A 42,548-nucleotide genomic window follows, 5' to 3' on the forward strand; every position below is an offset into this window, starting at 1 on the left:
CTAAGAAAGGAAAAAGCCCCGCTTTTCAGCGAGGCCTTATGAATATTGGTGCCCGGACTCGGAATCGAACCAAGGACACGGGGATTTTCAATCCCCTGCTCTACCGACTGAGCTATCCGGGCAACGGGGCGCATTAAACCCGATCCGCCCTCCGACGTCAACGAAATTTGTTGTTTTCGTTGCAGACTGCACACTCTCTCACCATTTCGTCGCAAACTTAAGCGAAAAAGTGCGTCCAGAGCGCGGAAAGCGGCATCGCGAGCAGCAGGGCTGGGAGCATGTTCACCACTGCAAACATCTTGATGCCACAGATGCGCAGCCCTGTCGCCAGCAGCAGCAGGCCGCCGACGGCGGTAAAGTCCGCCATCATCGCAGGCGTCGTCAGCGGCAGGATCAGCGTGGCGCAGGTGGCCAGCGCCAGCTGAATAAGCAGCATCGGTACACAAATCGCCGCCACGGCGATGCCGAGGGTAGTGGCAAAGATGGTGGCAGTAAAGAAATCCAGAAACGCTTTCGCAATCAGTATGCTGGGATCGCCGGTCATCCCTTCCTGCATCGAACCGAATATCCCCGTGCCGCTGGCACAGAACAGAATAATGATCGCAACGTAGTTCTGAATAAACGACTCGTGCGTGCCGTGCTTTGCCTTGCCCGGTCGGGCAATCAGATTTTTGGCTTTGCCTACCGCGTGATTAATGCCTTTTTCCAGATAGCAAAACTCGCCGATCAGCGCGCCGAGCAGTGTCGCCAGTACCATCACCGGCAGGTTGGCGCATTTCACCACTAAAAGGATACCAATCCCTAACGACGCCAGGCCAAAAATGGAGGGCATGGAGACGCGAATACGCTCCGGCAACCGCTGGCTTAATACTGCCCCAAGTACACCGCCCAGCAATACGGCTCCCGCATTGATAAAGGGTCCAATCACCACGTTTAACTCCTGTTATTTAAGCACTGGCATTGCATGATTATGGCACGTCCGTCCCTGATTATGCTTAGCTTTGGGAGGCGTAACGCATACTGATTCCTTCTTGCACCTGAAAATAAAAGGTGACATGATTGCGCGAATTTTCTCCTTCCTGTCTCACCGTTCGGTGAGGGTATTTGCGCTTATGAAAACCATGAAAATTGCCGTCAGCCGTGAGCTGGTATCCAAAGTTTCTACGCATCGCGAAAAGGTTATGCTGGATAACACCGATTTCACCGATGTGGCGGCAGTCGTCATTACGGTTGTTGAAAGCTACAGCGGCATTCTTGCGTTGCTGAAGCGTACGGGCTTTCAGCTACCGGTATTTATGTTCTCAACAGAGCCAGGAGAGGTGCCAGAGGGTGTCACGGCGATCATCTCGGGTAAAGCACAGGAATTGCTGGAACTGGAATCTGCCGCCTGCCGGTATGAAGAGAACCTGCTGCCACCCTTTTTTGACACCCTGAGCCAGTATGTGGCGATGGGAAACAGCACCTTTGCCTGTCCGGGTCACCAGCACGGCGCCTTTTTCAAAAAACATCCCGCCGGGCGGCAGTTTTACGACTTCTTCGGTGAAAACGTGTTTCGTGCCGATATGTGCAATGCCGACGTGAAGCTCGGTGATTTGCTGATCCACGAAGGTTCTGCCAAGCACGCGCAAAAGTTCGCGGCGAAAGTGTTCAACGCGGATAAAACCTACTTCGTGCTGAACGGCACGTCGGCGGCCAATAAAGTGGTGACCAATGCGCTGCTGACCCGTGGCGATCTGGTGCTGTTCGATCGTAACAACCATAAGTCCAACCATCATGGGGCGCTGATCCAGGCCGGGGCAACGCCTGTCTATCTTGAGGCAGCCCGTAATCCGTTTGGTTTTATCGGCGGGATCGATGAACACTGCTTTGATGAGGCCTGGCTGCGGGAACTGATCCGTGACGTCGCGCCGCAGAAAGCCGCCGAGGCGCGCCCGTTCCGTCTGGCGATCATTCAGCTCGGCACCTACGACGGCACGATCTACAACGCCCGTCAGGTGATCGACAAGATCGGTCACCTTTGCGACTACATCCTCTTTGACTCCGCCTGGGTCGGCTACGAGCAATTTATCCCGATGATGGTGGAAACGTCTCCGCTTCTGCTGGAACTGAACGAGAACGATCCGGGAATTTTCGTGACCCAGTCGGTCCACAAACAGCAGGCCGGGTTCTCGCAAACCTCACAGATCCATAAAAAGGATAACCATATTCGCGGTCAATCGCGCTTCTGCCCGCACAAGCGGCTGAACAATGCGTTCATGCTGCATGCCTCCACCAGCCCGTTTTACCCGCTGTTTGCGGCGCTGGACGTGAACGCCAAGATCCACGAGGGTGAGAGCGGACGCAGGTTGTGGGCTGAGTGCGTCGAGCTGGGCATTGAAGCGCGCAAAGCCATTATCGCCAACTGCAATATGATCAAACCCTTTATCCCACCGGTGGTGGCGGGGCGGCCATGGCAGGATCACCCCACGCAGGCTATCGCCAGCGAGCGTCGCTTCTTTAGTTTTGAACCGGGTGCAAAATGGCACGGTTTTGAAGGCTATGCCCGCGAGCAGTATTTCGTCGATCCGTGCAAGCTGCTGCTGACCACGCCGGGCATTGATGCGGAAACAGGGCACTATACCGATTTCGGCATTCCGGCGACCATTCTCGCCCACTACCTCCGCGAAAACGGCATTGTGCCGGAGAAGTGCGATCTCAACTCCATCCTGTTCCTGCTGACGCCAGCCGAGAGCGCGGAGAAGCTAATGCAGCTGGTGGCGATGCTGGGGCAGTTTGAACAGCATATTGAAGACGATACGCCGCTCGTGGATGTGCTGCCGACCATCTATCAGAAATACCCGGTGCGTTACCGCGACTATACGATCCGTCAGCTGTGCCAGGAGATGCACGATCTCTACGTCAGCTTTAACGTGAAGGATTTACAGAAGGCGATGTTCCGCCAGGAGAGCCTGCCTGCCGTGGTGATGAACCCGCAGGATGCCAACCAGGAGTACATTCGCGGGAATGTCGAACTGGTGCGTATTCGTGACGCCGAAGGACGCATTGCCGCCGAAGGTGCGCTGCCATACCCGCCGGGCGTGCTGTGCGTGGTACCGGGGGAAGTCTGGGGTGGAGCAGTACAGCGCTACTTCCTGGCGCTGGAAGAGGGCATTAATATGCTGCCGGGTTTCTCGCCAGAGTTGCAGGGCGTTTACAGCGAGAAGGATGCCGACGGGATCAAGCGACTGTATGGGTACGTGTTAAAGTAGGGCCCCTCACCCTAACCCTCTCCCCAAAGGGGAGAGGGGATTGCACGGAGCCGTCTTTTCACCCTCGCCCCTTTGGGGAGAGGGCCGGGGTGAGGGGAGTTAAGTCGCACTACGCCGGTACATCCTTCTCGGATGCCCAATCTTCCCGTACAGCATCTCCACCGTCAGAAAACCCACCTCCACGCAGTGTTCCAGATAGCGCCGGGTGGTGGTTTTACTCAGGCCCGTCTCGCTCACCACCTCATCCACCGTAAAGCAGTGCGCCGCCTTGTTGTTAAACAACGTTTGCACCCGAGCCAGCGTGTTCTCCTCTATCCCTTTGCTGCCGTTGTCCAGTCGATAATTTTTCGCCTGTAGCTGATAGAGTGAATCCACGTTCTGCTGGTCGACAATCTTCCAGACGCGCTGCTGTTCGGCAAACTGCACAAAACGTTCCAGCGACTGGCTCAGGCGTTTCCAGGAAACCGGCTTGAGGATGTAGTCGAACGCGCCGTTACGAATGGCCTGGCTACAGGTGTCCATATCGCTGGCGGCGGTGATGAAAATCACCGAGCAGTTGGCGCGGGTGAGCATCGGGTTGCTGATAAGGGTGATGCCTTTGCCGTCCGGCAGATAGTTATCCAGCAGCATCAGCTTCGGCTGTTTGCTCTCCAGTTGTACCTGCGCGTCGGCCAGTGACGCGGCAATCCCCACCAGCCTCAGGCGCGGATGTTTACCGATAAGCTCCGCGTGCAGTTGCGCCAGTTCGTTCTCGTCTTCAACAATCAGTACGTCGATAAGTTCATGTTGCATAGTCGGTATCTTCCAGTTCCTGTACGGGGTGCCGGACCGTTCCCGTGGCGGGAATAAACAGTGAGAAAATGGCACCGCGTGGGGTGTTATCGGCAACTTCAATTGCACCGCCAGCCTGCGTGACGTAGCTTTCAATCAGATACAGGCCAATACCGTGATCGCCGCGCGTTTTGGTAGTGATGCCGCGCTCAAAGATCCGGTCGCGGATCTCCGGTGTGATGCCGACGCCCTGGTCGGCGACTTCAATAATCAGTTCCTGCTCGTTCAACTTTATTAGCACGTCTACCGGGGCATGCGGGAGCGGGGCGCGCTGGGTCGCTTCGATGGCGTTATCCAGCAAGTTCCCGATGATCGAGACTAGTTCCGATTCGAGCAGCGGCAGGAAGGGTTTGTCCACCCGGCAGGCCGGATCGAAGCTCAGCTCAACGCCTTTTTCACGCGCGCGGGCGGCCTTTCCAAGCAGCAAACCGCACAGCGTCGGGGAGCTAAAGCGGGACGAGATAAAGTCCAGCAGCTCCTGAGCGTGTTCCGACTGCGCCTGTATATAGCGAATTGCCTCGTCATAACGGCCCATATGCAGCAGGCCGGACAGCGTGGTCATGCGGTTCAGCTGTTCATGGCGCATAATGCGCAGGTTATCAACATAGCGCTTCACCTGGCTGAGTTGGGCGCTGAGCGAGTCGATCTCGTTGCGATCGCGAAAGGTGATCACCCATCCCTGCAACGCATCTTCCAGCATGATCCGCACCCGGCTGGCAATGACCGTGAGATCGTTAAAGCGACAGATCTCATCGTGGGTGTCTTTCGCAAGCATGGTTTGCGCGTTAAAGAACGGGACGGGCGCAATCACCTGGCTGATGAGTTGACCCCGCAGTTCGCGGGCGGGCTGGCGTAAGCCTAATAATTTACGCGCCGCCTGGTTAATCACCTCAATGCGGAGATCGTCGTCGATGGCAATCACCCCTTCATAAATGGATTCCATCATCGCCTTTTGCTGACGCACCAGCAGGCCGATTTCGCGCGGCTCCAGAGAGAATATCTGCTTCTTGATGCTGCGGGTGAAGAACCAGGAGAAAATAAACAGGGCGATAAGCAGCAGCACGGCGGCAATCAGGATATTAACCACCTTGCTGACGGTGATGGTGTCCAGATAGCTTGTGAGATAGCCTACCGAAACAATCCCCACCACCTGCCCGGCATCATTAAAAATGGGCGCTTTGCTGCGCAGCGAAATGCCTAACCCGCCCTTGCGGATGGTGATGGTGCTTTTGCCGTGTAATACCTCGTCGTTGTCTCCGCCAACCAGCGTTTTGCCTACCCGGTCGGCAAACACGGAATGGAAAAGATGCAGCCCTTTATTGTCACCAATCACAATAAAACTGGCGTCGCTGCGGGCGGCTATTTTCTGCATAAAGTCATGGATGCCCTGGATATCCTTTTGTTCGACTTCTTTTCGCAGAGAAGGAATAAGCGCAATTTCTTCGGCCTGTATTTTTGCGCGCGCGCTCATTTCCTGATAAAGCTGCCTGCCGACATCGACATAATAATATCCGCCCAGTAATGCGAACAGCACTGAGAAAAAGGCGACCAGCGAAATAAACAGCTTGATCTGAAACGATACTTTCATAACTATCACGCGAGATATCAACAGGTCGGCTGAATATATCATCTTTTAAGGCCAGGATGCCCGCTTTGCCGAAAACTTGTGATCCCTTGCACAGCGCAGCCTGTAAAAGATTTTTCCGAAAGTCTCATCCTCTTAAGGTTAAATGAATAAATGTTATTTCTTTGTTCAGTTAAGAAAAGAAACCATAAAAACCACGGCAATAAATAAGGCATAAATCACATTAAATAAAAGAAACCATTAAAACCATAGCGGCCATTAAAACTTCGCTTTTAATATGCCATCCCTCACATAAAGTAAGCCTTTGTGACTCTAAGCTGGACGCACAAAATAACTAAGGGGCTTATTATGAGCACAACTGACGATTCATTCTCTGTTACCCACGACCCGATTGATATTCAGCGGCCATCGCTCAAAGAGCGCTGGTGGCATATTATGGATACCTGGAAAATCGGCATTATTCCTCTGCCACTGTTCGTTCTGGCGGGCGCGCTGATTGCGATAGATTGCCTGGGCGGAAAACTGCCGAGCGACATCGTGGTCATGGTGGCCACGCTGGCCTTCTTCGGCTTTGCCTGCGGTGAGTTCGGCAAACGCCTGCCGATTGTCGGCAAGCTCGGCGCGGCGGCAATTTGCGCCACCTTTATCCCTTCCGCGTTGGTCTATTACGGCCTGCTGCCGGACGTGGTGGTCGAGTCCACGACCAAATTCTATAAATCCACCAATATTCTCTACCTCTATATCTGCTGCATTATTGTCGGCAGCATCATGAGCATGAACCGCACCGTGCTGATCCAGGGCTTCCTGCGCATCTTCTTCCCGATGCTGTGCGGTGAAATCGTCGGCATGATTGTCGGCATGGGCGTTGGGCTGGCGCTGGGCCTTGAGCCGTTCCAGATCTTCTTCTTTATCATTCTGCCGATCATGGCGGGCGGCGTCGGGGAAGGGGCGATCCCGCTCTCTATCGGCTATGCCACCCTGCTGCACATGGATCAGGGCGTGGCGCTCGGCCGCGTGCTGCCGATGGTAATGCTCGGCGGCCTGACGGCGATCATCATCTCCGGTTGCCTCAACCAGCTCGGGAAACGCTACCCGCACCTGACCGGTGAAGGCCAGCTGATGCCTAACCGCGCCAACGCCGATGCCACCGTCTCTCAACCCGCGTTCTCCGGCAAAGCGGATGTGACCACCATCGCCTCCGGCGCGCTGCTGGCGGTGCTGCTGTACATGCTGGGCATGCTCGGCCACAAGCTGATTGGTCTGCCAGCGCCGGTCGGTATGCTGTTTATGGCGGTGCTGGTGAAGCTCTGCAATGGCGCCTCTCCGCGTCTGCTGGAGGGTTCTCAGGTGGTGTACAAATTCTTCCAGACCTCCGTGACCTACCCGATTCTCTTCGCCGTTGGCGTGGCGATTACCCCATGGCATGAACTGGTGGCGGCGTTCACCGTCAGCAACCTGCTGGTGATTATCAGCACCGTTTCCGCGCTGGTGGCAACCGGATTCTTCGTTGGCAAAAAGATTGGTATGCACCCGATTGATGTCGCCATCGTCTCCTGCTGTCAGAGCGGGCAGGGCGGTACTGGTGACGTGGCGATCCTGACCGCAGGCAACCGCATGAGCCTGATGCCATTCGCCCAGATTGCTACCCGTATCGGCGGGGCGATTAACGTCTCTGTCTCACTGCTGATTCTGGGCAACTTCCTCGTTTAAGTTTTCAGGAAAGAACAATGAAACTCGCAAGCTTTTTATACCAGGGTAAACGCAGCTACGGCATCGTTCAGGCCGGGGGCGTGATTGATTTAGGCCGCCGCCTGGGCGACCGCTATGGCGACCTTAAAGCGCTGTTGCAGGGGAACGGGCTGGCGCAGGCCACCCGTTTTCTGAACGACGCGGTGGATGTACCGCTGAACGCCATCACCTTCTTACCGGTGATTGTCCAGCCGGAAAAAATTCTCTGCGTGGGCATGAACTATGCCGACAAGCGCAAGGAGTTTGATCAGCATAACCCGGCCCCGACCCTGTTTGTCCGCTTCCCGGATTCACAGACCGGCCACAACGAGCCGGTGCTGAAGCCGCGCCACTCCAGCGAGTTCGACTACGAAGGCGAGCTGGCGGTGATCATCGGCAAAGGCGGGGAGAACATCAGCCGCGACGACGCCCTGCGCCACGTGGCGGGCTACAGCTGCTACATGGACGGCTCCGCCCGCGACTGGCAGCACACCTGGTTCACCGCCGGGAAAAACTGGCGGCAGACCGGGGCGTTCGGCCCGTGGATGGCGACGGCGGATGAGATCCCGGACCCGCACAGCCTGGCGATCCGCACCTGGCTGAACGGCCGCATGGTGCAGGAGGACAACACCAGCAGCATGATCCACAAGGTGGCGGAGCTGATCGAGTACATCAGCACCTTCACCCGTCTCAGCCCGGGCGACGTGATCATCACCGGCTCGCCTGGCGGGGTGGGTAAAAAGCGCAACCCGCCACTGTTTATGAAGGAGGGGGATCGCATTGAGGTGGAGATCGAACATATCGGTCATCTGAGCAACGTGATCGTGGAAGCGCCAGCCGTCGGGCTCGCGGCAGCGCACTGAGTAAGGCGGCAGCATGCAATCGCAACCCATTGATTTTCGCCACACCGTTGTGGCGAAACACCCGGAACGCTTAAGCCAGATCCGCTACCTGCTGGCAGACAGCGGCCTTGGCCTGGACAACGACATCACGCTGTTTGTTGAAGCCTGGTCCGGCGCGCAGCTGGTGGGTTGCGCCGGGCTGGCTGCCAACGTCATCAAGTGCGTGGCGGTCAACGAGCAGCTTCGTGGGGAAAACCTCAGCGCGCGTCTGCTGGCAGAGGTGGAAAATGCGGCGCTGGAGCGCGGCCATTTTCACCTCTTCCTCTGCACCCGTCCGTGCAATAAGGAACGCTTTGGCCGCAGCGGTTTCTGGCCGGTTGCCCAGAGCGGGAACAGCGCGGTGCTAATGGAAAACACTCCGCAAGGGATCGTGCGCTACTGCCGATCCCTGCGCGCTAGCCGCAAGTGTGGGGAGAAGATTGGTGCCATCGTGATGAACGCCAACCCGTTCACCCTCGGTCACCGTCATCTGGTGGAGCAGGCGGCGGCGCAGTGCGATGCTCTACATCTGTTCGTGGTGCGTGAAGACGCCTCGTTCTTCCCGTTCAGCGCGCGCATTGAGATGGTGCGCGCGGGCGTGGCGCATCTGCCGAACGTGGTGGTGCATGAAGGCTCGCAGTACATCATCTCCCGCGCCACGTTTCCGGCCTACTTCCTGAAGGAGACCGGCAAAGTGCAGCAGGCGTGGAGCGAGATCGACGTGCTGATCTTCCGGGACTTTATCGCCCCGGCGCTGGGCATCACGCACCGTTTTATTGGTTCGGAACCGTTCTGCGATATCACCCGCCAGTACAACCAGACGCTGCACGATCTGCTGGCCTCGCACATCGACGTGGTGGAAATGCCGCGCATCAAAGCCACCGGCAACGCCATTTCGGCCTCGGAAGTGCGCCGTTTACTCAAGACACAGCAGTTTTCCCGGATCCGGGAGATTGTCCCGGACTCCACCTTCGCGCACCTCGAAGCACATTATCGTGCGAGTGCGGAAGTCGCATAACTATCAGGAATTTATCATGAATATTGTAAGGGAGGCGCTGGCCGGAACGCAGGAGTCCAGCGACCTGATGGTGAAAATCGCCCCCGCTCACGGTGAGCTGGAGATTGTCATCCACAGTGAAGTGATTAAGCAGTTTGGCGAGCAAATACGCCAGGTGGTCAACGACACATTGCGCGCCATGAACGTGCACCAGGGATTAATCATTATTGAAGACAAAGGGGCGCTGGACTGTGTGATCCGCGCCCGCCTGCAAAGCGCGCTTCTGCGTGCCGCCGATGAACAGGCCATCAACTGGGGGGCGCTGAAATGAGTAAACTCCGCCGCAGTATGCTGTTCCTGCCGGGCGCCAATGCCGCCATGCTCTCCACCGCCTTTATCTACCGCCCCGACTCCATCATGTTTGACCTTGAGGACGCCGTGGCCCTGCGCGAGAAAGACACCGCACGCATGCTGGTGTTCCACGCGTTGCAGCACCCGATGTATCAGGATATCGAAACCGTGGTGCGTATTAACCCGCTGAGCACGCCGTTTGGCCTGCTGGATCTGGAGGCCGCCGTACGCGCGGGCGTAGACGTGATTCGCCTGCCAAAAACCGACACCCCGGACGATATCTACGAGCTGGAGGGCCACCTCGAGCGCATTGAGCAGGAGTGCGGGCGTGAAGTAGGTTCCACCCGCGTGATGGCGGCGATTGAATCGGCCATTGGCGTCATCAACGCCGTGGCGATTGCCCGCAGCTCCCCGCGCCTGATCGGCATCGCGCTGGCCGCCTTTGACTACGTAATGGACATGCAGACCGAGCGCGGCGACGGCACCGAGCTGTTCTACGCCCGCTGCGCTGTGCTGCACGCCGCCCGCGCTGCGGGCATCGACGCTTTCGACGTGGTGTGGTCAGACGTTAATGACGAAGCCGGGTTCCTGCGCGAGGTCGACCTGATCCGCAAGATGGGCTTTAACGGCAAATCGCTGATTAACCCGCGCCAGATTGACCTGCTGCACAACGCCTACGCCCCGACTCAGGAAGAGGTGGAGCACGCCAAACGGGTGATTGAAGCGGCAGAAGAGGGCGAGCGTAACGGCCTGGGCGTGGTGTCGCTCAACGGCAAAATGGTGGATGCACCGATTATTAACCACGCGCAGGTGGTGCTTGAGCGCGCGGCGGCCTCCGGCGTGCGTCGGTAAGGATGACATAATGAATCAGACAGAACTTCTCCATGTGAATTTCCCCCATCTGCGGGATCTGAAGCCCTTTGATACCGCCCACAGCGCGACGCCGTGGCTGGCGGACAGCGAGGCGAAACACAACCGTAAGCTTTGCGCCTCCCTCGAAGAAGCCGTCATGCGCAGCGGCTTGCAGGACGGGATGACCATCTCTTTCCACCATGCCTTTCGCGAGGGCGACCGGGTGATCAACACCGTTGTGGCGCTGCTGGCGCGGATGGGTTTTAAAAATTTGACCCTGGCCTCCAGCTCGCTGATGACCTGCAACGACGCGCTGATCGAGCATATTCAAAGCGGCGTGATCGCCCGAATTTACACCTCCGGTATGCGCGGCAGGCTGGCGGAGGCCATCTCCCACGGGCTGATGGACGAGCCGGTACAAATTCACTCCCACGGCGGGCGCGTGAAGCTGCTCCAGGATGGCGAGCTGAATATCGACGTGGCATTTCTTGGCGTGCCGTGCAGCGATGAGTTTGGCAACGCCAACGGCACGCAGGGCAAATCGTGTTGCGGTTCGCTGGGCTACGCCATGGTGGACGCACACTTTGCCCGTAAGGTGGTGCTGCTGACCGAAGAACTGGTGCCGTTCCCGAATATGCCCGCCAGCCTGGTGCAGGATCAGGTGGACTACATCGTGCAGGTGGAGAGCGTGGGCGACCCGGCGAAAATCAGCGTCGGTGCGGCGCGCGTCACCAGCAACCCGCGCGAGCTGATGATTGCCCGCTATGCGGCGGACGTGATTGAACACTCTGGTTACTTTAAACCGGGCTTCTCGATGCAGACCGGCTCCGGCGCGGCGGCGACCGCCTGCACCCGCTTTATGGAAGAGAAGATGGAGCGCAGCGGCGTGAAGGCGCGCTTCGCCCTTGGCGGTATCACCGGCAGCCTGGTGGATTTGCACGAGAAGGGGCTCATCGAAAAGCTGCTCGACACCCAGTGCTTTGACGGCCAGGCAGCGGCCTCGCTGGCGCGCAACCCGAACCACGTGGAGATCTCCACCAACGTCTACGCCAACCCCGGCAGCAAGGCGGCAAGCTGCGACCAGCTCGACGTGGTGATCCTCAGCGCGCTGGAAATCGACGTCGATTTTAACGTCAACGTCATCACCGGATCCGACGGCGTGATGCGCGGCGCATCCGGCGGGCACTGCGACGTGGCGTCGGCAGCCAACCTGACCATTGTGGTCGCGCCGCTGCTGCGAAGCCGCATCCCGACCGTTGTGAAGCGCGTTACCACGCGCCTCACGCCGGGGGAGAGCATTGACGTGCTGGTCACCGACCACGGTATTGCGGTCAACCCGGCGCGCCCGGAGATCCGCGAACGACTCATGGAAGCAGGCCTGAAGGTTGTAGATATCAACGCGCTCTATGAGCGGGCGATTTCCCTGACCGGCGTACCGAAACCGATTGAGTTCACCGACAAAATTGTCGGGGTGATCCGCTACCGCGACGGCAGCGTGATCGACACCGTTCGACAGGTAAAGGAGTGAATATGACTATTGCGACACCCGTGCGGACGGGTGTCAGCCTGGACGCGCTGCTGGCGGCGAAAGAGCGCCGCGCAGCCCGTCAGGCTGACTGGCTTACGCACCATCAACAACCGGTGATCTCCCTAACGCTGGTCACGCCCGGGCAAATTAAAGACAGCCTGCGCTATCGCAACACCATGGGCGTGGCGTTACAGATGTGCGACCAGCTGCTGTGGGAAAACCGCTGGCAGGTGCTGGACCGCCAGGTGCTCTGGCTACCCACCGGACCTGAAGCGCTGTGGTGCGTCGCGCATCCGGCGGCGGAAATTAAAGCGCACTGTGCTGAACTGGAGCAGACGCACCCGCTCGGCAGACTGTGGGATCTGGATGTGATCTGCCCTGAAAACGGCCACGTTGGCCGTCAGTCGTTGGGTTCACACCTCAGGCGCTGTCTGATTTGCGACGAGCCTGCCCACGCTTGTTCCCGTTCTCGGCACCATCCCGTTGAGCAGGTGGTTTCCCGCGTGGAGAAAATGATAGATGACTGGTTTGCTCGCGACTAAACCGCGCCCGGTTGATGTTCCTGCGCTTGCCGCAGAGGCGCTGTGGCAGGAGCTGGAGCTGACGCCCAAACCGGGGCTGGTGGACAGGCTCAATAACGGCTCCCATCGCGATATGGACCATACCTTATTCCTCCGCAGCATTGCGGCGATTACGCCGTGGTTTGCCCGTTTTGCGGAACTGGGTGAAGCACATGCGGAAAAACCTGCTGGAGAGCAGCTACGGATTATCCGCCCGATGGGAATGGCCTGTGAGCAGGCGATGTACGCCGCCACGGGCGGGGTGAACACGCACAAGGGCGGGATTTTTGCCCTTGGTTTGCTCTGCTTCGCCGCCGGACGTGTGAAAAATATCTCTGCGGATAGCCTCTGTTGTGAGGTAAGTAACATCTGTCGTGGGCTCGTGGCGCGGGAACTGGGCGGGCGCTGCGGGCAGGCAACGGCGGGAGAGCGACAGTTTCAACAGTACGGTTTAACCGGCGCGCGCGGTGAGGCAGAAAGCGGCTTCAGCACGGTGCGTAAGGCGCTGGCGCAGTGGAAGGGAAACACCCTTCATGACCTGTTATTGCGCCTGATGGCCATCAACCAGGACAGTAATCTCGTTTCGCGCGGCGGCACTGAAGGGCTGCGCTACGTTCAGGGCTACGCGCGGGAATTACTGGCTAACGGCTGGGACTGCGAGGCGTTGCTGAAGATGGATAAGGCATTGATTGAACGCAATCTGAGCCCGGGCGGCAGCGCGGATTTGCTGTCGGTGGGGTGGGTGCTTTCTGGAATAAAATAGCCGGGTGGCGGCTACGCCTTACCCGGCCTACGGTCTGGTTTTGTAGGCCCGGTAAGCGCAGCGCCACCGGGCACAACAATCAATGCGCGATCGGCTGTGCACCGTGCGGCTCGCGCACGTGCTTGTACTTGAACAGCACGATGAACGCGAAGAAAAGCACCAGTGAGTACCCGGCGAAGATCAGCCACACTGGCTGCCAGTTGGTGATGCCGTTGGTGGTATACATCTCAACCACTTTACCGCTCACCACGCCGCCCAGAATACAGCCGAAGCCGTTGGTCATCATCAGGAACATGCCCTGCGCGCTGGCGCGAATTTCAGGTTTCACCTCTTTTTCTACAAACACCGAGCCGGAGATGTTGAAGAAGTCGAAGGCACAGCCGTAAACAATCATCGACAGAACCAGCAGCACGGTGCCGAACGCGCTTGGGTCGCCGTAGGCGAACAGACCGAAGCGCAACATCCAGGCAGCGATACTGATCAGCATGACGTTCTTGATGCCGTAGCGGCTCAGGAAGAACGGGATGGTCAGGATGAACAGCGTCTCAGAGATCTGCGAGATGGACATCATCACCGACGCGTGTTCAACGATAAAGCTCCCGGCAAACAGCGGATCGTTATCGAAGCTGTGCAGGAAGGTATTACCGAACATGTTGGTGATTTGCAGTTCCGCGCCCAGCAGCATGGAGAAAATAAAGAAGATCGCCATGCGCTTGTTTTTGAACAGGGCGAAGGCGTCCAGGCCAAGCATGGTGCTCCAGCTCTGGTTTTTCTGCTGGTTAGAAACCGGAATGGTGGGCAGCGTCAGGGTGAACAGCGCCAGCAGCACGGAGAGCGCGGCACCAATATACAGCTGCATGTGGCTCAGCTCGAAGCCCGCGAAGCTCACGCCCCACATTGCCATGATAAAGCCGATGGTGCCCCAGATACGGATTGGCGGGAAGTCGGTGACGATATCCAGACCGGCAGATTTCAGGCGGTAGTAGGAGATGGTGTTGATCAGGCCAAGCGTTGGCATATACGCCAGCGAGTTAAGCAGGATCACCATAAACATCGCCCCCGGCGTGGTCACTTCGGCCGCCATAAACAGCGTCCCCGCACCCACCAGATGGCAAAGCATATACAGCCATTTCGCACTTAACCATTTATCTGCCACGATACCGAGCAGCGTTGGCATGAAAACAGCCGCAATACCCAGCGAGCTGTAGACGGCACCGATTGACGCACCATCGAACTTGAGCGTCACAAACATATAGGAGCCGAGTGTAGTCAGCCAGCTACCCCACAGGCAGAACTGCAGAAACGACAAGATTTTAAGCTGCAGCTTAAGGTTCATGTTACTTTCCTCACAAGTGAGCGGGAGATATGTTGTTATAGGAACATTCAGGGTTGTTATTTGATGCAATTCTATCAGTTGGCAACGATATGTTTTGTTACCTCCCGCAAAAAAATGCAATCCACATTAATTTGCAGTTTGGATTGTGATGCAAATAGCATTTTTGTATGGGTGGGATGAGATGGGTGCGGTCTGATGCCCCCTCACCCCAAAGGGGAGAGGGAACTTGAACACCCTCTCCCCATTGGGGAGAGGGTAGGGTGAGGGGTGGTGTTGGTTTCTAGCGGCGACGGTAGTTCTTCTGCGCCGTATTCACCTTATACAGATAGCGGCGGGATTCCGCAGACGGGTGGCGAGTGGTCAGCGTGGAGTACACGTCCCCCGGCGCCATGCTGTTGATGATGTTCGCGGCCTGAACTTTATCGTTCGAGAAGACGCGCAGGACGCTGCCCGCACCGCCGTTGTAGGCGGTGATCACCGCATAGCGACGTGAAGTCGGGTTATCGATCCCGCCGAGATAGACATTGTTCAGCATCGCCAGATAGGCCGTGCCGGTATCAATGTTGCTTTGCGGATCGAACAGGTAGCTGCGGCTCGGCGTACCGGATTTCCCCTGCGCGCGGAACACGTCTTTACCGGCGCTGTGCTGCACAACCTGCATCAGCCCCAGCGCGTCGGAACGGCTCACCGCATACGGGTTGAACGAGGATTCGGTCTGCATAATCGCCAGGATCAGCGACTCATCCACGCCATACTTACGCGACGCCTGACGCACCATGCCCAGATACTTATGCGCACGCTTGTCGAGGTGGTTCGGCACCAGGTTGATCGTAACGCTATAGATCACCTTCAGGCCATTGGTGCGGCTTTTCAGGCGCGTTTGCAGCAAATAGTCTGCGAAGTTCGTCGCGCGACCTTCCCAGCGAATCGGCTGACCGGTCTGGTCAACGACCTGCCCATACAGGAACGGCTCTTTGGAGATAGTAATGTCATCGGCATCAGAGTAGAGATCGATAGATCCCGGATCGTCGCCCATCAGCAGGGTTTTGATGATGGCCTGACGTAAATGCGCCGCAGGTTCAGTCCCCGCGATGGTTTCAATCGTAATCGTACCGTCATCGAAGTTGATGTGGCTACGGGTCTGATAGGCGTCGGTATACTTAACGTAGTCCTTCGGTCCGGCAATAAGAACTTCGTTAAATCCCCATATGTTCTCGATGTTATGGGCAAACTGCCCCATCAAAATGTCAAAACCGTTGGTGTCCTTAACCCAGGCTTCGTTATAGCTATCGCCCTTTTTGGAAGAACAAGACACAAGCAACGGCGCAACAAGTGCTAGCGCTAATAGTTTTTTCATCATTCCGGGAGTGCGTGTTGTGTTTGCTTTGAGGTTGCTGTTGCCGGGTGGCGCTGCGCTTACCCGGCCTACATAACCGTAGGCCCGTGCAAGCGCAGCGCCGCCGGGCAGCAGCCGCAGAGTATTATTTTTCCGGTGGCGTATAGCCTTCGATGTGGACGTCTTTACCCTCGAACAGGAAGTTCACCATCTCCTGCTCCAGCAGCTTGCGGTGTTCCGGGTTCATCATGCTGAGCTTTTTCTCGTTGATCAGCATGGTCTGTTTTTTCTGCCACTGTCCCCAGGCTTCTTTGGAGATCTCGTTGTAAATGCGTTTACCCAGGTCGCCCGGGTAGAGCTGGAAATCCTGGCCTTCAGCGTCGCGCTGCAGGAAAGTACAAAAAATGGTTCTGGCCATACTCATTCCTCTTTGTCTTGCCGATGCTAAACCATTGCACCGACACGTAATTGCTGTAACAGGCGCTCCACGGGAGCCGCCAGCCCGACTGATGGCGGTTGCGCTAAGTTATACCAGAGAGCGGTGCCTTCATCCATGCAGGAGGTGAATGAGGACACGGGAAGCCACATAGGCACAATATCCAGATGGAAATGGCTGAAGGTATGACGGAACGCGTTGAGTTGCGTCAGGGTATCGGCCGCAATGCCGCGCTGTTCAAGCCATGCCCGAAGCGAAGCTTCATCCTCAAACTGTGGGAAGCAGTATAGACCACCCCACAGGCCACTCAGCGGGCGCTGGGCGAGAAACACCTCGTCGCCATGCTGCATCAGCAGCATGTACCCGGTGCGTTCAGGCAGCGTCTGCTTCGGTTTTTTCCCCGGATACTGCGCCCAGGAGTGGTTCGCATAGGCCACGCAGAGGTTATTTACCGGGCAGAGTTCGCACTTCGGTTTTGAACGGGTGCAGACCATCGCGCCCAGATCCATCATCGCCTGGTTAAAACGTTCCACCCCTTTCGCCGGAGTGACCGCTTCACTGATCTCCCACAGGCGCTTCTCAACCTCTTTCTTGCCCGGCCAGCCTTCTACGGCGTAGCAGCGTGTCAGCACGCGCTTGACGTTGCCGTCGAGAATAGGGAAATGCTTGCCTAAAGACAGGGAAAGGATTGCGCCTGCGGTTGAACGCCCGACGCCGGGCAAATCCGCAACCTCGTCAAAGGTCTCCGGGAATTTACCGTTGTGGCGGGTGGCGACCTGTTGTGCGGCTTTGTGCAGGTTGCGCGCGCGGGCGTAATAGCCGAGGCCTGTCCACAGGTGCAATACCTCGTCTAACGGCGCGTTGGCCAGATCGGTGATTGTCGGGAAGCGCGCCATAAAACGCTCGAAGTAAGGAATGACCGTCGCGACCTGCGTTTGTTGCAACATCACCTCGGAGAGCCATACTTTGTAAGGCGTTTTTTCAATTTGCCAGGGCAGGGTTTTACGCCCGTATTTGTCGTACCAGTCCAGCACCTGGGCTGAAAATTGAGAGGCTTGCATGGTCATCGATTCGCTTAATCAGGGAGGCAGATTGCAGCACAGCGTCAATCTGCTGTAAACCGGATCTTTCCCATGCTTGCATAGAAGCCTTAACTTTGGATAATGCCCGTTTCCCGTACACTCTCACAAGCAGACAACTCTTTTATGAAAAACGACGTCATTTCACCGGAATTTGATGAAAACGGTCGCCCGCTGCGCCGTATTCGCAGCTTTGTCCGCCGTCAGGGCCGCCTGACAAAAGGGCAGCAACACGCGCTGGACAACTACTGGCCGGTGATGGGCGTTGAGTTCAGCGAGCAGCCGCTCGACTTTACCGAGCTGTTTGGTCGCGATGCGCCAGTGACGCTGGAGATCGGTTTTGGCATGGGCACCTCGCTGGTCACTATGGCGAAAGCGCGACCGGAGCAGAACTTCCTCGGTATTGAAGTGCACTCGCCAGGCGTCGGTGCGTGTCTGGCAACGGCCCATGAAGAGGGCGTTGAGAACCTGCGCGTTATGTGTCACGACGCGGTGGAAGTGCTGCACAAAATGATTCCTGACAATTCTTTGAACATGGTTCAGCTCTTTTTCCCTGACCCGTGGCACAAAGCGCGTCATAATAAACGCCGTATCGTTCAGGCGCCGTTTGCCGAGCTGGTGAAAAGTAAGCTTAAGCTGGGCGGCGTCTTCCACATGGCGACCGACTGGGAACCTTATGCGGAACACATGCTGGAAGTGATGTCGTCGCTGGACGGGTATAAAAACCAGTCTGAAAGCAACGACTACGTACCGCGTCCGGATTCACGTCCGGTGACAAAATTTGAACAGCGTGGCCATCGTCTTGGTCACGGCGTATGGGACTTAATGTTCGAGAGGGTGAAATAATGGCAAAGAATCGTAGCCGTCGTCTGCGTAAAAAGATGCACATCGAAGAATTCCAGGAAGTGGGTTTCTCCGTTGCCTGGCGTTTCCCGGAAGGCACCAGCGTTGAGCAGATCGATCAGGACGTTGATGCGTTCATCAACGAGGTGATCGAACCCAACAAGCTGGCCTTCGACGGTAGCGGCTATCTGGCGTGGGAAGGTCTGATTTGCACCCAGGAAGTGGGGAAATGCACCGAAGAACATCAGGCGCTGGTACGCAAATGGCTTGAAGACCACAAACTGGAAGATGTCCGCGTCAGCGAACTTTTCGACGTTTGGTGGGACTAATAAAGCAAGAACGGGGCCAGCATTAGCTGGCCCATTTTGTCTGAGGGAGTGTTGAAGATGCGTAAAACGTTGCTGGCGGTTGCTTTACTGGCAATCGGAACCACCGCCCATGCGGAGTATAAATGTAGCGTCACCCCGCGTGACGACGTGGTATTAAGCCCGCAAACCGTGCAGGTTAAAGGCGAGAATGGCAATCTGGTGATCACGCCGGATGGCAACGTGACGTTTAACGGCAAACAGCAAAACCTGACGGCCGCCCAGCGCGAGCAGGCGATGGACTACCAGGCCGAGTTGCGTACCGCGCTGCCATGGATAAACGATGGCGCGCTGACCCGCGTTGAGAAGGGCCGCGTGGCGCTGGATAAAATCATCACCAAAGAGGTGGGGGAGAGCAGCAATATGCGCACCCGCCTGACGAAGCTGGATAAACAGCTGAAAGAACAGATGAACCGCATTATTGAGACGCGCTCTGATGGCCTGACGTTCCACTATAAGGCGATCGATCAGGTGCGAGCCGACGGTCAGCAGCTGGTGAACCAGGCGATGGGCGGCATTCTCCAGGACAGCATCAACGAGATGGGCGCCAAAGCGGTGCTGAAAGGCGGCGGTAATCCGTTGCAGGGTGTACTGGGTAGCCTGGGCGGACTGCAAACCTCGATTCAGAACGAGTGGAAGAATCAGGAAGCCGATTTCCAGCAGTTCGGCAAAGATGTGTGTAAACGCGTGGTGTCCCTGGAAGACAGCCGGAAGGCGCTGGTGGGGACGCTGAAGTAACGCCTCTGCGCGTAGGGCCCCTCACCCCGGCCCTCTCCCCAGGGGAGAGGGAGTAACCAGTTCCCTCTCCCTGTGGGAGAGGGAGTAACCAGTTCCCTCTCCCTGTGGGAGAGGGTTAGGGTGAGGGCATCAGGCATTGCAATCGTTGCAGAATAGCCATCAGCATCTCCTCCTCATTAGCCCTGAATTCATGATTCCAGAACCGTACGACTTCCCAGCCGTTCGCATTCAAAAACTCGGTGCGACGAGAGTCATAGGCCTCTTTATCCTGATGTTGCCCCCCGTCCAGCTCAACAATCAGTTTCGCCTTAAAGCAGGCAAAATCCACGATGTACGGCCCAACCGGCATCTGTCGGCGAAACTTATACCCAAAGAAGCGGCGACCTCTGAGCAGATACCAGAGGCGTAATTCTTCGGGTGTCATTTGTTTGCGGAGTTGTTTTGATTTTTCCATCCCCACACTCTGCCAGCCTTTCCCTCAACCAGCAGAACGGGATGTAAAATCCTGAATCAGCCTTCAGGATTTTCAGCGAGGAACAGCTCAAGAAGGGAGTTTAGGAACAGCTTACCGTGCTCGGTGATCTGCCAGTACTCATTACACTCGGTCAGATATCCCTGCGCCAACGCCTCGTCAATCTGCGGACGAATCACCGACTCTGACAACCCGGTGTAGAGCGCAAACTCCGCGCGCGGTGCGGCTTCCAGCAGACGGAAGCGGTTCATAAAGAACTCAAACGGCTTATCCACCGCCTCGACGTCATGCTGACGCTCCAGGTAGCGGCCTTCCATAAACCCGCGCGGATGACGCGTTTTTGCAGTGCGCAGAATGCGCCCGTCCGGGAAGGTCACTTTGCCGTGTGCCCCGCAGCCAATCCCCAGATAATCACCAAAGCGCCAGTAGTTCAGGTTGTGCTGACACTGATAGCCCGGCTTCGCATACGCCGAGGTTTCGTATTGCTGATACCCCGCCGCGGTCAAAAGCTGGTGGCCCTGCTCGAAGATATCCCACAGCGCGTCATCGTCCGGCAGCACCGGAGGACGGGAACCAAACAGGGTGTTCGGTTCAATGGTCAACTGATACCACGACAGATGCGGCGGGTTCAGTTCAATTGCCTGACGCAAATCGTCCAGCGCTTCTTCCAGCGACTGATCCGGCAGGCCGTGCATCAAATCGAGGTTAAAACTGCGCAGCCCAAGCCCCGTTGCCAGGTTCGCCGCGCGCTTTGCCTCTTCCGGGCCATGAATGCGCCCCAGACGCTTCAGCTTTGGCTCGCTAAAGCTCTGCACGCCGATGGAGATACGGTTCACGCCCGCGCGCTGATACTCGACAAAACGGTCGGCCTCAACGGTGCCCGGGTTGGCTTCCATCGTAATTTCAGCATCCGCTGCCAGCTTCAGGCGTGCGCGCACACCGTCCAGCAGCGTCTGCATCGCCGGGCCTGAAAGCAGGCTCGGCGTACCGCCACCAATAAAAATGGTCTTTACTTCACGTCCCTGTGCGTACGGTACATCGGCATCCAGATCGGCCAGCAGATGCGCGACGTAATCATCGTGCGGCACTTCGCCCTTCAGCGCGTGCGAGTTGAAATCGCAGTACGGGCATTTCTGCACGCACCATGGGATGTGAATATAAAGACTCAGAGGCGGCAAATTAGCCATTACGCAGTGCTTCCAGTAACAGTTTCAGGGCGCGTCCACGGTGGGAGATCGCGCTTTTCTCTTCGCGGGTGAGTTCCGCAGCGGTTTTGCCCTCGGTCGGGACAAAGAAAATCGGGTCGTAACCAAAGCCGCCGTTGCCCGCCGCTTCACGGGTGATCACGCCCGGCCAGCTGCCGTGACAGACAATCGGCGTGGGATCTTCCGCGTGACGCATGTAGACCAGCACGCAGTGGAATTGCGCGGTACGCTGTTCGTCAGGGACGTCGTTCAGGGCCACAAGCAGCTTTTCCAGGTTCTGCTGGTCGGTGGCGTCCACCCCGGAATAGCGGGCGGAGTAAATCCCCGGCGCACCGCCCAGAAAATCCACGGCCAGACCGGAGTCATCGGCAATCGCGGGCAGCCCGGTGATCTGCGCCGCATGGCGCGCTTTCAGAATGGCGTTTTCGATAAACGTCAGGCCGGTCTCTTCGGCGGAGTCCACGCCCAGCTCGGTCTGAGCCACCACGTCCAGCCCAAAATCATGTAATAGCGAGGCCAGCTCGCGCACTTTACCGGCATTACCGGTGGCGAGAACAACTTTCTGCATGGTTTAGTCCTGTTTTGTCAGAGCCGCGACTTCCGTCGGGATAGATTGCGGGTTAAGGATTTTTACCTGTTTATGCCGGCCAAGTTCACCTTTCTCAATGATGACCTGGCTTTTAGCGACGCGAAACTGTTTTGCCAGATATTTAGTCAGATGCGCATTCGCCTGGCCGTCAACGGGCGGGGCAGTGATGGCGACTTTTAGCTCGTCGCCATGCAGCCCAACAATGCTGTCGCGGCTGGCTTTCGGCTGAATGTACAGCCGTAAAACCAGCCCGTCGGCGCAGGGGCTAACTGCACTCATAACGCCATCCACAGCCCCGGCAGCAGCATATTACCCGTCGCCTGTAACAGTTCCGCGATACCCATATTCAGCACGTACAGCAGCAAAACGAGAAGCATCGGGGAGAAGTCGATTCCGCCCATCGCAGGCAGCAGGCTACGGATCGGACGCAGCAATGGTTCAGTCAGCTGAATCAACGCGTACTCCACCGGGCTACGGCCCCGGCTTACCCAGCTCATAATCGCCATCACCAGCAGGACCCAGAAGATCAGCGAGCCGACGGTTTTAACCAGGATCAGAACGGCTGAAATCCAGATAATCGGCTGGAAAGTGATGACCATAAACAGCACGATCGCTTTGATAACGCTCAGAATAAACGCCATCAGCAGAGATGAACTGTCAATCGGCCCCATTGCCGGAATGATGCGGCGAAGCGGCCCCACAATGGGCTGCGTGATTTTCACGATAAATTGTGAGAATGGATTGTAAAAATCACAACGGGCCCACTGCATCCAGACGCGCAGTAGCAGCGCCATCGTATACAGTTCAATGACCGTTGAAAGCAGGAAAGTCAACGTCTTCATGGCGTTCCTCAGGTTTCCTTATTATTGGGTGTAATCGCGCGCACCGAAAATTGCTGTGCCGATGCGCACCATGGTGCTGCCTGCCGCGATGGCGGCTTCCATATCGTCCGACATGCCCAGAGAAAGCGTGTCTACCGTGTCATAGCGCGCTTTAAGCGCCTCAAATGCTACAGCCATTTGCTGTGCTACGGCAAACTGCCTTTCATAACTTGACTCTGGTGCCGGAATGGCCATCAGTCCGCGCAGGGTTAAGCGCGGCAGCGCCGCCACGTCCGCCGCCAGCGCATCCAGTTCGCTCAGCGTAATGCCGGACTTGCTGTTTTCATCACTGATGTTGATTTGAATCAGCACGTTAAGCGCTGGCATCTCCATAGGGCGCTGGTCGCTCAAACGGGTAGCGATACGCAGACGATCGATGGTGTGACACCAGTCGAAGTGCTCTGCTACCAGACGGCTTTTGTTCGACTGTAGCGGACCGATAAAGTGCCACTGCAGGTCTATATTTCCCCGCTCCCGGAAAGCGCGAATCTTATCTACGCCTTCCTGCACATAGTTTTCACCAAAGGCACGATGACCGGCGGCTATCGCTTCTGCGATGGCGCTCGCAGGCTTGGTTTTGCTGACTGCAAGCAACGTAATTTCTTCTGAAGCACGGCCGCAACGCGTTGCCGCGGCTGAGATTTTGTCCCGGACCTGTGCCAGGTTATGCGCAATGTCGTTCATTTTCCGAGGAGTTGTCTATGGATGTGGAAGAAATTGTGGCCCTTAGTGTAAAGCATAACGTCTCCGATCTACACCTGTGCAGTGATTCACCACCGCGCTGGCGCAGGTCAGGCCGTCTTGAACCTGCGCCGTTTCCGCCCCCCGATGTGGAGGCGTTATTAAAAGCGTGGCTCAACGACGAGCAGCAGGGCGCCTGGTGGGCAAACGGGCAGGTAGATTTTGCCGTTACCCTCACAGGCGGTCAGCGGCTGCGCGGCAGTGCGTTTAAGCATATGCACGGCGTTTCGATCGCGCTACGCCTGTTGCCGCTGACGTGTCCGCAGCTCTCTGCGTTAGGCGTGCCGCGCGCGATCCCGGAGCTTTTGTCCAATGACAATGGCCTGATTCTGGTCACTGGCGCTACCGGCAGCGGGAAATCGACCACCCTGGCCGCGATGGTCGATTTTCTCAATCACCATACGGACGGGCACATTCTGACCCTGGAAGATCCGGTGGAGTTTATGTACCAGAGTGAACGTTGCCTCATCCGGCAGCGGGAGATAGGCCAGCATAGCCCGTCCTTTGCCGAGGCCCTGCGCAGTGCGCTGCGTGAAGATCCGGATGTGATTCTGCTTGGTGAGCTGCGCGACAGCGAGACGATACGCCTGGCGCTGACGGCGGCTGAGACTGGCCATCTGGTGTTGGCCACGCTGCACACGCGCGGTGCGGCGCAGGCGATCGAGCGCCTGGTCGATACCTTCCCGGCGCAGGAGAAAGATCCGGTTCGTAATCAGCTGGCGGGAAGCCTGCGTGCGGTACTGGCGCAGAAGCTGCGTCAGGATGTCCAGGGCGGGCGCGTGGCGCTGTATGAGCTACTGGTGAATACGTCGGCGGCGGCAAACCTGATCCGCGAAGGTAAAACCTGGCAACTGCCGGGCATTATTCAAACGGGGCAGCAGGCGGGGATGCAGAACTTTGAGCAGAGTCTGGCGGAGCGACGGGCGCAGGAGCGGCTGTAGGCCCCGGCGCTCAGTAACCCTGTTCGAAATAGCTTTCGAGGATAATGACGGCTGAAGCTGAATCCACGCTGCCTTTGTTCAACGCCCGGAAGCCACCGTGCTCGAACAGGCCAGCGCGTGCCTCGACGGTGCTCAAACGTTCATCGTGCAGCTTAACGGAGACACCAAAGCGGCCATGAATTTTGTTCGCGAACTTGCGCGCGCGGGCGGTAAGCGGCTGCTCGGTGCCGTCCATGTTCAGCGGCAGACCGACAATCACGTCGTCCGGCTGCCACTCTTTGAGCAAGCGCTCAATAAGGTTCCAGTCCGGCGTGCCGTCGTTAGCTTTCAGCGCCGTGAGCGGGCGGGCGGTACCGGTGATCCGTTGACCCACAGCGACGCCGATGCTTTTGGTGCCGAAGTCAAAGGCGAGAAGGGTGCCGCTCATTACGCGTGCCCCGCAACGCCAGGCATGGTCAGAATATCAATGCCAATCAGTTTTGCCGCGTCACGCCAGCGATCGGCGATAGGGGTTTTAAACAGGATATTCATATCCGCAGGGGCCGTCAGCCAGGCGTTGTCCAGAATTTCTTGTTCCAGCTGCCCTTTTTCCCAGGAAGCGTAGCCGAGCGCAACCAGCACCTCAGAAGGCTGATTTGCCGTGCCCAGTGTTTCGAGCACATCGCGAGAGGTGGTGACGACGGTGTTATCGGAGATACGAATGCTGGACGAGAAAACCGGCGGGGTATGCAGGATAAAGCCACGATCTTCTGCAAGCGGTCCGCCGAGCATCACCGGTTTATCAAGACGGATTTCCGGCAGCCGCGCTTCAGCAGGGATTTTCAGCTTGTCCAGAATGCCTTCGACCTGAAGGTTTTCCAGCGGCTTATTGATGATAATCCCCATTGCGCCGTCTTCGTTGTATTCGCAAATATAGACCACGGCGCGGCGGAAAATCGGATCCTGGAGAGCAGGCATGGCAATAAGAAAGTGATGCTGTAAATTCATTGTCAGAGGTACTGTTTCCTGGTTTAAAAAGCGACAGCGCCCAGTATGGGGATAAACACAGGCGCTGTCACAGGTTATTTCTGTAAACGTTTTTCGATAGCGTCCATCAGCATTCCGGTGATCGAGATCGGGAATTCCGCTTCGATCTCACGAATGCAGGTCGGGCTGGTGACGTTCACTTCGGTCAGACGATCGCCGATGATATCGAGGCCAACGAAGATCAAGCCTTTGGCTTTCAGCGTAGGGCCGACGCGGCGGGCAATTTCCCAGTCGCTTTCGCTTAACGGACGCGGTTCGCCACGACCTCCGGCCGCCAGGTTGCCACGGGTTTCACCACCCTGCGGGATACGCGCCAGGCAGTACGGCACCGGCTCGCCGTCTACAACCAGCACACGCTTGTCGCCGTCTTTAATGGCCGGCAGATAGTTTTGCGCCATGCAGTAGCGGGTCCCCAGCTCGGTCAGCGTTTCGGCAATCACGCCAATGTTCGGGTCGCCCTCTTTCACGCGGAAGATCGATGCGCCGCCCATGCCGTCCAGCGGCTTCATGATGATGTCGCCGTGCTTCTGCCAGAATTCTTTCAGCTGCGTTTTGCTGCGGGTGACCAGCGTTTCCGGCGTCAGGTCAGAGAACCATGCGGTATAGAGCTTCTCGTTGCAGTCGCGCAGGCTCTGCGGCTTATTGACGATCAGCGTGCCTTTCTCTTCGGCACGCTCAAGGATATAGGTGGAGTAAATGTATTCGGTGTCGAACGGCGGATCTTTACGCATCAAGATGACGTTAAGGTCGGCCAGGGCAATATCCTGCTCGGTGCCGAATTCGTACCATTTTTCGTAGTTCTGCTCGACGTTAACGATGCGGGTACGTGCGCGGGCTTCACCGTTGATCAGGTACAGATCGTTCATCTCCATATAGTGGAGTTCATAGCCGCGACGCTGCGCTTCCAGCAGCATAGCGAAGCTGGAATCTTTCTTAATGTTAATGTTTGCGATGGGGTCCATCACGATGCCGAGCTTAATCATGTTCTTCTCCGGTTATGGGTCAGGCTTTGCTTCAACCCAGATCGCCAAATCGCACCTGTAGGGCGGTAATGGCGGTGAGTGCCGTTGTCTCAGTGCGTAGAACGCGAGGTCCCAACAGAATATCAGTAAACTGGTAACGCGCCGTCATGGCGATTTCGTCAGCCGACAGGCCGCCTTCCGGGCCAATCAGCAGGCGTACGCGCTCAACGGGCAGCGGCAGCGTATTGATGCTGGCGCTGGCGCGCGGATGAAGATTAAGCTTAAGCCCGCTTTCCTCTTCTGCACACCAGTCCTCCAGATCCATCGCCGGGCGGATCTCCGGGATGCGGTTGCGGCCGCTCTGTTCACAGGCTGCAATGGCAATTTTCTGCCACTGCTGGATCTTTTTGTTCAGACGTTCCGCATCCAGTTTAACGCCGCAGCGCTCAGAAAAAAGTGGCGTAATGAGGCTTACACCCAGTTCAATGGATTTCTGAATGGTGAACTCCATCTTTTCCCCGCGCGACATCACCTGGCCAAGGTGAATGTGCAGCGGGGATTCCCGGTCGTCCACGTCGCCACGCAGCACCTTCACGTGCACGCTTTTTTTATCGGCGCGCGTAATTTCAGCGTCAAAAATCTGATTAGAGCCGTCAAAGAGCTGAATCGCCTGGCCTGCGCCCATGCGCAGCACGCGGCCTACGTGGTTTGCGGCATCATCAGACAGGGCGATTTCGCCGCCTGGGGTAATCAGTTCAGGGTGATAGATGCGAGGGATGCGCATAGTCAGAAATTCCATGTGTCATGCGATATAAGCGAATTGCCGTAGTGTAGGTTAGCTCTTTTGCGCCTGGCAAGCCCGCTGGACGTAAGGGTTGTGATTCCCCTGGACTTTGGCGATACGTTCGTCGCGCTGGCATTCCCAGTCCGTCACCGGGTAGAGCTTGTCCCAGGCATTGAAGAGCTGCGTCTGCTGGCGGGAAAGGTTGAGATCGTAGCGGTCGCGCATATAGAAGTAAGTGCGGGCGATGCTGCCGCGCGCGCGGGCAGGCGGTTCGGCGAGTTTCTCTTTGAAATCGACCTTCATGGCGCACTGACCGTACTGGCCTTCGCCACCGTTCCACTGGCTGTACATGAAGTTTCCGCGGTCGCCATTGACTTCACCCACGGCGGGTTGCAGGTTGTGCATATCGCTTTCCATCTGGCGGTAGACCGGATCTTTTGCGCAATTTTTACGTCCGCCATCCTGCCAGCACTGGCGCTGGTGGCCAAACTGCCAGGCCGGAACAACGTGTTCCCATTCGATTCGGCTGGCGCGGTTCTCGTTCTTGCGCACCTTATAGCCGCAGGATCCCAGATCCACGACCCCTTTCTTACCCTGCCAGTTAATTTTACAGCCGCAGTAGAAATCACCCGGCACGTCGGCGTTAATCTTTACGCCTGCGGTTTTTGCCTGTGAGAAACTGTGAATACCGTCGGCCAGAGCATGGCCGGAGAGCGCCGTCGCCAGAAAAGCGACTGTGAGAGAAACATTACGGGACATCTTACACTCCGTGTCAAAACGAGCCCGCAACGTAACGAATGTTGTTCCCGTATGCAATCAGTCAGATCAGGAAAGTTCCTGAAAGTTCGAGTGATTATTCCGCCACCAGTGGTTCGCCGCACTTTACGCAGCGATAGGTCGCCTCGCCGCGCACCACGCGGTTGTGACGGCGGACGGTAAGCTGGTGCTGCTGGCACTGGCAGCGGTAGGGAAACGTATTGCGGCGTACCGATTCCAGCTCGAACTGGTGGGTGCGGCGGGCCGGAACGCCGAGCACCGCCTCCATCATCCATTTCCACTCTTTGCCGTGCGGCGCGACGCGGCCAAAGTGTTTCCACACCAGAAGGTGGGCCAGCTCGTGCGGCACCACTTCTTCGATAAACGCCTGCTGATTTTCCATCAGCAACACCGGATTCAGGCGGATCTCATACGATTCCAGCCAGGCGGTGCCTGCCGCGGTGCCACGCTGCTGATAGACCAGCTTCGGTTCAGGATAATTGCGGCCGAGCTTCAGGTTGGCCTGGGCGAGTTTTTCCCGCAGGCTGCGCATAACGGCTTGCTGAATGGCGATGGGGAGACGGGGAGATTTCATAGGGGCAGAGCATAAAGCGGGAAGCGGGGAGGCGCAAGAGGCGCCTCCCGCAGGAAGATCAGTCGTGTGCGCCGATTTCGCGCAGAGGACGACCTTTCATCAGGTTACGTTCAATGTGTTCCAGTGAAACATGTTTGGTTTCAGGAACCAGCCAGATCGTGAGAACAATAAAGAACAGGTTCAGACCGGCGTAGACCCAGAAGGTATTGGCGTTACCCAGGGTATTGAGCATGGTCAGGAACGTTGCGCCGACGATCATGTTGGCAATCCAGTTGGTTGCGGTAGAGCAGGTGATACCAAAATCACGCCCTTTCAGCGGCTGGATCTCAGAACACAGTACCCAAATCAGCGGACCGGCGCTCATCGCAAACCCAATGATAAACATCAGCAGCATCGCCACGGCGAAGTACTGTGCCGTTGGGGAGTGAATGCCCATGTGCATCATGGTACCCAGCACGCCCATCCCGATGGCCATCACCAGGAAGCCCAGCGTCAGGGTTGGTTTACGCCCCCAGCGGTCCACCAGACCGATAGCGATAAAGGTCGCCAGCACGTTGGTCAGGCCGACGATCACGGTGCCCCACATCTGTTCGGTGGTGTTGGTGTAGCCCGCCAGTTCGAAGATTTTCGGCGCGTAATACATGATGACGTTCATCCCGGTGAACTGTTGCATGATCTGTAACAGCACACCGAGGAACACCGCGCGGCGGAAGTTGCTGTTCTCTTTGAACAGCGCCCAGCCGGACTGTTTGACCTTCAGGCTTTCGCGGATCTCTTCCAGCTCGTTTTTGGCTTCGGCGCTGGTATCACGCAGGCGTAAGAGCACGCGTTCGGCATCGTGGAAGCGGCGTTTGGCGGCGAACCAGCGCGGGCTGTCCGGCAGGAAGAAGACACCAATCAGCAGCAGAATGGCCGGAATGATGATGACGCCCAGCATCCAGCGCCATGCGCCGCTGTAGCTGAAGGCGGTATCGGAAAGATAAGCCCCCAGAATACCGATGGTGATCATCAGCTGATACATGGAAATCATGCTGCCGCGGATTTTTTCCGGTGCGATTTCAGACAGGTACAGCGGGGCAGTATAAGACGCCACGCCCACTGCCAGACCTAGCAGCACGCGGGAGAGGATCAGCACTTCAACGTTAGGCGCAGCGGCAGAGAACAGTGAGCCGGCAACGAACAGGATCGCGCCGATCATCAGGCTCTTTTTACGCCCGAGCTTAAAGGAGAGCCAGCCGCTGCCGACCGCGCCGACGGCGGCACCGAACATCATGGAGCTGACCACCCATTCCTGAGTGTGTGCGCTAATCTGGAACTCATCGGTGATGAAAGGTAATGCACCGGCAATTACGCCAATATCCAGGCCAAAGAGTAATCCTGCCAGAGCGGCGAGGAAGCAGACGAAGAACGTCATTGCCTTATTGGACGTACGCCCCTGTTTATTATTGTCAGGCATTATGCCCTCCAGTTGGGTTATCAGTTTTTACGATATTAAGAGTAGGTGAGCGGCTCATAAAAATATGTGAGTCAAATCACAACGGTGTAATCGGTTACACTAGTTTGTAACCGTAAAAATAATTAAAGCTTTGAAAATATAGAGGTAAATTAATTGATATGCATCGCGTTTGCACAAATTTCAGACTTAACTGAAAGGGAATGTAACAGCAGAAGAAATGCGATCATGCAAAGAGAATATTCTGAAAGCGGGGTATAGAAAGTGAGGTGTAAACGGTTCCAAACATTGCCGGGTGGCGGCTGCGCCTTACCCGGCCTACAAAAATTCACTACCCGTAGGTCGGGTAAGGCATAGCCGCCACCCGACATAAAAAAGGCCAGCACAAAGGCTGGCCTGTTTAAGCTGCTGGCAGTCGATTATTTCAGACCGGCAGCATCACGCAGCAGGGCGGCTTTGTCGGTTTTTTCCCAAGGGAAATGTTCGCGACCAAAGTGACCGTACGCTGCGGTTTCCTGGTAGATTGGGTGCAGCAGATCCAGCATCTGAATCAGACCGTATGGACGCAGGTCGAAGAACTCACGCACCAGCAGGGTCAACTGTTCAGAAGGCACTTTTTCAGTACCGAAGGTTTCCACCATGATGGAGGTTGGCTCAGCCACGCCGATGGCGTAGGAAACCTGAATTTCACAGCGGTCAGCCAGGCCCGCAGCAACGATGTTTTTCGCCACATAACGTGCAGCGTACGCCGCAGAACGGTCCACTTTAGACGGGTCTTTACCGGAGAACGCGCCGCCACCGTGGCGCGCCATGCCGCCGTAGGTATCTACGATGATTTTACGACCGGTCAGACCGCAGTCACCCATTGGGCCGCCGATAACGAAGCGTCCGGTTGGGTTGATGAAGAATTTGGTCGCAGAGCTCAGCCATTCAGTTGGCAGAACCGGCTTGATGATCTCTTCCATCACCGCTTCCTGCAGGGATTTCTGGTCAATATCTTCAGCATGCTGCGTGGAAAGAACCACGGCATCAATGCCGACGATTTTCCCGTCGTCATACTGGAAGGTCACCTGGCTTTTCGCATCCGGACGCAGCCACGGCAGGGTGCCGTTTTTACGCACTTCAGCCTGACGCTGCACCAGACGGTGTGCGTAAGTCACCGGCGCTGGCATCAGCACGTCGGTTTCGTTGGTCGCGTAGCCGAACATCAGGCCCTGGTCGCCCGCGCCCTGTTCCAGCGGATCGGCACGGTCAACGCCCTGGTTGATGTCCGGGGACTGTTTGCCGATAGCGCTCAGTACGGCGCAGGAGTTGGCATCAAAGCCCATATCAGAATGTACATAACCGATCTCACGCACCGTGTTACGGGTGATCTCTTCGATATCAACCCATGCGCTGGTGGTGATCTCACCGCCAACCAGAACCATGCCGGTTTTGACATAGGTTTCACACGCTACGCGCGCCTTTGGATCCTGCGCGAGGATCGCATCCAGCACCGCATCGGAGATTTGGTCAGCAATTTTATCAGGATGTCCTTCTGATACGGACTCGGACGTAAACAGGTGTTTTGCCATGTTTTATTTCACCTAAAAGGAATTTGGTTAGCTCGAACTGCTGTGTGGAATAGCCAAAGGAGATAATTCTACCAAGGCCTGCAGGATTTTGACACTGGCAGTCTGAGTGTTAATCGGTATGGATGGATTAACATCTGGACGTCTATTTTAGGTCACTTCTTCACCCGATTTCCAGTTTTTTTTGACTCACCTCTCACTGCGTTGAAAACACGGCTGGAAATTTTTCCTGACGGCGCTGGCAACCTGCGCATTTTTGTTTTGCTTTTTAGCGACCTTCTCGGTATAAAACGCGGCGCGCGGCTCATATAAAATAAGCGCTCGATGAACACATCGTGTCGCCACTTCCAGCCGGGTTAAGCAGTGAACTTTTAGCTTTGGCTTGTGGTCCGTTTCAGCAGAGGCGGCCGTGGAGGTGATACGAGATAATGAACCATTGTTTTCCGCTCATTCAGCGCAGTCGTTCTGGCGCGCATTTGATTCCCACCCGCACTTCTGGTCTAAACACCTGCCGATGTTATACCCATCTCGGTGCTTCTCAGGATTCCAGAGCCGGTCACGCTTTGTGAAAACTGAACAAGGGCGCTCTTGTTAATACAGGAGTTTTCTCGTGGTTTCGCCGAACCTTGTCATACAGAGTTCGGATACGTGTTTTACAATGATATGAATAAGAAACCGGTCGCACGGTCTGGATTTCAGCATACTCTGCTGGGAAATGGAGCCGTTAATGGGTTGTTATCGCCGTATAACGCTGCGATAGTAGTCAACTGTTTTACACTTAATACAAAGAGTTGAGGTTCGCTATGTCTGACGACATGTCTTCGCTTTCGCCTTCGTCAGCAGGCGAACAGGGTGTACTACGTTCTATGCAGGAGGTTGCGATGAGCTCCCAGGAAGCCAGCAAGATGCTGCGCACTTACAATATTGCCTGGTGGGGCAATAACTACTACGACGTTAACGAGCTGGGCCACATCAGTGTCTGCCCGGATCCGGACGTCCCGGAAGCGCGCGTGGATCTCGCTAAGCTGGTGAAAGCCCGTGAAGCCCAGGGTCAGCGCTTGCCTGCACTGTTCTGCTTCCCGCAGATCCTGCAACATCGCCTGCGTTCTATTAACGCCGCGTTCAAACGCGCGCGGGAATCGTATGGTTATAACGGCGACTATTTCCTCGTTTACCCGATCAAGGTAAACCAGCACCGTCGCGTGATTGAGTCCCTGATCCACTCCGGCGAACCGCTGGGCCTGGAAGCTGGCTCCAAAGCGGAGCTGATGGCGGTTCTGGCGCACGCGGGCATGACCCGGTCGGTGATCGTCTGTAACGGCTATAAAGACCGCGAATACATTCGTCTGGCGCTGATTGGCGAGAAGATGGGCCACAAGGTCTATCTGGTGATCGAGAAGATGACCGAAATCGCGATCGTGCTGGAAGAGGCCGAGCGTCTGAACGTGATCCCACGCCTTGGCGTGCGTGCGCGACTGGCGTCGCAGGGTTCCGGTAAATGGCAGTCTTCCGGCGGTGAAAAATCCAAGTTCGGCCTCGCGGCGAACCAGGTGCTTCAGCTGGTGGAAATTCTGCGTGAGCGCGGTCGTCTGGACAGCATTCAGCTGCTGCACTTCCACCTTGGCTCGCAGATGGCCAACATTCGCGACATCGCCACCGGCGTGCGTGAATCGGCACGTTTCTACGTTGAGCTGCACAAGCTTGGCGTAAATATTCAGTGCTTTGACGTGGGCGGTGGCCTGGGCGTGGATTACGAAGGGACACGCTCGCAGTCTGACTGCTCGGTCAACTACGGCCTGAACGAATACGCCAACAACATTATCTGGGCGATTGGCGATGCCTGCGAAGAGCACGGCCTGCCGCACCCGACGGTGATCACCGAATCCGGCCGCGCGGTCACTGCGCACCATACGGTGCTGGTCTCTAACATCATCGGCGTTGAGCGCAGCGAAATCACTGAAGCCACGCCTCCGGCAGACGATGCTCCACGTTCCCTGCAAAGCATGTGGGAAACCTGGCAGGAGATGCACGAGCCGGGCACGCGTCGTTCTCTGCGCGAATGGCTGCACGACAGCCAGATGGATCTGCACGACATTCACGTCGGTTATTCTTCAGGCACCTTTAGCCTGCAGGAACGCGCGTGGGCGGAGCAGCTCTATCTGAACATGTGCCATGAAGTGCAGAAGCAGCTCGATCCGAGCAACCGCGCACACCGTCCGATTATCGACGAGTTGCAGGAACGTATGGCGGACAAAATGTACGTCAACTTCTCCCTGTTCCAGTCGATGCCGGATGCCTGGGGTATCGACCAGCTGTTCCCGGTTCTGCCGCTGGAAGGGTTGAATCATGCGCCTGAACGCCGCGCGGTGCTGCTGGACATTACCTGTGACTCCGACGGCGCGATTGACCACTACGTCGACGGTGACGGTATCGCTACGACCATGCCAATGCCGGAGTACGATCCGGAGAACCCGCCAATGCTGGGCTTCTTTATGGTGGGTGCGTATCAGGAGATCCTCGGCAACATGCACAACCTGTTCGGTGATACCGAAGCGGTTGACGTGTTTGTCTTCCCTGACGGCAGCGTGGAGGTTGAGCTGTCCGACGAAGGGGACACCGTGGCGGATATGCTCGAATACGTTCAGCTGGATCCGAAAAAACTGCTCACCCAGTTCCGCGATCAGGTCAAAAACACCGGTCTGGACGATGCCTTGCAGCAGCAGTTCCTGGAAGAGTTTGAAGCGGGTCTGTACGGGTATACGTATCTGGAAGACGAGTAGTAAAACCTCCCTCTCCCGGTGGGAGAGGGTTGGGGTGAGGGCATCAGACCGCACGATGCCCTATACTCACTTGAACCCGTATGAATTAACGGCGATAATTCGCCCCACTATGCGATTTACGAATCAATCCCTTCCTCGTCGGGTTTAACGACGCGGAGGGGATTTTTTTTCATCTGTTTTAATGTATCGACTTTATAAGAGGTCAGGACATGAGCACTTTAGGTCATCAGTACGATAACTCTCTGGTATCTAACGCGTTTGGTTTTTTACGCCTTCCGATGAACTTCCAGCCTTACGACAGCGATGCTGACTGGGTGATCACCGGCGTACCGTTCGACATGGCAACGTCCGGTCGTGCGGGTGGACGTCATGGCCCGGCGGCAATCCGTCAGGTTTCCACCAACCTGGCCTGGGAGCACAACCGCTTCCCGTGGAACTTCGACATGCGCGAGCGCCTGAACGTGGTGGACTGCGGTGATCTGGTGTACGCCTTCGGTGACGCGCGCGAAATGAGCGAAAAATTGCAGGCGCACGCCGAGAAGCTGCTGGCGGCCGGTAAACGCATGCTCTCCTTCGGCGGTGACCACTTCGTGACACTGCCGCTGCTGCGCGCCCACGCGAAGCACTTCGGTAAAATGGCGCTGGTGCACTTTGACGCGCATACCGACACCTACGCGAACGGCTGCGAATTCGACCACGGCACCATGTTCTACACCGCGCCGAAAGAAGGCCTGATCGATCCGAACCACTCCGTGCAGATCGGCATCCGCACCGAGTTCGACAAAGACAACGGCTTCACCGTACTCGACGCGGGCCAGGTGAACGATCGCGGCGTGGACGATATTCTGGCTCAGGTTAAGCAGATCGTCGGCGATATGCCTGTCTACCTGACCTTCGACATTGACTGCCTGGATCCGGCATTTGCGCCGGGCACCGGTACGCCGGTGATCGGCGGCCTGACCTCAGATCGCGCCATCAAGCTGGTGCGCGGCCTGAAGGATCTGAACATTGTCGGGATGGACGTGGTGGAAGTGGCTCCGGCCTATGACCAGTCCGAGATCACCGCGCTGGCCGCGGCGACCCTGGCGCTGGAAATGCTCTACATCCAGGCGGCGAAAAAAGGCGAATAAGCCTTACGCGCTGATTGCTGCTGCGCGCCGCATGCGCAGCAGCAACATTCCCCAGGCCAGGGTGTGGTGTGGACAAACCCCGGTTATTTCGCGGGCGATGACCATTCCCGTCAGCGAGCCTAACAAAGGCGAAACCGCGCAGACCGCGGCCCAAAGCGCAATGCTGCTTAATAATCCCTGCCGATAATGAAGTTTGCTTTCAATAACCGGCGTTAATAATAGAGCGGAAAAACCATAACCCAGAAGAAAGCAGGTCATGAGTAGACCCTGTAACATTCTGTTTTCATTTAACTGAAAATGTTCGGCAAATTCCGGGTTTAAAATCATTACCGAGATATTTACCCGATCGACGTACGAAATAATAATGAGTAATAAAAGCGCAATCGTGCCTTGCCATCCTGCCGTCATCATGTCCGCCTTACGTTTTTTGTAACTTATATTTTTCATCAATGTGATTGTCACGGAGCTAAAATGGTTCACCTGTGAAAATCATTGTTTATTAAAGATAAATTAAAAATGAGTTTCACCGGTGAAACGCGAAAGAGGTGACGTTAATTTATTTTTAAAGAGTAAAAAGAAAGGAAGTCAATATCTTTTATTCAAAATAAGAGACCATTAAAAAAACGTATTTCTCACGCTGTAATAATGAAAATTTCATATCGCTGCATTTTTTCGTGATCCCTTGCACACTTAGTTAATTAATTGCCGATCGATTAACAAATTCGTCACATTGTCGCTTGACGAAACATTCATCGCTTTTATATTGACCGTATTAAATAAGAAACAGAGTTTCATATATGAAACAAAAGCCTGGAGGATCGTGATGAGCTGGATAGGCGTATGTGACGCAGAACAAGTACAGGAAGATTTCCCTTTTAGCGGCAACGTCGACGGGAAAGAGATCGGCGTTTACCTGATCGACGGTGAATATTACGCGCTGGAAGACGTATGCCCCCACGCCTATGCCCTGCTGAGTCAGGGCTTCGTAGAAGACGGCAAGGTGGAATGCCCGCTGCACGAGGCGGTGTTCGACGTCAAAACCGGCCAGTGTCTGCACGGCCCCGGAGGACGCAACCTCAACCGTTACCCGGTTCGGGTCTTTGAAAATCAGATTCAGATTACCTTTGTTGAGGAGACCGTGGCATGAGCGACACGCTGAACTACAACCCGGCGCTGCCGGAAAGCCGCCAGTTTACCCCGCCGGCAGAGGGCGGTAATGGCGCCATTCACAAGCCGGGCGAGTACCAGAACCTGATCTGGCAGACCCGCAGCCGCGAGCCGGAAAGCTGGGAGGTGAAGCTGATTGCGACGCTGGAAGAGCTCTTCGAACAGGGCGTTGAAACCCTGCCGGAGCTGGTAAACGGGCTGAACGCGGTGCGCATGCACGACCAGCAGGGTGAGCCGTGGAGCGACGCCAGCTTCCAGGCATTCTTACAGGTTAACGGCTACTGAGGGCAAAGCGATGACGACGACCGTACAACACTATCTGGATAAAGGCCTGCGCGGCCTCTGGTATCCGGTGCTGGCGAGCTGGGAAGTGCAGTCTGCTCCTGTGGGCATCACCCGCCTGGGCGAGCAGATTGTGGTCTGGCGCAACAAAGACGGCCAGGTGCAGGCGCTGGAGGACCGCTGTCCGCACCGCGGCGCGCGCCTGTCGATGGGCTGGAACCTCGGCGACCGCATCGCCTGCTGATATCACGGCGTAGAGGTGGCGGGCAACGGCGAGGTGAAAGACGTGCCCGCTGTGGAAAAATGTCCGCTGGTCGGCCAGCAGTGCGTGCGCAGCTATAACGTGCAGGAGGCGCACGGCGCCATCTTCCTCTGGTTTGGCGTCACCGCGGATCAGCAGCCGGACGAACTGACCTTCCCGGATGAACTCGCCGACACGGACAGCTTCAGCAACTTCCTCTGCACCGCCGCGTGGAAATGCAATTACCAGTACGCGCTGGAAAACGTGATGGACCCGATGCACGGCACCTATCTGCACTCCTCCTCGCACTCGATGGCGGAAGGGGATCGCAAGGCCGACATGGTGCTCCAGCCGACCAAAACCGGCTTTATCTTTGAGAAGAAAGGGCAGAGCGGCGTCAACTTCGACTGGGTGGAGCTGGGCAACAGCGGCACCTGCTGGATGCGTCTCTCCATTCCGTACAAGAAGCGTTTCGGGCCGGGCGGCCACTTCTTTATCGTCGGCATGGTGGTGCCGGAAGATAACGACAACTGCCGCGTCTTCTTCTGGCGCATCCGCCGCGTGCAGGGCTGGCAGCGCGATATGTGGCGCTTCATGTACCGCAACCGGCTGGAAAAACTGCACTGGGAAGTGCTGGAGCAGGACCGCGTGGTGCTGGAGAGCCTGGCGCCAAACGCCCGCGATCATGAATACCTGTATCAGCACGACGTTGGCCTCTCGCGCCTGCGTCGCATGATGCAAAAGGCCGCCAAAGAGCAGCTGGCGATGCGTGAAGCACAGCAGGGGGCCGCCTGATGAACGGACTGCTGAGCGGTAAGCGCATCGTCATAACCGGCGCCGCGCGCGGGCTGGGCTTTCACTTTGCCAAAACCTGCGCGGAGCAGGGCGCGGCGGTGGTGATGTGCGACATCCTCAAAGGCGAGCTGGCCGAGAGCGCCCACCGGCTGTGTGAGCAAGGCTATGCGATCGAATCGCACGTTATCGATCTGGCCGATCCGCAGTCCATTGAGCAGGTGTTCAGCGCGATTGGCGAGCAGGGGCAGATTGACGGTCTGGTGAACAACGCGGCGATGGCGACGGGCGTCGGCGGCAAAAATATGCTCGATTACGATCCGGATCTCTGGGATCGGGTGATGAGCGTCAACGTCAAAGGCACCTGGCTGGTAACGCGCGCCGCCGTACCGCTGCTACGCGAGGGGGCGGGCATCGTGAACGTCGCGTCCGACACCGCGCTGTGGGGCGCGCCGCGCCTGATGGCCTACGTCGCCAGCAAGGGCGCCGTGATTGCCATGACCCGCTCAATGGCGCGCGAACTGGGTGAAAAGCGTATACGCATTAACGCCATCGCGCCGGGGCTAACCCGCGTCGAGGCGACGGAATATGTCCCCGCCGAACGGCATCAGCTCTACGAAAACGGCCGTGCGTTAACGGGCGCGCAGCAGCCGGAAGACGTCACCGGCAGCGTGGTCTGGCTGTTAAGCGATCTGTCGCGGTTCATCACCGGACAGCTGATCCCGGTCAACGGCGGTTTTGTCTTTAACTAAGGTAGGGCAATGATGGCAAACGATCAGGAAGTGAAGTATCTGGTGCCGGGGCTGGAGCGCGGTTTACAGCTGCTGTTGGCCTTTGGCGAGCAGCATCGCGATCTGACCTTTGCCGAACTGCATCGGCTGGTGGATATGCCGAAGGCCACCGCCTATCGCGTGGTACAGACGCTGGAGTACATGGGATTTCTGGAGCGCAACACGCGCACCAATACCTTTTCGCTGGGCATGAACGTGCTGCGTCTTGGCTTTGAGTACATCGCCTCGCTGGACGTGGCGCAGGTCGGCCAGCCGGTGATCGAGCAATTGCGCGACGTGAGCCAGTGCAGCAGCCATCTGGCGATCCGCGACGGGCGCGACATTATCTATATCGCCCGCGTCAGCGCCGCCGGGTCGCGTATCAACCAGGTCAGCATTGGTACCCGTCTGCCGGTGCACTGCACCTCGCTGGGCCGCATGCTGTTGACCGATATTTCCCGCGCTGATTTCGAACAGCTGTTCCCGCATGAGCGCCTGCCGGGCAACACGCCGGGGCAGCTTCACGACCGCGAAGCCCTGTGGCAGATGGTGCAGCAGGACAAAGCCCGCGGGTATGTCATCGGCGAATCCTTCTTCCGCCACGGCATCTCTTCCATCGTCTACCCGGTGTATGACCGAAGCGGCCGCGTGGCGGCGGTGGTCAGCATTCTGGTGCCGTCGGAGGAGATCCCACTGAGCGACCGCGAGCGCCTGCAAAACGAGGTTCGCCTCGCGGCGGATAAAATTTCTGGCTTCTTAGGGTATCTGTCACAGGCCAGTTAAATCAGTGAGTTAACGTCAGGCGCTTGACTGCGTCGGGCATGTTTTACGCCCAATCTGGGCCAGATGAGGCAACGAACGATGAGTATAACCGGAATTGAAAAGCTGGAATTTGGTGTGGAAGACCTGACGCACTGCGCCAAATTTATGCGTGATTTTGGCCTGACGGGCGATGCCAGCGGCCAGCGTTTCACCACCCTGAGCGGCGCGCGCGTGGAGCTTAACCCGATCGACAGCCCCGACCTGCCGCCCGCGTTTGAAGCGGGCAACACCCTGCGCCGCATGACCTGGGCGGTTGCCAGCCAGTCTGAGCTGGATGCGCTGCGCCCGAAGCTGGCGCAACAGCCAGGTTTTCGTGAAGTGGGCGACGCGCTGGAATGCCTGGATCCGAACGGCATGACGCTGCGCGTGCAGGTGACCCAGCAGACCGACGTGGAGCTTAACGTCGAGCCAATAAACCAGTGGGGCGACGCCCGCCGTATCGACACGCCCAGCCCGGTTTACGATCGCGCCCAGCCGATCAACGTGGGGCATGTGGTGTTCTTCGTGGAAGAGCTGGCGGCAGTGGAGAAATTCTACCGCGAGGTGCTCGGCTTCCAGGTCTCGGATCGCTATATCAACCGCGCCGTGTTCCTGCGCTGCGGGGCGCGTGGCGGCCATCACAACCTGTTCTTGCTGCAACTGCCGAACCGCAAGCGCGGCCTCAACCATGTGGCCTTCACCGTGCGCGACATCCACGAGGTGATCGGCGGCGGTATCGCGATGAATAAACATGACTGGAGCACTTTTATCGGGCCGGGCCGTCATCCGGTGTCGTCGGCGTACTTCTGGTACGTCAACAGCCCGACCGGCGGCGCGTTTGAGTATTACACCAACGACGACTACCTGACCGAAAACTGGCAGCCGCGTGAGCTGGAGCACTCCCTGGTCTCCTTTACCGAATGGGCGGTGGAGGGCGGGATTGACCACGACACGCGCCGTCAGCAGAAAAAGCCGGAGGCGGTATGACATCGCGCATTGTCATTATCGGCGGCGGCCAGGCGGGCGGCTGGGCGGCGAAAACCCTGCGTGACGAGGGCTTCGACGGCGAGATTTGCGTGGTGGCGGAAGAGGAATGGGATTTCTACGAGCGGCCGCCGCTGTCAAAAGCGTCTCTGCTGGAGCCGGACGCGGCGCTCCCGCGGCTGTTTAGCGAAGAAGCGCAGCAGGCGCTGAACCTGATCTGGTACCGCCCGCTGCGTGCTGAATCAGTCGATCGTGAAGAGAAAATCGTGCGTTTAAGCAACGGCGAACGTCTTAGTTACAACATCCTTTTAATCGCTACCGGCGGGCGGGCGCGCCTGCCTTCGCAGGCGTGGGCCAGCCATCCGCAGGTTTATACCCTGCGCCACTGGCAGGACGCGCAGCGCCTGAAGGCGCGTCTGGCGGAAAGTCACAAACTGGCGATTATCGGCGGCGGCTGGATTGGCCTTGAGATTGCCGCTTCCGCGCGGAAAAGCGGCGTGGCGGTCACCCTGTTCGAGCAGCAGCCTGCGGTGTGCATGCGCTCGGTGAGCAGCGAGGTGTCCCAGCGCCTGGAGGCCATCCACCGCGAGCAGGGGGTGGAGATCCGTACCGGCTGCGGCGTGCTGGAGCTGGAGGACGATAATGGCCTGCCGGTCATCCACTGCGACGGCAACCGTGAAACCTTTGATACGGTCGTGGTCGGGATCGGCGTCGATCTCAATCTGGAGCTGGCGCTTGATGCGGGGCTGAAAACCGGGCGCGGGATCGTGGTGGATGCCCAGGGACGCACCTCGGATCCATTCATCTTTGCCGCTGGCGATGTGGCCCAGCACCATCACTACGGCCTGTGCATCCAGTCCTGGGCCTTCGCCCAGAATCAGGCAGTGGCGACGGCGAAAGCGATGCTCAACCCCGATGCGCCAGGTTATGACGACGCGCCGTGGCTGTGGTCGGATCAATATCAGCACAATATTCAGATCCTCGGTATTCCGCAGCCGGAGAGTAAAACGATAGTGCGTGAAGATGCGCTGTTCTTCTCGCTGGATGAAAACGGGCGGCTGACGCAGCTGGTGGCGTTCAACGATGCGCGCACCGTCAAGCTGGCGAAGCGCTGGATGGCGGCGGGGCGGGATCTGTCGAACGTACCGCTTGCCGACTCGACATTTTCACTGATGTCACTGCGATAGCTAACCCGCACCCGTAGGGGGAGAGATGACCACACTAGAGACGAACACCGCGCCGGTTGAGGCGAGCGGTGAGGGGACCCGCACGCCCGAAAAAGCGGTGCGCTGGGCCATCCCGCTGTCGCTGCTGGCCTGCGTGCTGCTGGCGTTTTTCGACAAAATCAGCATCGCGGCGCTCTTTTCGGATACCCATTTCCAGCAGGCGATGGGCATTGATTTCGACACCACGCGCCTTGGCATATTGATGAGCGCCTTCCTGCTGAGCTACGGCTTTTCGTCGGTATTTTTGAGCGGTTTAGGCGACAAAATTGCGCCGCTGCGCCTGCTCACCGGGATGATGGCTGTGTGGTGCGTGCTGATGGTGGCGATGGGCTTTACCCATAACTACACGCTGATGATCGTCCTGCGCATCCTGCTGGGCGTGGCGGAAGGGCCGCTGTTCCCGCTGGCTTTCGCCATCGTGCGCCACAACTTCCCGCAGCATTTACAGGCGCGCGCCACCATGCTGTGGCTGCTGGGCACGCCGGTAGGGGCGGCAATTGGCTTCCCGCTCTCCCTCTGGCTGCTGAACACCTTCGGCTGGCAGAGCACCTTCTTTGTCATGGCAATGCTGACCGTGCCGGTGCTTATCTTTGTGCGCATCGGCCTGCGCGGGATCCGTCTGGAGGCTAAACCCGGCACCTCGCAGGCGTCTCAGGACGAGCGGCGCGCGGCGCGGCGCGAGCTGTTCGTCAGCCCGCATTTCTGGATCATCTGCATCTTTAACATCGCGTTCCTGACCTACCTGTGGGGCATCAACGGCTGGCTGCCGGGCTACCTGATCAAAGGCAAAGGCATTCACCTTGAGCATGCAGGCTGGCTGTCGTCGATGCCGTTCATCGCCATGCTGGCGGGCGAGGTGATTGGCGCGTGGCTCTCGGACAGGGTCGATAAGCGCGCGGCGGCCTGCTTTATCTCGATGGCGGGGGCGGCGGTGGGGCTGGC

General features: G+C 57.3%; 44 protein-coding genes, 1 tRNA gene and 2 pseudogenes. 24 read left to right on the forward strand and 23 right to left on the reverse strand.

Features of this window, described 5'->3' with window-relative positions:
• Positions 1-46 precede the first annotated feature (46 nt).
• Both C3451_RS20835 and C3451_RS20840 read right to left on the reverse strand, forming a co-directional pair.
• Positions 47-122, reverse strand: a tRNA-Phe gene (locus C3451_RS20835).
• Positions 123-217: 95 nt separating this feature from the next.
• Positions 218-931, reverse strand: coding sequence for a DUF554 domain-containing protein (locus tag C3451_RS20840; RefSeq protein WP_003862452.1), 714 nt, complete (start codon positions 929-931; stop codon positions 218-220).
• Between the two features lie 181 nt (positions 932-1,112).
• On the opposite strand from C3451_RS20840, the gene C3451_RS20845 reads away from it, so the two are divergent.
• Entirely contained in the window at positions 1,113-3,248 is a 2,136-nt protein-coding gene (locus tag C3451_RS20845; RefSeq protein WP_023298579.1) for an ornithine decarboxylase, read from the forward strand.
• A gap of 99 nt (positions 3,249-3,347) precedes the next feature.
• Here the strand turns inward: C3451_RS20845 and C3451_RS20850 are convergent, their stop codons facing one another.
• Together C3451_RS20850 and C3451_RS20855 are read right to left on the reverse strand one after the other, a co-directional pair.
• Complete coding sequence (locus C3451_RS20850) at positions 3,348-4,040, reverse strand: response regulator (protein ID WP_022649373.1); 693 nt, start codon at positions 4,038-4,040, stop codon at positions 3,348-3,350.
• Positions 4,030-5,667 (reverse strand): sensor histidine kinase, encoded by a 1,638-nt coding sequence (locus tag C3451_RS20855; protein WP_022649372.1) that lies wholly within the window; start codon positions 5,665-5,667, stop codon positions 4,030-4,032. Before C3451_RS20855 ends, C3451_RS20850 begins: the two co-directional genes overlap by 11 nt.
• A gap of 345 nt (positions 5,668-6,012) precedes the next feature.
• On the opposite strand from C3451_RS20855, the gene C3451_RS20860 reads away from it, so the two are divergent.
• Genes C3451_RS20860 through citG form a run of 8 tightly spaced genes read left to right on the forward strand, consistent with a single transcriptional unit; the run spans position 6,013 to position 13,324 of the window.
• Positions 6,013-7,374: a 2-hydroxycarboxylate transporter family protein gene (locus C3451_RS20860; protein WP_022649371.1), complete on the forward strand. Its 1,362-nt coding sequence runs from the start codon at positions 6,013-6,015 to the stop codon at positions 7,372-7,374.
• Between the two features lie 17 nt (positions 7,375-7,391).
• Positions 7,392-8,255, forward strand: coding sequence for a fumarylacetoacetate hydrolase family protein (locus tag C3451_RS20865; protein ID WP_023298578.1), 864 nt, complete (start codon positions 7,392-7,394; stop codon positions 8,253-8,255).
• Positions 8,256-8,268: 13 nt separating this feature from the next.
• Positions 8,269-9,291, forward strand: a complete 1,023-nt coding sequence (citC, locus tag C3451_RS20870) for a [citrate (pro-3S)-lyase] ligase (protein WP_045623038.1) — start codon at positions 8,269-8,271, stop codon at positions 9,289-9,291.
• A gap of 16 nt (positions 9,292-9,307) precedes the next feature.
• Positions 9,308-9,601, forward strand: a complete 294-nt coding sequence (gene citD, locus C3451_RS20875) for a citrate lyase acyl carrier protein (RefSeq protein WP_017382935.1) — start codon at positions 9,308-9,310, stop codon at positions 9,599-9,601.
• The gene (citE, locus tag C3451_RS20880) at positions 9,598-10,473 is read left to right on the forward strand and encodes a citrate (pro-3S)-lyase subunit beta (RefSeq protein WP_023298576.1); all 876 of its coding nucleotides are present in this window, start codon (positions 9,598-9,600) and stop codon (positions 10,471-10,473) included. The genes citD and citE overlap by 4 nt, the downstream gene beginning before the upstream one ends.
• A 10-nt stretch (positions 10,474-10,483) precedes the next feature.
• A complete protein-coding gene (gene citF, locus C3451_RS20885; protein WP_045308348.1) occupies positions 10,484-12,001 on the forward strand; it encodes a citrate lyase subunit alpha in 1,518 nt (505 codons plus the stop codon).
• A 2-nt stretch (positions 12,002-12,003) separates the two neighbouring features.
• A complete protein-coding gene (gene citX, locus C3451_RS20890; protein WP_022649366.1) occupies positions 12,004-12,543 on the forward strand; it encodes a citrate lyase holo-[acyl-carrier protein] synthase in 540 nt (179 codons plus the stop codon).
• On the forward strand, positions 12,521-13,324 hold the full coding sequence (gene citG, locus C3451_RS20895; RefSeq protein WP_045623037.1) for a triphosphoribosyl-dephospho-CoA synthase CitG: 804 nt from the start codon (positions 12,521-12,523) through the stop codon (positions 13,322-13,324). The genes citX and citG overlap by 23 nt, the downstream gene beginning before the upstream one ends.
• A 79-nt stretch (positions 13,325-13,403) precedes the next feature.
• On the opposite strand, the gene C3451_RS20900 is transcribed toward citG, so the two are convergent.
• From C3451_RS20900 to mutY, 4 genes are all read right to left on the reverse strand, one after another.
• On the reverse strand, positions 13,404-14,660 hold the full coding sequence (locus C3451_RS20900; RefSeq protein ID WP_022649364.1) for a nucleoside permease: 1,257 nt from the start codon (positions 14,658-14,660) through the stop codon (positions 13,404-13,406).
• 280 nt (positions 14,661-14,940) lie between these two features.
• The gene (mltC, locus tag C3451_RS20905; RefSeq protein WP_032621902.1) at positions 14,941-16,017 is read right to left on the reverse strand and encodes a membrane-bound lytic murein transglycosylase MltC; all 1,077 of its coding nucleotides are present in this window, start codon (positions 16,015-16,017) and stop codon (positions 14,941-14,943) included.
• Between the two features lie 124 nt (positions 16,018-16,141).
• The gene (locus C3451_RS20910) at positions 16,142-16,414 is read right to left on the reverse strand and encodes an oxidative damage protection protein (protein WP_003862425.1); all 273 of its coding nucleotides are present in this window, start codon (positions 16,412-16,414) and stop codon (positions 16,142-16,144) included.
• A gap of 26 nt (positions 16,415-16,440) precedes the next feature.
• Positions 16,441-17,493: an A/G-specific adenine glycosylase gene (gene mutY / locus C3451_RS20915; RefSeq protein WP_168929096.1), complete on the reverse strand. Its 1,053-nt coding sequence runs from the start codon at positions 17,491-17,493 to the stop codon at positions 16,441-16,443.
• Between the two features lie 144 nt (positions 17,494-17,637).
• Between mutY and trmB the strand changes: the two genes are divergently transcribed.
• Genes trmB through C3451_RS20930 form a run of 3 tightly spaced genes read left to right on the forward strand, consistent with a single transcriptional unit; the run spans position 17,638 to position 19,457 of the window.
• Positions 17,638-18,357: a tRNA (guanosine(46)-N7)-methyltransferase TrmB gene (gene trmB, locus C3451_RS20920; RefSeq protein ID WP_022649361.1), complete on the forward strand. Its 720-nt coding sequence runs from the start codon at positions 17,638-17,640 to the stop codon at positions 18,355-18,357.
• Positions 18,357-18,683, forward strand: coding sequence for a YggL family protein (locus C3451_RS20925; protein ID WP_003862421.1), 327 nt, complete (start codon positions 18,357-18,359; stop codon positions 18,681-18,683). Before trmB ends, C3451_RS20925 begins: the two co-directional genes overlap by 1 nt.
• 57 nt (positions 18,684-18,740) lie before the next feature.
• Positions 18,741-19,457, forward strand: coding sequence for a DUF2884 domain-containing protein (locus C3451_RS20930; protein WP_022649360.1), 717 nt, complete (start codon positions 18,741-18,743; stop codon positions 19,455-19,457).
• Between the two features lie 115 nt (positions 19,458-19,572).
• Here C3451_RS20930 and C3451_RS20935 read toward each other — a convergent pair whose 3' ends face one another.
• Genes C3451_RS20935 through C3451_RS20960 form a run of 6 tightly spaced genes read right to left on the reverse strand, consistent with a single transcriptional unit; the run spans position 19,573 to position 23,288 of the window.
• Positions 19,573-19,911, reverse strand: a complete 339-nt coding sequence (locus C3451_RS20935) for an endonuclease domain-containing protein (protein WP_023298571.1) — start codon at positions 19,909-19,911, stop codon at positions 19,573-19,575.
• Between the two features lie 56 nt (positions 19,912-19,967).
• On the reverse strand, positions 19,968-21,116 hold the full coding sequence (gene hemW, locus C3451_RS20940) for a radical SAM family heme chaperone HemW (protein ID WP_023306915.1): 1,149 nt from the start codon (positions 21,114-21,116) through the stop codon (positions 19,968-19,970).
• Positions 21,109-21,702: an XTP/dITP diphosphatase gene (locus C3451_RS20945; protein WP_022649357.1), complete on the reverse strand. Its 594-nt coding sequence runs from the start codon at positions 21,700-21,702 to the stop codon at positions 21,109-21,111. The genes hemW and C3451_RS20945 overlap by 8 nt, the downstream gene beginning before the upstream one ends.
• A 3-nt stretch (positions 21,703-21,705) precedes the next feature.
• Positions 21,706-22,002, reverse strand: a complete 297-nt coding sequence (gene yggU, locus C3451_RS20950; protein ID WP_022649356.1) for a DUF167 family protein YggU — start codon at positions 22,000-22,002, stop codon at positions 21,706-21,708.
• A complete protein-coding gene (locus tag C3451_RS20955) occupies positions 21,999-22,565 on the reverse strand; it encodes a YggT family protein (RefSeq protein ID WP_003860024.1) in 567 nt (188 codons plus the stop codon). Before C3451_RS20955 ends, yggU begins: the two co-directional genes overlap by 4 nt.
• A 21-nt stretch (positions 22,566-22,586) precedes the next feature.
• Positions 22,587-23,288: a YggS family pyridoxal phosphate-dependent enzyme gene (locus C3451_RS20960; protein WP_045623033.1), complete on the reverse strand. Its 702-nt coding sequence runs from the start codon at positions 23,286-23,288 to the stop codon at positions 22,587-22,589.
• Positions 23,289-23,305: 17 nt separating this feature from the next.
• Between C3451_RS20960 and C3451_RS20965 the strand changes: the two genes are divergently transcribed.
• Positions 23,306-24,286 (forward strand): type IV pilus twitching motility protein PilT, encoded by a 981-nt coding sequence (locus tag C3451_RS20965; RefSeq protein ID WP_045623032.1) that lies wholly within the window; start codon positions 23,306-23,308, stop codon positions 24,284-24,286.
• Positions 24,287-24,296: 10 nt separating this feature from the next.
• Here the strand turns inward: C3451_RS20965 and ruvX are convergent, their stop codons facing one another.
• The 8 genes from ruvX to metK all read right to left on the reverse strand — a co-directional run bounded on the left by ruvX (position 24,297) and on the right by metK (position 31,436).
• Positions 24,297-24,713 carry a Holliday junction resolvase RuvX gene (gene ruvX, locus C3451_RS20970; protein WP_006811925.1) on the reverse strand — a complete coding sequence of 139 codons (417 nt, stop codon included), beginning with the start codon at positions 24,711-24,713 and terminating at the stop codon, positions 24,297-24,299.
• Positions 24,713-25,273, reverse strand: coding sequence for a YqgE/AlgH family protein (locus tag C3451_RS20975; RefSeq protein WP_022649353.1), 561 nt, complete (start codon positions 25,271-25,273; stop codon positions 24,713-24,715). The genes ruvX and C3451_RS20975 overlap by 1 nt, the downstream gene beginning before the upstream one ends.
• A gap of 74 nt (positions 25,274-25,347) precedes the next feature.
• On the reverse strand, positions 25,348-26,295 hold the full coding sequence (gshB, locus tag C3451_RS20980; protein ID WP_003860032.1) for a glutathione synthase: 948 nt from the start codon (positions 26,293-26,295) through the stop codon (positions 25,348-25,350).
• A gap of 31 nt (positions 26,296-26,326) precedes the next feature.
• Positions 26,327-27,058, reverse strand: coding sequence for a 16S rRNA (uracil(1498)-N(3))-methyltransferase (gene rsmE / locus C3451_RS20985; protein ID WP_003860033.1), 732 nt, complete (start codon positions 27,056-27,058; stop codon positions 26,327-26,329).
• Between the two features lie 51 nt (positions 27,059-27,109).
• The gene (gene endA, locus C3451_RS20990; RefSeq protein WP_045623030.1) at positions 27,110-27,817 is read right to left on the reverse strand and encodes a deoxyribonuclease I; all 708 of its coding nucleotides are present in this window, start codon (positions 27,815-27,817) and stop codon (positions 27,110-27,112) included.
• Positions 27,818-27,911: 94 nt separating this feature from the next.
• Positions 27,912-28,409 (reverse strand): SprT family zinc-dependent metalloprotease, encoded by a 498-nt coding sequence (locus tag C3451_RS20995; protein WP_023298567.1) that lies wholly within the window; start codon positions 28,407-28,409, stop codon positions 27,912-27,914.
• Between the two features lie 58 nt (positions 28,410-28,467).
• Positions 28,468-29,865, reverse strand: a complete 1,398-nt coding sequence (gene galP / locus C3451_RS21000; protein ID WP_023306911.1) for a galactose/proton symporter — start codon at positions 29,863-29,865, stop codon at positions 28,468-28,470.
• Positions 29,866-30,281: 416 nt separating this feature from the next.
• On the reverse strand, positions 30,282-31,436 hold the full coding sequence (gene metK, locus C3451_RS21005; protein WP_022649349.1) for a methionine adenosyltransferase: 1,155 nt from the start codon (positions 31,434-31,436) through the stop codon (positions 30,282-30,284).
• Positions 31,437-32,096: 660 nt separating this feature from the next.
• On the opposite strand from metK, the gene yqgB reads away from it, so the two are divergent.
• The 3 genes from yqgB (at position 32,097) to speB (ending at position 35,343) form a co-directional block, all read left to right on the forward strand.
• Complete coding sequence (gene yqgB / locus C3451_RS21015; protein WP_057979949.1) at positions 32,097-32,228, forward strand: acid stress response protein YqgB; 132 nt, start codon at positions 32,097-32,099, stop codon at positions 32,226-32,228.
• An 8-nt stretch (positions 32,229-32,236) separates the two neighbouring features.
• The gene (gene speA, locus C3451_RS21020) at positions 32,237-34,213 is read left to right on the forward strand and encodes a biosynthetic arginine decarboxylase (protein WP_022649348.1); all 1,977 of its coding nucleotides are present in this window, start codon (positions 32,237-32,239) and stop codon (positions 34,211-34,213) included.
• 209 nt (positions 34,214-34,422) lie between these two features.
• Complete coding sequence (speB, locus tag C3451_RS21025) at positions 34,423-35,343, forward strand: agmatinase (RefSeq protein ID WP_017382921.1); 921 nt, start codon at positions 34,423-34,425, stop codon at positions 35,341-35,343.
• Positions 35,344-35,418: 75 nt separating this feature from the next.
• On the opposite strand, the pseudogene C3451_RS21030 reads toward speB, so the two are convergent.
• Positions 35,419-35,751, reverse strand: a pseudogene (locus tag C3451_RS21030) (MFS transporter); the annotation flags it as partial.
• A 415-nt stretch (positions 35,752-36,166) separates the two neighbouring features.
• On the opposite strand from C3451_RS21030, the gene C3451_RS21035 reads away from it, so the two are divergent.
• The 8 genes and pseudogenes from C3451_RS21035 to C3451_RS21070 form a co-directional block, all read left to right on the forward strand.
• Positions 36,167-36,490, forward strand: coding sequence for a non-heme iron oxygenase ferredoxin subunit (locus tag C3451_RS21035; RefSeq protein WP_003860044.1), 324 nt, complete (start codon positions 36,167-36,169; stop codon positions 36,488-36,490).
• On the forward strand, positions 36,487-36,795 hold the full coding sequence (locus tag C3451_RS21040) for a recombinase-like helix-turn-helix domain-containing protein (protein WP_022649346.1): 309 nt from the start codon (positions 36,487-36,489) through the stop codon (positions 36,793-36,795). Before C3451_RS21035 ends, C3451_RS21040 begins: the two co-directional genes overlap by 4 nt.
• A 10-nt stretch (positions 36,796-36,805) precedes the next feature.
• A pseudogene (locus C3451_RS21045) lies at positions 36,806-37,828 on the forward strand (aromatic ring-hydroxylating dioxygenase subunit alpha).
• Positions 37,828-38,577 carry an SDR family oxidoreductase gene (locus C3451_RS21050; RefSeq protein ID WP_023298564.1) on the forward strand — a complete coding sequence of 250 codons (750 nt, stop codon included), beginning with the start codon at positions 37,828-37,830 and terminating at the stop codon, positions 38,575-38,577. Before C3451_RS21045 ends, C3451_RS21050 begins: the two are co-directional and overlap by 1 nt.
• A 12-nt stretch (positions 38,578-38,589) precedes the next feature.
• Entirely contained in the window at positions 38,590-39,378 is a 789-nt protein-coding gene (locus tag C3451_RS21055) for an IclR family transcriptional regulator (RefSeq protein WP_032671673.1), read from the forward strand.
• Between the two features lie 78 nt (positions 39,379-39,456).
• On the forward strand, positions 39,457-40,383 hold the full coding sequence (locus C3451_RS21060; RefSeq protein WP_038416706.1) for a VOC family protein: 927 nt from the start codon (positions 39,457-39,459) through the stop codon (positions 40,381-40,383).
• Positions 40,380-41,567, forward strand: a complete 1,188-nt coding sequence (locus C3451_RS21065; RefSeq protein WP_045623027.1) for an FAD-dependent oxidoreductase — start codon at positions 40,380-40,382, stop codon at positions 41,565-41,567. The genes C3451_RS21060 and C3451_RS21065 overlap by 4 nt, the downstream gene beginning before the upstream one ends.
• 25 nt (positions 41,568-41,592) lie before the next feature.
• The coding region (locus C3451_RS21070) for an MFS transporter (protein WP_058655660.1) at positions 41,593-42,548 on the forward strand (956 nt) is incomplete at its 3' end.

Origin of the sequence: Enterobacter sp. 301B (assembly GCF_003850715.1) — a bacterium.
Classification (GTDB): Bacteria; Pseudomonadota; Gammaproteobacteria; order Enterobacterales; family Enterobacteriaceae; genus Enterobacter; species Enterobacter intestinihominis.

Excerpts from the sequence above, each read along its gene's own strand:
- ruvX (WP_006811925.1), bottom strand. The coding sequence starts at position 24,713 with ATGAGCGGCACCCTTCTCGCCTTTGACTTCGGCACCAAAAGCATCGGC.
- citD (WP_017382935.1), top strand. The coding sequence starts at position 9,308 with ATGAATATTGTAAGGGAGGCGCTGGCCGGAACGCAGGAGTCCAGCGAC.
- mutY (WP_168929096.1), bottom strand. The coding sequence starts at position 17,493 with ATGCAAGCCTCTCAATTTTCAGCCCAGGTGCTGGACTGGTACGACAAA.
- trmB (WP_022649361.1), top strand. The coding sequence starts at position 17,638 with ATGAAAAACGACGTCATTTCACCGGAATTTGATGAAAACGGTCGCCCG.
- yggU (WP_022649356.1), bottom strand. The coding sequence starts at position 22,002 with ATGAGTGCAGTTAGCCCCTGCGCCGACGGGCTGGTTTTACGGCTGTAC.
- rsmE (WP_003860033.1), bottom strand. The coding sequence starts at position 27,058 with ATGCGCATCCCTCGCATCTATCACCCTGAACTGATTACCCCAGGCGGC.
- C3451_RS20955 (WP_003860024.1), bottom strand. The coding sequence starts at position 22,565 with ATGAAGACGTTGACTTTCCTGCTTTCAACGGTCATTGAACTGTATACG.
- C3451_RS20925 (WP_003862421.1), top strand. The coding sequence starts at position 18,357 with ATGGCAAAGAATCGTAGCCGTCGTCTGCGTAAAAAGATGCACATCGAA.
- gshB (WP_003860032.1), bottom strand. The coding sequence starts at position 26,295 with ATGATTAAGCTCGGCATCGTGATGGACCCCATCGCAAACATTAACATT.
- speB (WP_017382921.1), top strand. The coding sequence starts at position 34,423 with ATGAGCACTTTAGGTCATCAGTACGATAACTCTCTGGTATCTAACGCG.
- C3451_RS20960 (WP_045623033.1), bottom strand. The coding sequence starts at position 23,288 with ATGAACGACATTGCGCATAACCTGGCACAGGTCCGGGACAAAATCTCA.
- C3451_RS20865 (WP_023298578.1), top strand. The coding sequence starts at position 7,392 with ATGAAACTCGCAAGCTTTTTATACCAGGGTAAACGCAGCTACGGCATC.
- speA (WP_022649348.1), top strand. The coding sequence starts at position 32,237 with ATGTCTGACGACATGTCTTCGCTTTCGCCTTCGTCAGCAGGCGAACAG.
- C3451_RS21060 (WP_038416706.1), top strand. The coding sequence starts at position 39,457 with ATGAGTATAACCGGAATTGAAAAGCTGGAATTTGGTGTGGAAGACCTG.
- mltC (WP_032621902.1), bottom strand. The coding sequence starts at position 16,017 with ATGAAAAAACTATTAGCGCTAGCACTTGTTGCGCCGTTGCTTGTGTCT.
- hemW (WP_023306915.1), bottom strand. The coding sequence starts at position 21,116 with ATGGCTAATTTGCCGCCTCTGAGTCTTTATATTCACATCCCATGGTGC.
- C3451_RS20935 (WP_023298571.1), bottom strand. The coding sequence starts at position 19,911 with ATGGAAAAATCAAAACAACTCCGCAAACAAATGACACCCGAAGAATTA.
- citX (WP_022649366.1), top strand. The coding sequence starts at position 12,004 with ATGACTATTGCGACACCCGTGCGGACGGGTGTCAGCCTGGACGCGCTG.
- C3451_RS20845 (WP_023298579.1), top strand. The coding sequence starts at position 1,113 with ATGAAAACCATGAAAATTGCCGTCAGCCGTGAGCTGGTATCCAAAGTT.
- C3451_RS21065 (WP_045623027.1), top strand. The coding sequence starts at position 40,380 with ATGACATCGCGCATTGTCATTATCGGCGGCGGCCAGGCGGGCGGCTGG.
- C3451_RS21050 (WP_023298564.1), top strand. The coding sequence starts at position 37,828 with ATGAACGGACTGCTGAGCGGTAAGCGCATCGTCATAACCGGCGCCGCG.
- C3451_RS21055 (WP_032671673.1), top strand. The coding sequence starts at position 38,590 with ATGGCAAACGATCAGGAAGTGAAGTATCTGGTGCCGGGGCTGGAGCGC.
- C3451_RS20910 (WP_003862425.1), bottom strand. The coding sequence starts at position 16,414 with ATGGCCAGAACCATTTTTTGTACTTTCCTGCAGCGCGACGCTGAAGGC.
- galP (WP_023306911.1), bottom strand. The coding sequence starts at position 29,865 with ATGCCTGACAATAATAAACAGGGGCGTACGTCCAATAAGGCAATGACG.
- C3451_RS20995 (WP_023298567.1), bottom strand. The coding sequence starts at position 28,409 with ATGAAATCTCCCCGTCTCCCCATCGCCATTCAGCAAGCCGTTATGCGC.
- citE (WP_023298576.1), top strand. The coding sequence starts at position 9,598 with ATGAGTAAACTCCGCCGCAGTATGCTGTTCCTGCCGGGCGCCAATGCC.
- C3451_RS21040 (WP_022649346.1), top strand. The coding sequence starts at position 36,487 with ATGAGCGACACGCTGAACTACAACCCGGCGCTGCCGGAAAGCCGCCAG.
- C3451_RS21035 (WP_003860044.1), top strand. The coding sequence starts at position 36,167 with ATGAGCTGGATAGGCGTATGTGACGCAGAACAAGTACAGGAAGATTTC.
- C3451_RS20860 (WP_022649371.1), top strand. The coding sequence starts at position 6,013 with ATGAGCACAACTGACGATTCATTCTCTGTTACCCACGACCCGATTGAT.
- C3451_RS20855 (WP_022649372.1), bottom strand. The coding sequence starts at position 5,667 with ATGAAAGTATCGTTTCAGATCAAGCTGTTTATTTCGCTGGTCGCCTTT.
- C3451_RS20850 (WP_022649373.1), bottom strand. The coding sequence starts at position 4,040 with ATGCAACATGAACTTATCGACGTACTGATTGTTGAAGACGAGAACGAA.
- endA (WP_045623030.1), bottom strand. The coding sequence starts at position 27,817 with ATGTCCCGTAATGTTTCTCTCACAGTCGCTTTTCTGGCGACGGCGCTC.
- C3451_RS20975 (WP_022649353.1), bottom strand. The coding sequence starts at position 25,273 with ATGAATTTACAGCATCACTTTCTTATTGCCATGCCTGCTCTCCAGGAT.
- C3451_RS20965 (WP_045623032.1), top strand. The coding sequence starts at position 23,306 with ATGGATGTGGAAGAAATTGTGGCCCTTAGTGTAAAGCATAACGTCTCC.
- yqgB (WP_057979949.1), top strand. The coding sequence starts at position 32,097 with ATGAATAAGAAACCGGTCGCACGGTCTGGATTTCAGCATACTCTGCTG.
- metK (WP_022649349.1), bottom strand. The coding sequence starts at position 31,436 with ATGGCAAAACACCTGTTTACGTCCGAGTCCGTATCAGAAGGACATCCT.
- C3451_RS20930 (WP_022649360.1), top strand. The coding sequence starts at position 18,741 with ATGCGTAAAACGTTGCTGGCGGTTGCTTTACTGGCAATCGGAACCACC.
- citF (WP_045308348.1), top strand. The coding sequence starts at position 10,484 with ATGAATCAGACAGAACTTCTCCATGTGAATTTCCCCCATCTGCGGGAT.
- C3451_RS20945 (WP_022649357.1), bottom strand. The coding sequence starts at position 21,702 with ATGCAGAAAGTTGTTCTCGCCACCGGTAATGCCGGTAAAGTGCGCGAG.
- C3451_RS20900 (WP_022649364.1), bottom strand. The coding sequence starts at position 14,660 with ATGAACCTTAAGCTGCAGCTTAAAATCTTGTCGTTTCTGCAGTTCTGC.
- citC (WP_045623038.1), top strand. The coding sequence starts at position 8,269 with ATGCAATCGCAACCCATTGATTTTCGCCACACCGTTGTGGCGAAACAC.
- citG (WP_045623037.1), top strand. The coding sequence starts at position 12,521 with ATGACTGGTTTGCTCGCGACTAAACCGCGCCCGGTTGATGTTCCTGCG.